This window comes from Mesorhizobium loti (genome assembly GCF_003148495.1).
Lineage (GTDB): Bacteria > Pseudomonadota > Alphaproteobacteria > Rhizobiales > Rhizobiaceae > Mesorhizobium > Mesorhizobium loti.
Window position 1 is genome coordinate 1 of record NZ_QGGH01000001.1, and the last position, 52,886, is coordinate 52,886.

Genomic DNA, 52,886 nt, shown 5'->3' on the forward strand with positions numbered 1-52,886 from the left:
TTGACGTTGGCGAGCTCCACCGCCGAACCATCAGCCTTCACGCGAACCTTGACGTTCGCATCCACAACCCGCTTCACGGGCACAAGGATCTTCATTTGCCTGTCACCTCTTCACGCTAGTTGGGCGCGCTATAACAGCCTGCGCCCTTTCTGAGTTGTCGAAAGCCGACATTCCTGACTGAATTCCGGCCAGACGGAATTCTGGCCGGATGGAAATTCTGGTCTTTGACCGCCTTAGGCTGCGGCGGTGACGTTTCCGTAGTTGCGGCAACCCTGCACGTCAATACGCTGCAAGCGGCTCAAATCGGTTCAGTCCGAACTGGAAGCGTTTCCGCGCCCCCAACGCGGCGTCGCTGCGGGTGGCTCAGGCGCCACCGGTTCAGCAGTGGCCTGCGGCTGGTTGGGAGCGGCGACCGCGGCATCGTCGTCAGCGCCGGCAAACAGCGGCACGCCGCGGCTGCGCAGGACAAGCACCAGAACGGCGCCGGCGATGATGCCGCCGATATGGCAGGCCCAGGAAATCTGGTCCTCGCCGCCGGCGGCAAACATCACCACCTGGAACAGCACCCACAGGATGAGCGGGATGAAGGCAGGGATGCGGAGCGGGATGCGGGCAAAGGCCAGCACCCAGACCTTCACCCTGGGATAAAGGATCAGATAGGCGACGACCACGCCGGCGATGGCGCCCGAGGCGCCGATCAGCGGCACCTGCGAATCCCAGGCGACAAGGCCCTGGAAGGCGGCTCCGGCGACGGCGCATAACAGGTAGAAGATGAGGTAGCGGATGTGGCCCAGCGCATCCTCGACATTGTCGCCGAACACCCACAGGAACAGCATATTGCCGCCGAGGTGGAAGATGTCGGCGTGCAGGAAGGAATAGGTGAGGTAGCTCAGGCTTTCGGGGATGACGATAAAACGGGGATCAAGCTCGGCGGTGTCATGGACGACCGACGGGATGAAGCCGAGACCAAGCACGGCGGCATTGGAGAAACTCTCGCCGCCGAGCGCGGTGGCGAGGTAGACCAGGGCGTTGACCACGATCAGTCCGATCGTCACGTATTGCAGGCGGATGTGCCGCAGCCTGTTGGTGTCGTAAAGCGGGATGAACATGCCCCAGGCCCTCTTCCGCTTTCGACAATCAGCGGTTCTTGCCGGGAACCCATAGCACGTCGGCGTTTCCGTTGTCATTGACCGCCCGGGCGGCGACAAACAGGAAATCCGAGACGCGGTTGATGTATTTCAGTCCGTCGCGATTGACGTGTTCGCGCGGGTCCTGGGCCAGTGCCACCATCAGCCGTTCGGCTCGCCGCGCCACGGTGCGGGCGAGGTGAAGTGCCGCCGCTGCCGGCATGCCGCCATTGAGCACGAAGGATTTGAGCGGCTGAAGCTCCTTGTTGAGCAGGTCGATGTCCTTCTCGACCCGGTCGGTCTGCACGGGGACGATGCGAAGCGGCTCATAGCCGAGCGGCTTGCCGTCGTCGGGCACGGCAAGATCGGCGCCGAGGTCGAAGAGATCGTTCTGGATGCGGGAAAGCATGGCGTCTATCGCCGGATGGGTCGCTGCCGTGTGGACCCGGGCGATGCCGATGCAGGCATTGGCCTCGTCGACCGTGCCGTAGGCGTCCACCCGCAGATCGGATTTCAGCCGCCGTTCGCCGGTGCCGAGACCCGTGGTGCCATCATCGCCGGTGCGGGTATAGATCTTGTTGAGCTTGACCATTTCGCCTCCCCGGCTGCCGATATCCTCACTTGCGGGTGAAATACACCGCCAGCAGGATCAGCACCAGCGCCACCGCCTGCAGCATGACGCGTGCCTGCATCAGCTTGTTCGAAGTGACGCCGGAACCGCCGCGCATCATGTTGATGAGGCCGCGAACAAGCACGACCACTACGGCGACCATGACCAGAATGGCGAGGATGTTGAAGACGGTTGCCATGGTGTGTTCCCAGTTCGGTTGATTCAGGCGCGTTTGGCAAGGATGCGGTAGAGCATCGATGCGGGCAGGATGCGTTTGAGCACCGCACCGATTTTGGCCGGCACTGTTACCACATAGTGCGGGCGCGGGCGCCGCGACAGAAGTGCATGGCGCAGCGCCGCGTGAACCACTTCCGGCCCTGGCTTCAAGGCCGATTGGCTGCCGCCGGCCCGCAGCCGCTCGAGTTGCGCTGCATAGTCCACGCGGTGCACGGAATTCTCGTGGTCGATATTCCTGAGAAACCAGGTGAGGCCATTGCTGGCTATCTTTGACTTCACAGGCCCTGGCTCGATCAACGAAACATGGATACCGCTGCCGGCCAGTTCCTGGCGCTGGCAGAGCATAAGGGCCTCCAGAGCGTGCTTCGACGCCGAATAGGCGCCGCGAAAACGCACCGGCGTCAGGCCGAGGATCGACGAGCAGTGGACCATGCGGCCGTGACCCTGGCTGCGCATCACCGGCACCAGCCGGCTGGTCAGGTCATGCCAGCCGAAGAAATTCGCCTCGAACTGCTCCTTGAGCGCTGCAACGGGCAGGTCCTCGACGGCTCCAGGCTGCGCATAGGCGCCATTGTTGAACAGGGCGTCGAGCCGGCCGCCGGTGCGGTCGAGCACCGCCGTCACCAGCGCGGCGATGGAGTCCGGCTCGCAATAATCGAGATAGAAAGACTCGATTCCGTCGGCTTCGAGCGCGGCGATGTCCTGCGGCTTGCGCGCCGTCGCGAACACCCGCCAGCCTTCAGCCTTCAACGCACGGGCGCAGTACGCGCCTATCCCAGAAGATGCGCCGGTGACGATGATCGAGCGCAATTCCTGCGCCGGACTGTTCGTGGTGTCGTCAAGGGTTGCCATTTGCCGCAATCCCTTCCCATATTCCCGGCGTGGAGACAATTGGAGGGCGCGGTTCTTGATGCGGAAGATCGTAGCCCTCAAGCGGGTCCTCTACGACGCGCTTGGCCATTTCAACACCGATGACGGCTGGGCGATGGCCAGCCATCTGGCGATCACCTCGCTGATGGCGCTGTTCCCCTTCCTGATCTTTGCCACGACGCTGGCGAGCTTCCTCGGCGCGCAGGCGTTCTCCGACACGGCCGTGCACCTGGTCTTCGACACCTGGCCCGAACAGATCGCCAAGCCGATCGCGCGCGAAGTGCTCAATGTGCTGACCGTCAGGCGCACCGATCTTTTGACCTACGGCGTGGTGCTTGCCGCCTATTTTGCCTCGAACGGCATCGAGGCGCTGCGCACGTCGCTCAACCGCGCCTATCGCGTCTCGGAAACGCGCGGCATCATCTACCGCCGGGTGCAGAGCATCATCTTCGTTCTCATCGCCACCGCCGGTTTCCTGGCGATCAGCGTGCTCCTGGTGTTCGCGCCGCTGCTGGCGCGGCTCGCCGAAGCCCATATTGACGGGATCAAGCCCTATATGGGCACAATCACGCTGTGGCGTTATGTCATCGCCTCGGCGGTCATTGTCGGCGGATTGTTTGCCGTCCATTTCTGGCTGCCGGCAGGCAAGCGCCGCTTCGTCTCGCTGGTGCCGGGCATCATCTTCACGCTGGCGGCATGGCTTATCGGCTCGACCATCTTCGCCAGCTATCTCGACCACTTCTCGTCCTATGTGACGACTTATGCCGGCCTGGCTTCGATCATGATCGCCGTGGTCTTCCTCTACATGGTCTCGGCGATCTTCATCCTCGGCGGCGAACTCAATGCCGCGATCAGCCGCTATCTGGAGGCCCGTGCGCGGGTCGGATGAGTCGGAAATCAAGAATTGAAGAATTGAAGAACGGGCTGTCGCTTGGGTTCCTCAATTCCTCAGTTCTACAATTCCTCCCTTGTTCGGCCGAGCCGTCGCCAGGCCGACGCCGAATGTGGTGATCGCCATGCCGACAATCTGCAGCGCGTTGAGCTGCTCGTCGAACAAGGCCCAGGCGATGAGGGCCGTCACCGCAGGCACCAGGTAGAACAGCGAGGCCACTTTCGACATCTCGCCGTCGCGGATCATCACCATCAGCAGGAAGATGGCGCCGAGCGACAGCACCAGCACCAGCCAGGCCATGGCGAAGATCAGTTCGCCGTTGATGACGACTTTGTGCGTCTCGAAGGCCAGTGCCGCCAGGATCATCACAGCCGCGCCGCCGACATATTGCCACATGGTCGCCGCGACGAGGTCGCCGCCGGAAGCGAAGCGCTTCTGCCAGATGGTGCCGGCGCTCATGCCGAGCACCGAGACCAGCGAGGCGGTCAGCGTCGCCGCGGTCACGCCGCCGCCGAGCGCGCCGAGCTTCGGCCACAGCACGATGACGATGCCGATGAGGCCGATGCCAAGGCCCGCCCAATGGCGCGGCAGGATCGCCTCGCCGAGAAATTTGCCCGCAAGCACCGCCGTGATCAGCGGCTGCAGGCCGACGATCAGGGCCGAAAAGCCGGCCGGCATGCCCCTGTGGATGGCCCAGAAGACGGCGCCGAGATAGACGCCGTGCATCAGGATGCCAGCGCCGGTGGCATGCAATGCCTCCTCGCGAGTGGCTCTTTTCGAGCCCAGCACAAGCATCAGGACAGCCAGCAGGATGGCGGCGATGACAAACCGTGCGGCAAGGAAGGTGAACGGCTCCGCCCATGGCATGGCGTAGCGCGCGCCGATAAAGCCGGTCGCCCACAGGACAACGAAGGTGGCGGGAATGAACCGCTTGATGCTGTGCATGTTCCGCAGACCGCCGCGCTGGAGGGAGTTGACCGTGGCGCTGCTCTACTGCGCTTCAACCCGGCGCGCAAAACGAAACCATTGATCCATGCATCACCGGAATTCAACGGGCGTCAAGTTCGACATGCGTTGCCTTGACCGCGCCGCGCTCAAAGCCCGACCAGTTGCCTGACGTCATCCGGTGATGCGCCGGTATGGCGCAAGGCGGCAAGGCCGGTGTCGCCGAAGCTCTTGGACAGCTTTCGTCCATCCGGCCCGAGGACGAGGCGATGATGGAAATAGGCAGGCTGCGGCAGCCCCAGGAGTTGCTGCAGCAGGCGCTGGACGCCGGTGGCCGAAAACAGGTCCTGGCCGCGCACGACGTGGCTGACGCCTTGCAGGGCATCGTCCATGACGACCGCGAGGTGGTAGCTGGTCGGGATGTCGCGGCGCGCGACGATCACGTCGCCCCAGTCCCGCGGGCGGGCTTCGACCGATCGGGTCGCGGAAAGCGTGCCGTCGACGAATTCGGCCCAAGACAGGTCCTTGCCGACACGCGCCATGGCGGCATCGACATCCAGCCGCCAGGCGAAGGGCGTGTTCTCGGCGATCCGCCGCTTGCGCTCCTTGACCGGCAGAGCCTTGTCGGCTGCGGGGTAGTGCGGCACGCCGTCGGGATCGCGCGGCCAGTCGCGTCCGTTCCCTTCGCTGTCGGTGATGAAAGCGCGTATCTCGCCACGGCTCATGAAGGCGGGATAGACGAGTTCTTCCGCGATCAGCCGGTCAAGCATCGCCTTATACTCGGGGAAATGCTCGGACTGGCGGCGCAACGGCTCTTCCCAGCCAAGCCCAAGCCATTTCAGATCGGCAAGCACGCCTGCCTCGAATTGCGGCGTGCAGCGCGTCGTGTCGATATCTTCGATGCGCAGCAGCAGGCGGCCGTCCGTCTGTGCCGCCAGTTTCTGGTTGAGCAGCGCCGAATAAGCGTGGCCGAGATGCAGGTCGCCGTTGGGGCTGGGGGCGAAGCGGAATGTCAGGAGTGTCATCTCTTCGGCGGCAATCATGTTTTGCGGCGCTTCGCCAATTGCTACCTTGTCGACGGTCAAGGAACAAGAAAGCATGCAGCGTATCGTGACATCAGACGACATTGCCCGTGGGCTCGATGCGCTTTGCGTGATCGACCCGCGCCTGGAAAAGGTGCGCGGCATGGCCGGCGAGGTGCCGCTGCGGCTCTCAGAGCCGGGTTTCAGGAGCCTGGCGTCGATCGTCGTTTCACAGCAGGTGTCCCGCGCCAGCGCCGATGCCATCTTCGGCCGGTTGACCAAGCTCGTCGATCCTCTGACGCCGCAGGCGATCCTTGCCGCCGGCGAAGACATGTTTCGCGAGGCCGGCCTGTCGCGGCCGAAGCAGCGCGGCCTGATCGCTGTTGCCCAGGCCGTGGTCGACGGCCTCGACCTTCATCACCTCTGTTCGCTCGATGCCCAGGAGGCGATCACGGCGATGACGGCGGTGCCCGGCATCGGCCCGTGGACGGCGGAAGTGTACCTGTTGTTTGCCGCCGGACACCCCGACATCTTCCCCGCACGCGACGTCGCGCTGCAGAGCGCGGTCGGCCACGCGCTCGGCATCGAGCCGCGTCCGCCGGAGAAAACACTGATCGCATTGGCCGAATCATGGAGCCCGTGGCGAGGTGTCGCATCACGGCTTTTCTGGTCCTATTATCGCGAAACCAGAGGACGGGACGCCGCGCCACCGGCCTGAATCCGCAAAAAAGCATAAAAATCATGTATTTTTGGCGCTTCAGCGGCGCGACAATCCGCTTCACATCCCTGTCATGTCGGGCTTACAGTATCCGCGCCGTTCGGGTCTAGAACCAAGGAGGTAAACACGTGACGGTCGCCGTATCTCCGGATGGGCTTCCAGCACTGGTGCTGAATGCGGATTACCGTCCGCTCAGCTATTACCCCCTGTCGCTCTGGTCGTGGCAGGATGCCATCAAAGCGGTGTTCCTCGACCGGGTGAACATCGTCGCCGAATACGAGCACGCCGTCTCCTCGCCGACCTTCTCGATGAAGCTGCCGAGCGTGGTCAGCCTGAAGGCCTATGTGAAGCCGTCCAGGCATCCGGCCTTCACCCGCTTCAACGTCTTCCTGCGCGACCGCTTCCAGTGCCAGTACTGCGGCACGCCGGAGGATCTGACCTTCGATCACGTCATTCCCCGCCACCGCGGCGGCGCGACGACATGGGAGAATGTCGTTGCCGCCTGCTCGCCCTGCAATTTGAGGAAGGGCGGCATGATGCCTGCGCATGCCAAGATGTGGCCGCTGCAGAAGCCTTTCCAGCCGACAGTGCACGATCTGCACAACAACGGTCGCCTGTTCCCGCCCAACCATCTGCATGAGAGCTGGATGGATTATCTCTACTGGGATGTCGAACTCGAACCCTGAGATCGTCCGAGAATTCGGGAGGCTGGCCGTCTGCAGCGACTGTCTGCGCTTCCGATGTTCACGGATACTTTGCTTTGCCGCATGTCCTTATCGGAAAACCGGAACCACTTTTCCGGGACATGCTGGATGTCCGCTCCGCTTCGGTTCTCGACAATCACTCCTTACGACTCAGCCTGCCGAATTCTTTGAACGATCTCGCGTCGGCTCAGTCTTGGTGACTCAGTCTCGGGTGAGGGCGCCGCGGAAGGCGATAGCGGCCAAGACAAGGCTGGCGATGGCGTTCCAGCCGGCCAGCGACAGGCCGAGGATGCGCAGTGCGGCCTTGTCGCAGGATGGCGGCACGAATTTGTCGAGCGCGTCGAGCACGCCCTTGCCGCCGGTGTCGACCGGTCCGGCGCCCGCGGTGCAATCGGTCGGGCCGGCCCACCACTGCCATTCGACACCGGAGTGGTAGACGCCGAGATAGAGGCCGTAGAGCATCAAGAGGCCGCCGACGGCCAGCAGGCCGCGCGTCAGCCAGCTAGGTGCGTGCAGCATCGAGGCAATCACCGCCAGCACCATCAGCGGCACGCCGATGTAGTAGGGTGTGCGCTGTTCCAGGCAGAGGTGGCAGGGGATGTAGCCGCCGAGATACTGGAAGCCGAGCGCCGAGCCGACGGTGGCGGCCATGGCGACGGCGAGGAACAAGGCCGTGCGCGTCCGCTGGCGTCCGGTGTCGGCATTCATGGTCGCGGTCATTTCGATCGGCTCCGTCCGGCTTGCGAAGGCTGTGTTCAGAACGCGTATTTGACGACGATATAGAGCAAAATCAGGGCAGCCGCCGCGCCGCCGGCGATCAGGCCAAGGCGCTTTTCGATGAATTCGCGGATCGGCTCGCCATAGCGGCGCAGCAGCCAGGCGAGCAGCAGGAAGCGGGCGCCGCGCGCCACGATCGCCAGCACGATGAACAGCGCCAGATTGACGCCGATAACCCCGGACAGGATCGTTACCACCTTGATCGGCGGCAGATGGGCAGCGCCCGAGGTGATCAGCATCAGGATGATGAAGCCGACGCCCGATGAGGTGCGCAGGGCTTCGAATTCGTCATACTTGCCGTAGAATTCGAGGATCGGCCGCGCCACCGCGTCATAGGCGTAGTGGCCGATGAACCAGCCGGCGATGCCACCCAGCACCGAGGCAACGGTGGCGATCAGCGCGTAGCGGTAGGCGCGATCCGGCCGCGACAGCGCCATGGGCAAAAACAGCACGTCGGCCGGCACCAGGAACACCGAGCTTTCGACGAAAGCGATGAAGGCCAGCCACCATTCGGCGGATTTGCGGGCCGCCAGCGACAAGGTCCAGTCGTAAAGTCCGCGAAGCATCGGCACTCCTAATGCATGTCACCCAAAGGTGCGCAGCGTTTTCGGGACAACGGCGTGCACAAAAACCAGACCCAAAGCGCGCTATCGTCCCTTCAGACGTGCAGCACTTCGATGCGCCGCCTGTCTAGAAAGATTTTCCGCGCTGCACAATGGCAGCCCCGTCACGAAATCGAAAGGCGCAGTTTGGTCGCATCTTGAGGGCGCCGGAGAATTGGCCAGTTGACGAACAGGCCTCCAACCGTATAGTCCCGCGCCATCCAGGCCGCCCGGCCTGAGCCCCTATGGCGGAATTGGTAGACGCGCTCGACTCAAAATCGAGTTCCGCAAGGAGTGCTGGTTCGATTCCGGCTAGGGGCACCATTTCATTTAACGAGCCATCAATCTCACCGCATGTTGCCGGTATGGCCTTGCGAGTATCTGCCTGGCTGCGGCCAGACCGTCAGGCCGTGAGGCTCAACGCCAACCGGGATCTTCGTGACAGCGCCCGAGGTCGTGTCGATCATGTAGACCTCGCTGTCAAAGCGACCAGACAGCCACAATTGCTTGCCGTCGGCGCTGACATTTCCCATGTCGGGGCTGCCGCCACCAGGGATGAGCCATTGGCCGACGACCGAACGGGTGGCGAAATCGATGACGGTCACGCTGCCCGGCCCGTGTGCGCGGCCTTGCTCCATCTTGTGCGAGCCGCGATTTGAAACGTAGAGCTTTGTCCCGTCACGGCTCACGACAAATCCGTGCGTTCCGATACCGGTGGCGATGAAACCAATCTCGGAAAAGCTGTCTCCGTCGATCAGGAACACCCCGTCGTTCATCATGTCAGCGACATAAAAGACCTTGCCGTCGGGGGAAAGCCTGACGTCCTGCGGCATGCCCATCTTCGACAGGGCAAGGTGGCCGAGCACTTTTTGATTTTTCAGGTCCACCTTCAAGAGGCCGCCAGCGCCGTATTCGCATGTGAAGATGGCGTAGGCATTGTCGGCGGAGAAATCAGCATGATTGATACCGGGGCAGGTCGGCGTCGGGATCGCCGATTTGAGCGCCATTGTATGCGGATCGCGCAGATCGAGCCGCTCATAGGCTTCATCGACTATGACGGCCGCGCTTCCGTCTGGCATGAAGTACATGTTGTAAGGGTCATCGACTGGAATTTCGTGACCCGGTTTGCCGGTCTTGGGTTCAATGGGCGTCACGCTGCCCTTGTTGGTACCGCTGGCGTTGTTGGCGACCCAGAGCGTCTTCAGATCCCAAGACGGAACGACGTGCTGCGGCTTGCGCCCGACAGGGAATCTGTCGACCTCCTTGAGGGTCACGGTGTCGATGACCGATACGCTGTTGGACGAGCGATTTGGTACATAGACGCGGGGCAGCGCGCCTGTCGTCGCCGGGCTCAAATGATCCGCCGTTGTCTGGCTGTAGATGTTGATCGGAGAGTGCGAAGGAGGCGGCTCGCTGCAATCTTCCGGACACGATCCGGCAGAAGCTGATGTCGACGACAGCGCGAGCGAAAACATGAGCGGCGCGCAGAAGCTCTTGAACCACCAATATGCCTTGATCATTTGGGCTGCTGCTTTGCGATGAATCCGTGGATCGCTTCGGTCGTTCCATCAACGATCAGGTCTACGCCGAGTTGGCCGAACGCGGCCGACGATCGGGTCGGATCGCCGCCATAGACGCCGTCGTCGGCATTGAGCTTCGGGGCGGCAAGGCGATCCTTGCGCACCATGGAAGGGTCGATAGCTAGCATGAGCGATGTGTCGGCCAATCCGGCGTGCGTTCCAACCTCAGGCTGCGTCGCGCCGGCCGACAAGAGCTTTTCGACATAGGCGCTCTGGGTGATCTGATAGTATTCGAGCGCCGCAAAGACCCGGACCGGGGTTTTGCGCCATTCGGCATTCAGGCGATCGGCCACAAGGCGCTCGTCGGCCTGATAGCCGCCGTGGTCGCCGATCAGCACAATGGTCCTGAAGCCATGCAGCTTGAAGCTGCGGGCCGCGGCTTCAAGCAGCTGTTCGAAAGTCTTGTCGCTGATGGTGATTGTTCCGGGAAACCGCATATGGGCGGTCGGCGGGTCGATGGTCCCTTCCGGAACATAGGAGATCACCGGAGCGACCAACGCGTTGCCCAGCCTGCTGGCTATCTTTTCAGCCAGGAACTTGACCCGCACATTGTGCTTGCCCAAAGCTATGGCGGGACCACTTTGCTCAGTCCCACCTATAGGGACAATGATCGTCGTCGTCCCGGCAGCGACCAGATCGCGCAGTTCGGTCCAGGTATGGTCTTCAAGAAAGACCGACGCATTGGCGGCGTTCGCTGCCGACGCAAGACCCGACAGAAAGCAAAGGGCAATCACGGTGCTTGCGAAAGTGAAACCGTGTCGTGCGATCATTCCAGCCTCTAGATCCTACGCGGCATCCGAGCGCCCATGCCGGTCTGCCGATTTGCGCAATTTGTGTGAATGGCAGGGGTCTCGGCAAGGCGCCTGCCCATCCAGCCGCAGAAGTTCGAGATCATCGTCTACCGCCGCCCCAACAAGCTCTTCATGCGGTTGCGCAGCAAACGGGCCATGTTGCGGGTTTCGCGGTAGAGATGCAGCTGCGAGGCGGCCTGGCGGGTCAGGCGGTCGGCGTCCGGCGTCAGGCCGATCACCAGCGTGCCCATCGGCTTGCGCTCGGCCCATAGCCGGCTCATCACCGGATGGTCGGGCACCGCGCAGGAATCGGTCATCATGATGTTGGGATCGTCGAGATGCTGCCTGGTCACCTCGATCATCAGCAGCGTGCCGGGCGAATAGCTGGCCAGCGTCTCGTCATAGGCCGTCTTCCAGGTGTAGGCCACGCCGGCTTCGACGAAGACGATCAGACAAGCGATTGTGCGGCCGTCGAGCGTCAGCGAATGGATGCGGCACATGTCCTGCTCGGCCAGCCGGTGCACGGCCTCGCGGGCGAAGGCGGCGCGGTAGCGATCGATCGCCATGGCGGTGCGTTCGCGACCCTTCCAGCCGGCCGCTTCCAAGGTCAGGAAGCCTTCGATGGCGTGGCGGATGTCTTCGGGGCCGCGCGCCACGACATGCTCAAGCTTGCCGAGGTCGCCAAGGCGCCGTTTCAGGCGGCGGAACTCGCGATAATGGTGTGCGCGCAGCGAGGCCTTCAGATAATCATCGCCATCGAGCTCGCTCTCCAGCGCCGGGCGCTGGGTCTGGCCGGTGGTGACCAGCATCAGGCCGCGCGTCTCGGCCACGGTGGCAAGCAGGCTCGCCACCGGGCCATCGAGCCGGATGTCGGGCAGGACGAACACTTTCGGCAGCTTGAGATGCGGGCGCGACAGCATCGAGAAGAAGTCCTCGATGACACCGACCGGATCGTCGCGGTCGACCAGCGGTGTGCCGAGCGGGCCGAACGGGCTCGACCATGTGCGCATCACCGGCACGCCGAGCGGCACCACCGGCCGTTCCACCGAGAACGGCACCAGAAGGCGCAGCCGGTTGCGGTATTCGTCGCCGTCGCGGATGACCGCCAGCCGCACCTCGCGATCCTCCAGCCGCGGCATGGCTGGCGCCAGGAAGCGCGGGTTGAAGAAGACGTTGGGCTCGACCGTGCGGGCGCAGAGATAATCCAGTTCCTCGACCAGGTCGAAGCCGGCTGATGCCGGGTAGATTGCGAGCTTGCGCTCGGGCCGGTTGTTGGCGAGGATCTCGATATGGGCCGGGTCGGCGTCACGGGCCAGCCCGGCAAGGCCGGACACCATGGCGCCGGCGGTGCCGCCGCTGGTTTCCTCAAGCAACGGGATGGCGGCCATCACGCGGCTCCTTTCGCAGGCACGAAGATGAGCATGACGATGCCGAGCTTGCGCCACACCGTGAAGGACAGCGCGCTGGCTTCGAAGATCATGGCAAAGGCGGTGGCCATGGCTGCACCCCACAGGCCGAACATCGGGATCAGCACTACGTTGAGGGCGATGTTGAAAGCCAGCGTCATGGCATAGACGGCGGCACAGATGTTCTGGTTGCCGCTCATCGTCAGCAGGCTTTCGCAGGGGCCGACAGCGGCCCGCGCCACGACGCCGAAGACGAGCAGGAACAGCAAGGGATAGCCGCTGCTGAATTCAGGGCCGAACAGCACCAGCATCGGCTCGCCCAACGCCAGCACCAGCAGCGCCATCAAGAGCGAGGGCCAGAACGTCCACGACACCGTCTCGCGGGCAAAGGCGGCGAGCCTTTGCGGGTCGCCATGGGTGAACTGCGCATAGCGCTGGGCAACGCCGGCCTTGACGGCGAAATAGACGAAATGCACCAGCGCCAGCGTCTTCACCGTGGCGAAATAGACGGCGACGTCGTTGGGATCCATATAGGCGCCAACCATCAGCACGTCGGCATTGGTGAGCAGGAAGAAGAAGCTCTCGACCAGGAAGATCGGCAGCGAGACGATGAACCATTGCGCGAAATGCACCTTCATCGGCCCCGCCGGGATCTGCCTTTCCATACGCTGGGTGACGCCGATGAGCTGGCCAAGCGTGGTGACATAGGTAGCCGCGATCGAGGCGAAGATCGCCGTCCTGGCATCGGGGGCGTAGCCGGCCGCCAGCATCAGCGCCATGAACAGCAGGATCAGGATGGGTCGCACGAGATAGGTCGGCGACAGCGCAAACAGCGCCCAGCTGTTGGCGCGTGCCAGTCCGGACAGAAGGTCGGACATGGCGATCATCGGCAGGCAGATGACGCCGAGGATGAACGGGATCACATAGTAGTTTTCGATCCAGGGTGCTGCCAGCCAGACGCCGAGCGCGCCGAGTCCGGCGATGATCGTGGAGGCGATCAGCACGAACAGGCGGCTGGCCAGCACGATGCCGCGCAGTTCGTCCATCAGGCCGCGCTCGCGGTATTCGGGAATGAAGCGGATGACCGAGGTGTGGAAGCCAAGGCAGGCGAGGTTGCCGACGATGACCATCGTCACCCAGACGAGGACGAAAATGCCGTATTCGAACGAGCCCATCCAGCGCGCCATCAACACCTGGCTGATGAAGGCGATGACGGCGCTGACGATGCGGATGGAGAAGGCGATGACCGACATGCGGCCGGCCTCGCCGCGCTCGTCGGCGGTGAACAGCACGGCGTCGATACGGCCAAGCAGCGGCCCCATGCGCAGCGCCAAACGCTGCGGCAAGAACCGCCCGGCTGTCGTGGCCGCGGAAAAGCGCACCCCGATTTCTCTCCGTTTTCCGCTTCTTTTCAGGCTTTGGTGTAGCCAAAACACATTAAGAAACGGTTGGGTGAGCCGCCGGTGCGCGGGACGCGCATTCGTCATGCCGGTGGCATGACGAAAGGCGAGCGAACGCCGGGAAGCATGGGAAGCCGGGTCGGCGTTGCGCTCGCCCCTCCCCCCGCAAGGGGGAAGGCCAGACACCGGGTATATGCGGTGCCAGAGGTGTCACATGGGGAGTGTCACATCCCCTTCATCGCGTCGCAGGACACGTTCGGGTTCATGTCGGCGAAGGTGCCGGTCGGGTTCTGTTTCCAGGCCCAGACATGCAGCTCGTAGAACGGGCCGAGGCCGTAGCGGTTGGGGGCGCTGTTGAAGTTGAACAGCTGTCCGCCGAGCGAGGCCGGGCCTTTCGAGGTGATGTATTCGACCGCCACCAGTTTCAGCGTCCCGTCGGCCATCGGCTCGTACATCACCGCTTCGGGCTTGGCGACATCGACCGCGTCATCCTTGAGATAGGTGGGATTGACGTAGTGGATGCCCATGGCGCCGCCGGTGATGCCGCTGGCGCAAGGGATCGGCGCATAGCCCTCGGCGGTTGCCGCCGCCACGTTCTCAAAGCGGTTGTTGGCCGTCCGCACCATGTCGGCCAGCCTGTTGGCGTCGTGGGCGTGGGCGGCAGTGGCCGCGATCGACAGGACGGCGAGGGCGGCGAAGCGCCCGGTCCAAAGAGTTTTGGTCATTGTCTTTCCGTTGTTGTTGATGACGCGACAGGGAGGTCCACGGCCGGCCGTGAGGCCGGGCGTGTTTCAACGCTGCAGCGTCTGGTTTTGTAATCCGGAACGGACCGTCCGCCCGGTTTGTGCAGGCCGCTGTCAGGTGGCCTTTGCAGTTTTCGAAATGTCTTTCAGCGATTCAAAATGGCTGCACGAAATCAGTGGTCCCACCAGTAATATTGCCAGTATTCCCGCTGGATATCGCGCTCCGACAGGCCGATGTCGCGCCTCAGATAATCGTCTTCCGGGGGCACTCGCCGCCGCCCGCCATACAGATGCGAAGGCAGGTTCGCCGCGAACCGCCATACACGGCCGAGCAAGGAGGTTGCTTGGCCGGGGTCTCCCACGACAGGCGCGGGTTCACCGACCGGCAGGCCAGCAAGCAGGTCGCCATTGCGGCGAAGGGCAGTTTGATGCTCATCGATTTGCCGATCATTTGGGATTTGCCGATCGTTCGGGGACTCAACGGTAAAAGTAAGGGTCAAGAACCCGCACCTCCATGATCTTGTCGACCGGCAGCGAATTCTTATGAGCCGCGCTGCGGATCGCTTCGGGCGAGGGGCCGTCGTAGATGCAGAAGCTGTGCTTCTTGTCGAGCGACACGAAGGACTGCACCCAGGTGACGCCTTTTTCGGCGTTGCGCATGACGACGCCGCCGAGCGCATCGGCGCCGACTTCGGTGATCGGCACGTTGAGACCGTCTGGAAATGTGCGTTCCACCACATAACGAGGCATGGGAAGTTCCTTTTCACATTGATTCACGCTCGGTCCGAGCGCGACTGGACAATGATCACGTTCGACAAGAGCGCACATCGGAGCCATTCCCTATTTTTGGCGGGACGATTCCCTATGTTGGCGACGTTATTTGTGGAGAGAGCCACAGCAATGTGTGGAAAGTCACATTGCAACCCTCTCGCTTAGGGCTATCGTGGCGGCAGCCACCATGGTGGCAACCCCCCAATCTCGCGAGAGAATGACAATGCTTCTGGAACGGCAGACACAGCTGGAGCTACTGGACGGCCTGCTAGTGGAAGCGGCACGCGGCCGTGGCCGAGTGGCGGCGCTGGGGGGAGAGGCGGGTGCCGGCAAGACCTCGCTCGTAGAGGCCTTCATCGGCCGCGCGGCAGAAGGCACACGCATCTTGCGCAGCGCCTGCGAGGATCTGTCGATACCCGATCCACTCGGGCCGCTCTATGATCTCGCCCGGGAGGCGCAATGGGCGCTGCCGCAAGCGATCGACCACCGGCAAGGACAAAGACTGCCGCTGTTTTCGGATGCGCTCGAGATCTTCGAGACCAAGACGCAGCCAAGCCTGCTGGTGATCGAGGATCTGCACTGGGCCGACGACGCGACGCTGGATTTCGTTCGCTTTCTCGGCCGGCGCATCGTCAACACCCACATCCTGCTTCTGGTGACGGCGCGCAACGACCGCAGCGAGGCACAGATGCGCGTGCGCCGCGCGCTGGGTGAAATCCCGGCGGGCAATGTCGCGCGCATCGACGTGCCGCTGCTCAGCGAGGCGGCGGTGCTGGCGCTGGCCGATGCGGTGGGCCGCGATGGTGACGCCATTTATAGGGCGACGGCCGGCAACGCATTTTTCGTCACCGAATTGTTGTGCGCCGAAAATGAAACGACACCGCCCGCCAGCGTGCGCGACGCCGTGCTGGCGCGGGCCGAGCGGCTGTCTGCCGGCGCCCGCTCGATGCTCGACGCAGTGTCGGTGTTTCCAAGGCGCGCCGATGCGTGGGCGTTGCAGGGCCTGTGCGGCGTCGCCAGCGCCGGGCAGCTGGCGGAATGCGTCTCCGCCGGCCTGCTGGACGATATGGGCGACGGCTATGCCTTCCGCCATGAGATCGCCCGCCGCGCGGTGGAAATGATGCTGACGACGAGCCACAGGCGGCAATTCAACCAGCGCGCGTTGGCCGCGCTGCTCGAAAACAGCGATGTCTCCGCGGGTCGCCTGGTGCATCATGCGGTGGAGGCGCACAATCTGGAAGCCGTGCGCGAACTCGCACCGCTTGCCGCGCGCGAAGCATCCCGCGTCGGCGCGCATCGCGACGCCGCCGGCTACTATGAGGTCGCCCTGCGGCATGCCGACAGCCTGCCGGCGGTGGACCGCGCCATGCTCTACGAGAAATATGCCTTCGAATGCCATCTCATTGGCCAGATCGAAGAGGCCATCGAGGCGCAGGGCCATGCGCGCCTCCTGCATCAGGCTCAAGGCAACAGGGCGAAGGAAGGCGACAGCCTCAGATGGCTGTCGCGCTTTGCCTATCTGATGGGCGACCGCAAGGCCGCCGACGTCTTCGGCGAGCAGGCGGTGGCACTGCTGGAAACCGTGCCGGCCGGCGCCGAACTCGCCATGGCCTACTCCAACCTCTCGCAACTGGCGATGCTGGCCGAGAGGCTGGACGAGGCCTTGCTGCTTGGCGAAAAGGCAGTCGGCCTTGCCGAGCGCATGAACCGGCCCGACATCGTCTGCCACGCGCTCAACAATCTCGGCAGCGCCGGGCAGTGGCTGGATCCGGCGGCAGGGCGACTGCACCTTGCCCGCAGCCTGGAGATCGCACTCGAGCAGAATTTTCAGGAACATGCGGCGCGCGCCTTCACCAACAGCGCCTGCAGCGAGATGAACCAGCTTGGCTTCGACGCGGCGCAGTCCTTCCTCGATCGCGGCATCAACTATTGCGTTGAAAACGATCTCGTCACGTGGCGTGACTATATGCGCGGCGTGCTGGCGCAGCTGCAGCTGCGCCAGGGGCAATGGGAAGAGGCCGCTACCGAGGCGCTCGATGTGCTGTCCAACGACCATGCGACCATGCTGGTCCGCTATCCCGCGCTGATTGCGCTGGCGAAACTCCGGATACGGCGTGGCGATCCTTCAGCAGAACCGCTTTTCCAGGAAATGAAACAGTTCCTGGAAAGAGGAATGGAGCTGCAGCGGCTGGCGCCCTATGCGGCTGTCATGGCCGAGCAGGCATGGCTCGGGCAAGGCGACGGGCAAGAGGCGCTACGGCTGATCGATCTTGCCGAGAGCCTGTCGCCGACACGGGCGGTTTTCAGCGAACTGGCGACATGGCGCCAGAAGCTGGCTCCGGATGCCGACCCCGGCGAAACATCAGGCATGGCAGCGCCCTACCGGCTGCTTCTGGCCGGAGACTGGCGGGCGGCGGCGGCACTTTGGGCGGATCTCAACGCACCCTATGAACGCGGGCTTGCACTCGCCCAGGGTGACGAGGAAGCGCAGCGTTCGGCGCTGGAGATTTTCGAAAACCTTGGCGCCAGACCGGTGGCCCAGCGTGTGCGCGAAACGATGCGGCGCAACGGCGTCAACATCGCCCGGGGGCCGCGCCGCACGACGCGCGAAAATCAGGCCGGCCTGACCCAGCGCCAGATGGAAGTGCTGCAGCTGATCGAACGCGGCTTTTCCAACAAGCGGATCGCCGAGCAGCTGACCATTTCGCCGAAGACCGTCGATCACCATGTCTCGGCGGTGCTGGGCAAGCTGGAGGCCGTTTCGCGCGGTGAAGCCACTGCGGCGGCACGCGATTCAGGGCTGCTGTAGGAAGTTTGTTCGGGAGGACGGGATCGAAGGTCGGCGATCCTTCGCGCTCCTCTGCCCTGCCTGGCATCTCCCCCTCGAGGGGAGATCGCCCTCTCCGAGGCTTTCGCCAATTGTCAAAGTTGAGGGTAGGGCGTCGCAACTGCCGATCTCCCCCCATGAGGGGGAGATGGCCGGCAGGCCAGAGGGGTGCTGTCCCGCCGACCTATCAAATGATCAGGCGAACGCGCCGTGGCAGTGCTTGTACTTCTTGCCGGAGCCGCAGGGGCAGGCCTCGTTGCGGCCGACCTTGCCCCAGGTCGCCTGGTTGTTGGGGTCGCGGTCCTCGGGAGCGACGACGGCGGTTGTCTCCGGGCGGACCAGAAGGGCGGTCTCGCCGCCTTCGAAGTCATTCTCGCCGGTGGTGCCGTCGATATGGGTGCCGAACATGTCGGGCGCCTCGGGCGGCGGGGCTTCGGCGGCCTGGCGGACCAGCTCGACGCGCATCAGCTGCGCAGTGACGGCCTGGCGCAGATTGCCCAGCATCGCCTGGAACAGCTCGAACGCCTCGCCCTTGTATTCCTGCAGCGGATCGCGCTGGGCGTAGCCGCGGAAGCCGACGACCGAACGCAGATGGTCGAGATTGACGATGTGCTCACGCCACAGATGGTCGAGCGTCTGCAGCACCACCGAACGTTCGACATAGCTCATCACCTCGGGACCAAAACGCTCGGAGCGCTCCTTGGCGGCGGCGTCGGCAGCCTGGGTGATGCGCTCGCGGATGTCGTCCTCTGCGATGCCCTCTTCCTTGGCCCAGTCTTCGATCGGCAGGTCGAGATTGAGGAATTCGGCGACCTCGGCCTTCAGGCCCGCGACATCCCACTGCTCAGCATAGGCATTTTCGGGAATGGCCTTGGCGACGATCTCGTCGATGACGCCCTCGCGCATCTCGCCAATGGTTTCAGAAAGGCCTTCGCCATCCATCAGTTCGATGCGTTGCTCGAACACCACCTTGCGCTGGTCGTTGGAGACGTCGTCATATTTCAAAAGGTTCTTGCGGATGTCGAAGTTGCGCGCCTCGACCTTCTTCTGCGCCTTTTCCAGCGCCTTGTTGATCCAGGGATGGATGATCGCCTCGTCTTCCTTGAGGCCGAGCTTCTGCAGCATGCCGTCCATACGCTCGGAGCCGAAGATGCGCATCAGGTCATCCTGCAGCGACAGGAAGAATTTCGAACGGCCGGGGTCGCCCTGACGACCGGAACGGCCGCGCAGCTGGTTATCGATGCGGCGCGATTCGTGACGTTCAGTGGCCAGCACATAGAGGCCGCCGGCGGCCAGGGCCTTTTCCTTCAGCCGCTCGACGTCGGCATTGATCTCTTTTTCCCGCGCCTCGCGCTCGGGTCCGGCCGGCATGTCGCCGAGTTCATCTTCAATGCGCATCTCGGCATTGCCGCCGAGCTTGATGTCGGTGCCACGGCCGGCCATGTTGGTGGCAATGGTGATGGCGCCGGGCTTGCCGGCCTGGGCGACGATCGCCGCCTCGCGCTCGTGGTGGCGGGCGTTCAGCACCTCGAAATCCGTGAAGCCTTCCTTGCGCAGGCGATCGGCCAGCTGCTCGGACTTTTCAATGGAGGTGGTGCCGACCAGCGTCGGCTGGCCCTTGGCGCTGGCTTCGCGGATCTCCCTGACGATCGCCTTGTATTTCTCCTCGACCGTCCGGTAGACCTCGTCGTCTTCGTCCTTGCGGATGACCGGCAGATTGGTCGGAATCTCGGTGACGTCGAGATTGTAGATGTTGCCGAACTCCTCGGCCTCGGTCAGCGCCGTGCCGGTCATGCCGGAAAGCTTCTTGTAGAGGCGGAAGTAGTTCTGGAAGGTGACGGAGGCGAGCGTCTGGTTCTCCGGCTGGATCGCCACATGCTCCTTGGCTTCGAGCGCCTGGTGCAGGCCTTCCGAATAGCGGCGGCCCGGCATCATGCGGCCGGTGAACTCGTCGATGATGACGATCTCGCCGTTGCGGACGATGTAGTCCTTGTCCTTCTGGAACAGCCGGTGCGCCTTCAGCGCATTGTTGACATGGTGGACGATGGCGACGTTCTCGACGTCGTAGAGCGACTCGCCCTTGAGCAGGTCGGCGTCGCGCAAAAGGTTCTCGAGCTTCTCGGTGCCTTCCTCGGTGAAGATCGAGGTCTTCTGCTTCTCGTCGATCTCATAATCCTGCGGCTGCAGCTGGATGATGAAGGTGTCGATGGTGTTGTACATTTCCGAACGGTCTTCGAGCGGACCGGAAATGATCAGCGGCGTGCGCGCCTCGTCGACCAGGATGGAATCGACTTCGTCGACGATCGCGTAATTGTGACCGCGCTGCACCATCTGGTTGCGCTCATACTTCATGTTGTCGCGCAGATAGTCGAAGCCGAGCTCGTTGTTGGTGGCGTAGGTTACGTCGGACGCGTAAGCGACGCGGCGCTCCTCGTCGGACAGGCCGTGGACGATGACGCCGACCGAGAGGCCGAGGAACTTGTAGACGCGGCCCATCCATTCGGAGTCGCGGGTGGCCAGATAGTCATTGACGGTGACGACGTGGACACCATTGCCGGCAAGCGCGTTGAGGTAGACCGGCAGCGTCGCGACCAGGGTCTTGCCCTCGCCGGTGCGCATCTCGGCAATGCCGCCATTGTGCAGCACCATGCCGCCGATCAGCTGGACATCGAAGGGGCGCATGCCGAGCACGCGGCGCGCTGCCTCGCGGGCAGTGGCGAAAGCTGGCACCAAAAGGTCATCGAGCGTGGCGCCGTTGGCGATGTCCTGGCGGAATTTCGCGGTGCGGCCGACCAACTCCTCGTCGGAGAGCGCCCGCATCTCGTTTTCCATGGCGTTGATCGCCTCGACACGAGGCCGGGTCGATTTGACCCGACGATCGTTGGAGGAACCGAAAACCTTACGGGCGAGACCGCCGAGACTGACCATCCAATGGTCCTTTCGATAGAATTCTCAATCTTGAGATGAGCGCCGGCCGGCCCCATCAATTCCACGTGAACGTGGACAAACACAAAAAGCGCCCGGAAAACGGTTCTGGACGCAAAGTCGTTGGACAGATAAGAGGGGGCTCAACTGATGTCAACGCCGCGCTGGCCCTGCCGGTCGCGCCAAATTCCGCCACAATCTGGCTGATCTGGAAGCCACCCCCTCCTCACAATCCCCACCGGAGTCATCTTATGTCCTTGTTGTTCCGCCGCGCGTCGCTCGCCAGCCTTGGCTTGGCCTTCGGCCTGTCGGCCCTTTCGCTGTCGCCGCTGATGGCGCAGCAAACCGCTCCCGCTCCGGCGGATGCAGCAGCACCGGCCGCGGCACCGGTCGATCCGAATACCGTGATCGCCACGGTCAACGGCCAGCCCTTGACCGAAGCCGACCTGGTGCTTGCCGAAGGGGAATTGTCGCAGCAGTTCGCGCAGTTGCCGCCCGAGCAGCGCCGCGCCGCGGCCCTTTCGGCTGCCATCGAGATCCGCGTCATGGCCGCTCAGGCGGTCACGACCGGCCTCGACAAGGATCCCGATTTCCAGCGCCGTATGGCCTTCCTGCAGCAGCGCGCGCTGCATGGCGAGATGGTTGAGAAGGGTGTTGTCGACAAGGTCACCGACGCCGAGGTTCGCGCCCGCTACGACCAGGAAATCGCCAACACGCCGCCCACCAACGAGCTGCACGCCCGTCACATCCTCGTGAAGACGAAGGAAGAGGCCGAGGCGATCATCAAGCAACTCGACGGCGGCGCCGACTTCCAGAAGCTCGCCAACGAGCACACCAGCGATCCGTCAGGCAAGACCAGCGGCGGCGATCTCGGCTGGTTCGGACCTGGCCAGATGGTGCCGGAGTTCGACAAGGCGGCCTCCGCGCTCGAGGTCGGCAAATACACCGAGCAGCCGGTGCAGACGCAGTTCGGCTGGCATGTCATCAAGCTCGAGGACAAGCGCACCAAGCAGCCGCCGGCTTTTGACGACGTCAAGGACCAGGCCAAGCAGGCGGTCATCCGCGACAAGTACTTCGCGCTGGTCAAGTCGCTGCGCGGCGGCGCCAAGGTCGAGATCCCCGACGCGAACCTGAAGAAGGCGGTCGATACGCTGGAAAGCGCCAAGTAGGCCTGAAAGAATTTTTTGAAAGGGGCGCGGCAGCCAAGGGTTGCCGTGCCTTTTTGTCGACCCAGGTCGGCGCTTTCTACCTTCCGGGCACCGCTATGCCGCGCATCACGTAGTGGACGGCCTTGCGTATCGTCGCTTCGTCCTCGTCGAGCCGGTTGGTCAACAGATGCTTCCAGGCGAAGGAGGCGATCAGGTCGGCGACCAGCGCTGCATCGATATCGGCGCCGATTTCGCCCCTTGCCCTGGCGCGTTCGACCATCTGGCCGGTATGGGAGCGTCGACCCAGCGCATAGTCGGCAAGGGCCGCGGACGCCGCATCATCCGACTGCGCCTCGGCGATCAGCGACCTGAACACGCTGCCCGACGATGTCTCGCGCCAGTGCGCGAACAGGTTATTCAGGAAGCCGACGAGATCCTCCTCCAGTCGCCCGGTATCGGGAACATCGACGCGTTTCTGGCGCTGGTAGACTTCGAGCAGCAATGCCGCCTTGCTCGGCCACCAGCGATAGATGGTGGGTTTGCCGGCGCGGGCCCGCCGCGCCACCGCCTCGATCGAGAAGCCGGCATAACCGGCCTCGACCAGCACAGCCTCGGCTGCTTCGAGAATGGCATCGGCGCTGGCGGGATTGCGCCGCGCACCGATCGATTTGCGCGCCGGATCGGCGTCCTCGGCCATTTCTGTCGTCCTCGCCAACAATTTCGCCGGCAATATAGGTGAGGTCGTGGTGAAACGAAACGGACCGTTTTTGACAGATCAAAGAATCCGGCAGATGGCGCTTATTGCATCGCTTGCGATGTCTCGGATTCGATGCGCCAGCCACCGTCGGCCTTGACCAGGCCGAGCGTGACGCGCGCCTTGCCGGTCAGGCGTGCCGCCGACTTGTCCTTTGGAAGATAGTCGTAGTGCATCGCAAAGACGGCCTCGGCGCGATCCTCGCCATGCGGGGTGACCTCCAGGCTGCCGGGCTCGAGGCCAAGCGACCAGGAGGCCCACTGTGCGAACCAGTCGGCCTTGACCTTGGCGATGGCATCGGCGTCGTAGCGTGTGCCGAAAATGGTGGCGGACGGGCCGTAGAGCCGCTTGACGGTCTCGCTCATCGCCTTGGTGTCCGGCGTCAGATAATCCTGGCGCAGGAATTTTTCGATCGATCCCTTGTCATCGCCCACCGAGCGCTCGAGCACGGCAACTTCGGTCGGAGGTGCCGGAGCGGCTGGCTTCCGCGGCTGGGCGGGTTGTCCGTCAGAGACGAATTCGAAACGCTCGAGCAGCGAGCCCTGCTCCCAGGGGCGCTGGGCCTCGCGGGTTTGCGAAACCACGTCGCGGCGCACCGCGATCATCATGTCGTTGATGCTCTGGCCAGGTTCGGCGATATGGCGCAGCAGGGCGGCGGCAAAAGGCGAGTTGCGCCCGCTTCCGTCCATGGCAACGGCACCAGGTGCTGTCGAGAAGGCGATGAAGGAGCCGCGCGTCGAATCGAACTGCGCCAGCCCGGCCAGCGCCGTCGCCGAGCGCATGGTGGCGGTGCGGCTGAGACTGCGGGCAAACGGATTGTTGCGGCAGGCATCGAGAAACACCAGGCTGACCTTGGTCTGCTGTTCCATGATGTCGAGGACTTCGTCGATCGGCACGGCCTCGAGTTGCAGCTTGACCGGCACGTCCAACCTGGCGTCGACCGGCACGATGTAGTTGCGCCCGTCGACCTGCAAGCCGTGGCCGGCATAATAGAATAGCCCGACGCCGGCGCCTTCGAGCGCGTCGGAGAACTCGCCGATGCTGCGTTCGAGCTCACGTTTGCCGAGATCATTGCCTTCGATGACCTCGAAGCCGATGGAGCGCAGCTTGTCGGCGATGTCGAGCGCGTCGTTCACGGGATTGGCCAGCGTGCCGGCTTCCGCGTAAGTGCCGTTGCCAATGACAAGCGCTACGCGCCGTTGCGGCTGCGCATCCGCGCTCAGCAGCAAAAGTCCCAGAAATGCCCATGCGAGGATCGCAAGCCTGCCCATGGCCAAGATCATAACGCCATCGGCCCGGGCGGCGCCAACAGATTTGAAATGCAAGCTTAATCCCGAGTGGGCTCCCGCCCCCGGCAAGAGCGACGAAAACGCCCTTGCGCCCGCGCGGCGTATCGGGCAAACCGGCCTTCCCTTGCGATTTTTCCCGCCCGAGGCCCCCATGTCCACGACGATTTCGCCGCTTGCGCCGAAGAAATACCCCAAGATGCCAGAAATCGAGGGGGTGCGCATCGCCACCGCCGAGGCGGGTATAAAGTACAAGAACCGCACCGATCTGCTGACTATGGTCTTCGATGAAGGCACCGCGGTCGCCGGTGTGTTCACGAAATCGAAATGTCCCTCGGCGCCGGTCGATTTCTGCCGCCAGAATCTCGGCGCCGGCAAGGCGCGGGTACTGGTCGTCAATTCCGGCAATGCCAACGCGTTCACCGGCAAGAAAGGTCGGGAATCCACGGCCCTGACGGGTGAGGCGGCGGCGAAGGCGGCCGGCTGCAAGGCAAGCGAGGTTTTCCTGGCCTCGACCGGCGTCATCGGCGAGCCGCTCGACACCAGCAAATTCAGCCATCTGCTCGCGGGGCTGGTCAGCAATGGCAAGCCAGGGCTGTGGACCGAAGCTGCAAAGGCGATCATGACCACGGATACCTATCCGAAAGTGGCGACAGCGACCGTCAAGCTCGGCGACACCGATGTCACCATCAACGGCATCTCCAAGGGCGCTGGCATGATCGCGCCCGACATGGCGACGATGCTGTCCTTCATCGCCACCGACGCGCCGATCGCCGCCCCTGTTCTGCAGGACCTGTTGTCGCGCGGCACGGCCAAGACCTTCAACGCGGTCACCGTCGACAGCGACACCTCGACCAGCGACACGCTGCTGATCTTCGCCACCGGCAAGGCCGCCAAGCGCGGCGCGCCCGAGATAACCGACCCCAAGGATGCCCGTCTCGGCGCGTTTCGCCGGGCACTCGGAAAGGTGCTGAAATCGCTGGCGCTGCAAGTGGTGCGCGACGGCGAGGGCGCCCGCAAGCAGGTCGAAGTCACCGTCACCGGCGCCAAATCGGCGCGGTCGGCCAAGCGCATCGCGCTGTCGATCGCCAATTCGCCGCTGGTCAAGACGGCGGTCGCCGGCGAGGATGCCAATTGGGGCCGCGTCGTCATGGCCGTCGGCAAGGCCGGCGAACCCGCCGATCGCGACCGGCTGTCGATCTGGTTCGGCGACAACAGGCTGGCGCATGAAGGCGAGCGCGACCCCGGCTACTCCGAGGCAGCGACGTCGGCCTACATGAAGCGCGACGACATCCGCATCCGCGCCGATATCGGCATCGGCCGCGGCAAGGCGACGGTGTGGACCTGCGATCTCACCAAGGAATATGTCGCCATCAATGGCGATTATCGGAGCTGATGGTCTTGGGCTCCAGGCATCCGGCAAGCATGCTCGCGATCGTGCGCCGCTACGAGGCGGCCGGCTTTCGCGCCTGGCCGGCAGCCGCTGTCCACTATGACGGCACCTGGGTGGTGCGGCTGACCGCCGGCCATCCGGCCAAGCGGCTGAACTCGGTCAACCCGCTCGATCCCGGCGACACCCAGCACATTGCCGACCGTATCGGCCGGGCCAGCCGCCGTTTCGACGCCTATGGCCGACCGCTGACGTTTCGCATGTCGCCACTGTCGGGTCCGGATCTCGCCAGCCATCTCGACCGCGAGGGCTGGAGCCGGTTCGACGAGTCGCTGGTCATGCGGCTGCCGCTGGCCGACGCGCAACTCGACGCCGCCATGGACCAGATTCCGCTGAAGGACATCAGCCGCTTCATCGGCGCGTCGCTCAAAGTCAGCGGTTCGGATGTTTCGCTGCGGCCCGGCCTGTCGGAGATCATCGGCGCCATCCAGCCCGAGGCCGGACTGTTCGCGCTCGAAGATGGCGCCGATGCGTTGGCAACGCTGATCTGCGTGCATGACGGCGATCTTGCCGGCCTGTTCGAGGTCGCCACCGACAAGTCGGCGCGCAACAAGGGCCATGGCCGCAACCTGATCCTGTCGGCGCTGAAATGGGCGCGGCTGCGTGGCGCGCGGGAGGCCTGGCTGCAGGTCGAGGCCGGCAATGTGCCGGCGCTGGCGCTCTACCATTCGCTCGGCTTCGACGAAGTCTATCGCTACCACTACCGCAGGCCGCCCGGTCATGAATGAAGTAATGGCATGAGTGAGGTGACGATCGCCGGCAAGCGTCTGCTCCTGGTCGCCGCCTGCGCGCTGGTCGATGCCGACGGCCGGGTGCTTTTGGCGCAGCGGCCAGAGGGCAAGCAACTTGCCGGGCTGTGGGAATTTCCCGGCGGCAAGGTCGAACCCGGCGAGACGCCCGAACAATGCATCATTCGCGAGTTGCACGAGGAAATCGGCATCGAAACCGATATCCCGTGCCTGGCGCCGCTCACCTTCGCCAGTCATTCCTACGACGATTTCCACCTGCTGATGCCGCTGTTCATCTGCCGCCGTTTCCGCGGCATCGCCCAACCCAGGGAAGGCCAGGCGCTGAAATGGGTGCGGCCAAAGCAGATGCGCGACTATCCGATGCCGCCGGCCGACGCGCCGCTGATCCCCTTCCTCATCGATCTTCTTTGAGGGCTTCTCGCCCGGCCGCTTCCTGGCCGAGGCGTTGTATCAGCCAGCGTTAATGGAAGATTTATCTCATCATGAAAAATTGAAGCATCGCCGTTCGCGGCCGCGCCGCCGATTCGCTGGGGAGCGATAGCATGAGCCTAGACAAGGATTGGGACTCGATCCGGCCCGAGCGCAGCTTTCGCGCCGCCGACGCAGGCATGGGCATATTGCGCATCACGCTGCTGTTCGGTTCGGCCGCGGTGGCGCTGGCGCTGATCGCAACCCCTTTCCTCGACAGCCAGACACGATCGCTGTCGGCCCGCGATGATCTTGCCGGCGGGCTCGACATGACGGCCACCGGCTCGGTCAGCCATCGCGAAACCTACACGCTGCGCCGCAGCGTGCTGCAGCCGCAGCCCAGTTCGGTCTGCATCATCCGGTCCAATGGCAGAAGCAGCGGCGACTGCTGACATGGTTAAGAGTTTTCGGCAAGGCGGCGGTTTCACCGCCTGTTAAGCCTTTGCCGTTAACCTTTCTTAACGGATCGGCGGTAATCTCCTGGCGAGAGGGGTCGAGGTCATGAAAGCAGTGCTGCTGGGTTTTCTGAAGGACGAGACCGGCGCGACAGCCATCGAATATGGACTGATCGCGACCTTGGTGGCGCTGGGGATCATCACCGGAGTTGGTCAGTTCGCCGACTCGCTTACCTGGCTGTTCAGCGACAACAACAGCAAGCTTGCGAACGCTTTCGCACCCTCACCCTGATCCAACCTTTCCGCGCTTGCGGGCAGGATCAACGCCCGTCGGGCGCCTCCAGGATTGCCTTCAGCGAGACCTTGGCCGAACCCGGTTTCAGCGGCTTTTGCTGCGATGCGTCAGGCGCCCAACCAGACATCCAGACGATCGAGAAACTTGCCCTCACACGGCCGTCAGGGTCGGAAAACCGCTCGGCGTAGATTTCCGCCGCGCGGGCAAACAGCTTGCGTGAGCCCGGCCGCCGGCTGCGATCGGTGAGCGCACTGGTCTCGCCCATGGCCCGCAGATCCGCCATCAGGTTAAACAGGCTGGCATAGCGCACCGTCACCGTCTCGACGTCGGCGACCGGCAGAGCGAGACCGGCGCGCTGCAGGAGCGCACCGGCGTCGCGCACGTCGGTGAACGGGGTGACACGCGGGCTGGCGCCGCCGTAAAGCTCGGTCTCGGCCGCAAGCAGGCTTTCGCGCAGCTCAAAAAGCGTGCCGGCGCCGGCAAAGGCGCCGAGGAAAAGCCCATCCGGCCGCAACGCGCGGCGGATCTGGATCAGCATGCCGGGAATGTCGTTCATCGCCTGCAGCGACAGAAGCGAGACCACCAGATCGAGGCTCTCCGGCTCGAACGGCACGGTTTCCAGCGGAGCGATCAAGCCGGCGCCGCCGCCGCTCAGGAAAGCCGTATCCGTTTCGACGCGGACAATGTCGGCGACCTTGCCGCTTTCGGCGAGCATTTCGGCTGCCGCCGGGGTCTGGCAAAACAGCACAGCCGCCTTGCCGAACCGGCGCTCGACGGCGCCCAGCCGGTCGGCAAGATCCTCGGCCGTACGGCGCATGAGGAAGTCCGCGCCGTCAACCGGATGGGTGAGCGCGCGCCGCTTGTGCGCCAGCCACAGAGAGGTATCCATTATCGGCTGCAACGGGCGGATCCTTGTTTGTCCACGCCCTGATATAGTTGGTATACTTGGCACGGAGAACCAACCACGTGGCCGATCCGATGTCCAAGATCAAGCCCGGCGAGATCAAGCGCTTCGCCCGATCGGCCCTCGGCTGGCCGGCGCGCATCCTGTTTCCGCCGGTCTGCGCTGGTTGCCGCCGGCATGTCTCGCAGCCCGGCGTGCTGTGCGGCGCCTGCTGGCCGAAGCTCAGGCTGCTGGAACGGCCATGGTGCCCGGTGATGGGCACGCCGTTCACCCACCATATGGGCGAAGGCTTTCTGTCGGCCGAGGCAATTGCCGATCCGCCGCCTTTCGAGCGGGCGCGGGCTGCGGTCGCCTATTCCGGAGTCGCCCGCCAGATGGTGCAAGGGCTGAAATACCAGGACCGCACGGATCTCGCGCCGTGGATGGCGCGCTGGATGGTGCGCGCGGGTGCCGATCTCATCGCCGAAGCGGATGTGGTGGTGCCGGTGCCCCTGCACTGGCGACGTTTCTTCAGGCGACGGTTCAACCAATCGGCGGAACTGGCGAGGGCAGTGTCGGTGCTCAGCGACTTGCCCTTCGCACCCTCGGCGGTGCGGCGTGTGAAACTCACCCGCCAGCAGGTTGGGCTGGAGCGGCAGGAGCGCGAGGAGAATGTGCGGGCCGCCTTTCGAGTGCCCGCCGAGTCGGAAATCGAGATTGCCGGCCGCAGGGTGCTGCTGATCGACGATGTCTACACCACCGGCGCCACGGTGCGTTCCGCCACCAAGGCACTGAAAAGGGGAGGTGCGGCCGCCGTCGACGTGCTGACCTTTGCCCGTGTGTTGCCGGGGGACTTCCGGGCGGACGAGTCCGCGACTATATAAGTCGGCAACGAACAGCGGAAATTCGTCATGGCCGATGTCACCATCTACACCCGCATGATGTGCGGCTACTGCACGGCAGCCAAGCGGCTGCTTGAGCGCAAGGGCGTCGCCTTTACCGAGCACGATGCCTCCTTCTCGCCGGAACTGCGCCAGGAAATGATTTCCCGCGCCCACGGCCGCTCGACTTTTCCGCAGATTTTCATCGGCGATACGCATGTCGGCGGCTGCGACGACCTGCACGAGCTGGAGGCCGAAGGCCGGCTGGACAAACTGCTCGCCAACGGCGCGACGATTTGAGGATATGACAATGGGTGTTTTCAAGGCGGCTGCGATCCAGATGCGTTCGGGCGAGAGCCCCGAGCGCAACGCGGTCGATCTCGAACGGCTGGTGCGCGAAGCCGCAAGCCAGGGCGCGACCTATATCCAGACGCCGGAAATGACCGGCGCACTGATCCGCGACAAGCAAGCGCGCGCTGCCTCCTTCACCTCCGAGGACAAGGACATCATCGTCTCGACCGCGCGCAAGCTGGCCAAGGAGCTCGGCGTTTTCCTGCATATCGGCTCGACCGCCATCCTGCGCGCCGACGGCAAGCTCGCCAACCGGGCGCTGCTGTTCGGCCCGGACGGCGCTACGCTCGCCACCTACGACAAGATCCACATGTTCGACGTCGATCTCGATAATGGCGAGTCGTGGCGTGAATCCGCCGCCTATGAACCGGGCGCCGAGGCCGTCGTCACCGAGATCGAGGGTGCAAAGCTTGGCTTCGCCGTTTGCTACGATCTGCGCTTTCCGCAACTGTTCCGCGCCGAAGCACTGGCCGGCGCAGATCTGCTTTCGGTGCCGGCCGCCTTCACCCGCCAGACGGGCGAGGCGCACTGGCACGTGCTGCTCAGGGCGCGCGCCATCGAGAACGGCGCCTATGTCGTCGCCGCCGCGCAAGGCGGCCTGCATGAGGACGGCCGCGAGACCTACGGTCATTCGCTGATCGTCGATCCGTGGGGCCGTATCATCGCGGAAGCCGCGCATGACGAGCCGGCGGTGATCGTCGCCGAGATCGACTCGGCGCAGTCGCTTGCCGCGCGCAAGAAGATTCCAAACCTCAAAAATGCGCGAGATTTTGCCGTCAATGCCGGCTTGGGCGAGGCGCCGCGGCTCAGGGGTGCAGCCTCTTGATCCGTTTTGCCCTGATCTGCGAGCACGAGCACGAATTCGAAGGCTGGTTCCGCAGCAATGACGATTTCGACACTCAGAAGAAGCGTGGCTTTGTCGACTGTCCGACCTGCGGCTCGCACAAGGTGCAGAAAGCGCTGATGGCGCCGGCGGTCTCCACGGCGCGCAAGCAGGAAACGATAGCGCTCGCCATGGGAGAGGCGCAGAAGCAGGCTTTGGCGCAGCTGAAGGCGATGGCCGAGAAGGTGCGCGAGAATGCCGACTATGTCGGCGACAAGTTCGCCGAGGAAGCGCGCAAGATCCATTTCGGCGAAACCGACCCGCGCGGCATCTATGGCGAGGCGACGCTGGAAGAGGCCAAGAGCCTGGCCGAGGACGGCGTCGAGTTCATGCCGATCCCGGTGTTCCCGGACGACCGCAATTGACCGGCTAGCTCACGCTGCCGATCAATTTCTCAAGCAGCCGAGCGAGCGTTTCTCGTTCGGCCTGCGTCAGGCTGGAAAGAACCTCGTGTTCGTTGGCCACATGGGCGCTAACAGCCTCGTCAATTAGCGTCAGGCCCTTTTCAGTCAGCCTCACGACAATGCCGCGACGATCGTTGGGGTGCGGCCCGCGCAGGATCAATCCGGACGTTTCCAGCCGGTCGAGCCTGTTGGTCATGGCGCCTGAGGTCACCATCGTCGCCTCATAGAGCGCGGTCGGCGTCAGCGCATAGGGTGAACCCGAGCGGCGCAGCGTCGCCAGAACATCGAACTCTCCCGACTGCAATCCATAGCGGGCAAACAACGGCGCCAGGCGCTCGCGGGCGATCAGCGAGGAGGCCTCGTTCAGCCGCCCGAGCACGGCCATCGGCGAGACGTCCAGATCGGGCCGCTCCCGCTTCCATTGCTCGATCGCTCTTGCTGCTCTATCCAACTGTCTCATCATCATATATCTTGACGTTAAGAATCTTTCCATTATCTTACCTCAAGATACAATGCCGGCCAAGGGCCGCGGCGACAGGGTTCGATCATGAAATTTCTCTGGGATTCGGCGCTCGGCCTGCTGGTCGTCACCGGCGGCCTGCTCGGCCTGACACTGCCGTTCGGCAAGCTCGCCACGGCTGCCGGCGTGCCGGCCATGGTCTGGGCCTTCGTCATCTCGCTTGGCGCCGGCGGCGTCTTGCTGTGCGTGCTCTTGGCTCGCGGTCAGCGCGTCCGGCTCACCGCGCACAAATTGCGCTATTTCTTCGTCACCGCGGCGGTGTCCTATGCCGTCCCCAATCTGCTGATGTTCTCGGCCATCCCGCATCTGGGCGCCGGCTACACCGGCATCATGTTCACGCTGTCGCCTGTCATCACGCTGGTGTTCTCGATCCTGTTGCGTGTCCGGCGCCCCAACATGCTGGGTATTGTCGGCATCGCCGTCGGCTTTGTCGGCGCCGTCATGGTGGCGGTGACGCGCGGCGAGGCCGGCCAGCCGGCCGATCTGTTCTGGGTGGTGATGGGGCTGCTCATCCCGGTCAGCCTTGCCGCCGGCAACATTTACCGCACGGTCGACTGGCCGGAAGGCACCGGCCCGATCGAGCTTGCCGTCGGCAGCCATTTGGCGTCGGCGGCGATGCTGCTTGTCGGCATTCTCGCCCTGTTCGGCGTCAAGGCCTTCGCTTCACTCGGCGGCGTGCCGCTGGTCGTCGTCGCGCAGGTTGCGTCGGCATCGGCGATGTTCGCCTTCTTCTTCCGGCTGCAGGCGGTTGGCGGCCCGGTCTATCTCAGCCAGATCGGCTATGTGGCGGCGGCCGTCGGCCTGTTTGCCGGCACGATCTTCCTTGGCGAGCACTATCAGCTGCTGACCTGGGCAGGCGCGGTCATCATCACCGCTGGCGTGTTCATCACCACCATGGCGCAAAGTCAGCCCAGCAGGAAGGCGCAAAGCCAGGCGGCGTGAGCGCGCTTGCGCCTCAGCCGGCGCTGGTTTCGTTCTCTTCGCCACCGGGGTCGCGGTCCGCAACGCCGACTTCTTGTTCACGCCGGCCATCGATCTGTCACGCTCCAGGGACGAGATCGTTTCACGGAAACGCCAAACCGCTCTAGTTTTTTTGTTTTGTCGCAATTCCCAAGGGAAAGCGCTATGCGCTTTTCCCGGGAAAACCGTGTCACACTTTTCCTGGAATTGCTTTTGGAGCAAGCCATGACCGAAGCAAAGGGTCCAGAGGGAACTCCTGTCGATGGCGCGGACTTTCGGGCCGCGATGCGGCTGATCGTCGGCAATGTCAGCGTCATCACCGCTGGCACCGGAGGATCGCTCAGGCCTGGTGGTCATTTCGGTCGTCTCGCTGTCGGCCGAACCGCCCAAGGTGATTGCCTGTGTCAACCGGTCGTCGTCGACCTGGCCGGTGATCGAACGTTACCGGCATTTCGGCGTCAACTCGCTTGGCCCCCAGCATCAAAGGGTGGCCGAGCGGTTCTCCGGTTTCGGCGGCATCAAGAGCAAGGACCGCTATGAGGGCGCCGAATGGATGACGCTCAAGACCGGAGCTTTGTTGCTTTCGGATGCGGTGGCCGCCCTCGACTGCAGCCTCGACGAGATGATCGATCGCGGCACGCATTCGATCGTCATTGGCTCGGTCGAGGCCGTGCGCACCCACGATGCCGGCCAGGCGCTGATCTACTGGCGCGGCGGCTATCGGCCGCTCGACGCCTAATGCATGTCGCCCAAAAGTGACCTCGGTTTTGGGAAAACGACATGCATAAAAACAAAGACCTAAAGCGCGTCGCCTGAATCCGTTCAAACGCGACGCGCTTTAGGGTGTATTGATATTCAGGTGAGGCCGGCCTGCAAACGGTGGCTTCCTGCGCTTCCGGTGCTCACGGACCCGGATGTCCGCTCCGCTCCGGTTCTCGGAACCCACCGTTTTCGACTCGGCCTGACCTGAATCTCAACACACCCAGGAGCTAATTCCAAGAGAAGTACGGTTGATCAGACCGAGCCTTTTTCCGCCAGGACCATGTAGTTGACGTCCATGTCCTTCGACCGCGCCCAGCGGTCGGCAAGCGGGTTGTAGGTGACGCCGGTGCGGTCGATGATGGTCAGGCCGGCGCCGCCAAGCGCCTTTTCGAGCTCTTCCGGGCGCACCAGCTTGCCGAACTGGTGGGTGCCACGCGGCAGCCAGCGTAGCACATATTCGGCGCCGATGATGGCCAACCCGAGCGCCTTCAGCGTGCGGTTGATGGTGGCCACGAACATGATGCCGCCAGGCCGGACCATCTCGCCGCATTTGGCGACGAACAGGTCGATGTCGGCGACATGCTCGACCACTTCCATGTTGAGGATGACGTCGAATTTTTCGCCGGCGTCGGCAAGGTCCTCGGCTGTCGTGGCGCGATAATCGACGCTGACATTGCCCTCGGCCGCGTGCAGCTTCGCGACTTCGATGTTTGTTTCGGAAGCATCCGCTCCCACAACTTCGGCGCCAAGCCGCGCCATCGGCTCGCACAAAAGGCCGCCGCCGCAGCCGATGTCGAGGATGCGCAGGCCCTCGAAAGGCCTTGCAGCGCGTGGATCGCGGCCGAAGCGCGCCGCTATCTGGTCGCGGATATAGGACAGCCGGACCGGATTGAATTTGTGCAGGGGACGGAACTTGCCGTTCGGGTTCCACCATTCGGCGGCAAGGGCGGAAAAGCGTTCCACTTCTCCGGCATCGATCGTCGATCGTCGGGGCTCTGGCATCGGTTGGTCTCCTCGAGCGCTAGGAAGTCGGGTGTGGGGCCGCGAATGTCAAGGCAACAATTTTCGATGCTGCCAAGGGGCTGACAGAGTGGCCGACCTACTTCGTGTCCAGCACGGCGCGCAGTTTCGCCGCCAGTTGCTCGATGGTGAAGGGCTTGGCCAGGAAGTGCACGTCATGGTCAAGCACGCCGTTGTGGACCACGGCGTTCCTGGTGAAGCCGGTGGTGAAGATCACCTTCAGCCGCGGCATGCGCGCGATTGCTTCTTCCGCCAGTTTGCGGCCGTTCATCACCGGCATGACGATATCCGTGAACAGAAGCGCGATGCCCGGGGTTTCCGCCAGCTTCTGCAACGCTTCCTGGCCGCTTGCGGCATCGATGACGGCGTAGCCGAGTTCGCGCAAGGCATCGGTGGTGGAGGCACGCACGCGGGCATCGTCCTCGACGACGAGGATCGTTTCGGTGATGGGAGCGGAATTCTCGCCTCGTCCCGTCGGCACGGCTGCTTCTTCGGCGCCAAAAAAGCGCGGCAAGTAGATCTTGATCGTCGTGCCTTCGCCGGGTTCGGAATAGATCTTGACGTGGCCACCCGACTGTTTGACGAAGCCGAACACCTGGCTCAGCCCCAGGCCTGTGCCCTTGTTGACCGGCTTGGTGGTGAAAAAGGGCTCGAAGGCCTTGGCGATGATTTCGGGGGGCATGCCCGAACCGGTGTCGCTGACGGCGATCATCACATACTGGCCGGCCGCGACCTCGGCATGGGTGGCAGCATAGCTGTCGTCGAGATGGCTATTGGCGGTCTCGATGGTCAGCTTGCCGTCACCGCCCATGGCGTCACGGGCGTTGACGGCCAGGTTGAGAATGGCGTTCTCGATCTGGCTCGGGTCGGCATGGATCTTCCACAAGCCCCCCGCCAACACGGTTTCGATGCGGATGGTTTCACCGAGCGCTCGCCGGATCAGGTCCGACATGCCGGTCAGCAGACGGTTGGCGTCGACGATCTGCGGCGCCAGTGGCTGCTGGCGCGAGAAGGCGAGCAGCCGGGCCGTCAGATTGGCGGCACGGTTCGCCGCGTCGATTGCCGCTTCGATGAATTTTGCGATGTCGTGCTCGCCACGCGCCAGCTTGCGCTGGGCAAGGTTCATGGCACTGATGATCACCGCCAGCATGTTGTTGAAGTCGTGGGCGATGCCGCCGGTGAGTTGACCGACCGCCTCCATTTTCTGCATCTGGCGGATCTGGGATTCGGCCTTTTCCCGCGTCTGGATCTCATTGCCGAGCGCGATGTTCTTGCGCACCAGCTCATCCTGGGCGACAGCCACCTCGTGGAAGCGGCGGCGCGATTCCCTGATCGTGTAGGCGCCAAGCAGGAAGATCGCCAGCAGCGCCGCCAGCGAACCGATGCGCAGCCAGGCCTCGACGCGGTCGGTGTTCTCGTCGCGCGCAGCGACGGCGGCGGCGCCGATGCGTCGGATCGTATCCATGCTGGTCCGGATTTCGTCCATGACGGCCTTGCCCTGACCGCTGCGGACCAGATCCAGCGCCTTCGTCGCATTGCCCTGGTCGTACAGGGCAATCGTCTCGGCCAGTTCAGCCTGCTTTTGCGAAAGTGCGTCCTTGATATGGTTGATCTGCTGGACGACCTGGTCGTCCGGGGCAGTCATGCTGTCGATGCGTGCAAGTTGCCCCGGAATGGCGCCGACAGCCCGCCGATAGGGTTCGAGATAGGATTTCTCACCGGTCAGCAGATAGCCGCGCTGACCGCTCTCCGCGTCTTGCGCCAGCGAAAGCAGGCCGGAAAGCAATTCTTGATATTCGATTGCCTCGCGCGCGGCGGCGCGATTGGCTCTCTGGCCCTCGACCAGCATGGCACGGCTGCCGACGATCAGCGCCAACACCGCGAAGCCAATGACAAGCGGGAGTGATTGCCATCGCATGGCGCGTCGAAGACGAGCAATCATCTGTAATACCGGACCAAAAAGGAATTTCCCGCGGGCAGCATTTCGTAGGCGGTGGCGGGGTGGAACGCAATATGCCGTCTTCTTGAAGCCGGCAATCCGCCGCCAGCCTTGCGAAACCTTCATCATTTGGCTAAGGAGGCCGCGCATTCAGCGGCCGGCGTCAGCCGGCCTTCCGCTTTTCGGGATTCCTGCTTTTTGGGCTGGGGTCCGGCTTCAGTCAAAGGCATTTCGCTTTCATGGCGCGCATCGTGATGAAATTCGGCGGGACCTCCGTCGCCGACATCGCCCGCATCCGCAATGTGGCGCGTCACGTCAAACGCGAGGTCGACGCTGGCCATGAGGTGGCCGTGGTGGTTTCGGCGATGGCCGGCAAGACCAATGAACTGGTCGGCTGGACGCGCGAGGCCTCGCCGATGCACGACGCACGCGAATATGACGCGGTCGTCGCTTCCGGCGAACAGGTCACGGCCGGCCTTCTGGCGATCACCTTGCAGAACATGGGCGTGCATGCCCGTTCGTGGCAGGGCTGGCAGATCCCGATCAAGACCGACAATGCGCATGGTGCGGCGCGCATCCTCGACATTGACGGTGCCTTTCTGGTCAAGCGCTTCGGCGAGGGCCAGGTCGCGGTGATCGCCGGTTTCCAGGGCATCGGCCCGGACAATCGCATCGCCACGCTTGGCCGCGGCGGCTCCGACACCAGTGCGGTAGCCATCGCCGCGGCGGTCAAGGCTGACCGTTGCGACATCTACACCGACGTCGACGGGGTCTACACCACCGATCCGCGCATCGAGCCCAAGGCGCGGCGGCTGGCCAAGATCTCGTTCGAGGAAATGCTTGAAATGGCCTCGCTCGGTGCCAAGGTTCTGCAGGTGCGTTCGGTCGAGCTTGCCATGGTGCACAGGGTGCGTACCTTCGTGCGGTCGTCCTTCGACGATCCCGATGCGCCCGGAATGGGGGATTTGCTCAATCCGCCCGGAACGCTCATTTGCGACGAGGAAGAGATCGTGGAACAGCAGGTCGTCACCGGAATTGCCTATGCCAAGGACGAAGCGCAGATTTCGCTGCGCCGCGTCGGCGACCGGCCGGGCGTCGCCGCCGGCATCTTCGGGCCGCTGGCCGAGGCCAACATCAATGTCGACATGATCGTCCAGAACATTTCCGAGGACGGCAAGTTCACCGACATGACTTTCACCGTGCCGTCGGGCGATGTCGACAAGGCGCTGGCCGTGCTTGAGCGCCTCAAGGCGTCGATCGGCTACGATGTCGTGCAGTCGGAAGCCGGCATGTCGAAGGTTTCGGTCATCGGCATCGGCATGAGGAGCCATGCCGGCGTCGCCGCCACCGCTTTCAAGGCGCTGGCCGACAAGTCGATCAACATCCGCGCCATCACGACCTCCGAGATCAAGATTTCGATCCTGATCGACGGTCCGTACACCGAACTTGCGGTTCGTACTTTGCATTCCGTCTACGGTCTGGATAAGCAGTAGCGAGAACGATTTGAGTTGTTGCGTGTGCGCCGGTCGCAGTGGAAACTGCGGCGGGCAGAATGCCCATTGGAGAAGAAGCCGCGATGCGTGATCAGGCCAGTGGCCCGCGCGTTTTGCTGAAACGGCTCCGCGAGCTCATGCAGGAGCCGCTGGAGCCGCAGGAGCGGCTCGACCGGATCGTGCGCGATATCGCCTCCAATATGGTCGCCGAAGTCTGCTCGCTCTATGTGCTGCGTGCCGATTCGGTGCTCGAACTCTACGCCACCGAAGGTCTGAACCCGAACGCCGTCCACCTTGCGCAGTTGCGACTGGGGCAAGGCCTGGTCGGCACGATCGCGGCCAGTGCGCGGCCGCTCAACCTTTCCAATGCGCAGGAACATCCGGCCTTTGCCTATCTGCCGGAGACCGGGGAAGAGATCTACAACTCCTTCCTAGGCGTGCCGGTGCTGCGGGCAGGGCGCACGCTGGGCGTTCTGGTGGTGCAGAACAAGACCATGCGCCATTACCGCGACGACGAGGTCGAGGCGCTGGAAACCACCGCAATGGTGATCGCCGAGATGATCGCCACCGGCGATCTGGCGCGGCTGACCAGGCCCGGCCTCGAGCTCGATCTGCGCCGTCCGGTCAGCTTCACCGGCCTTTCCTTCAATGACGGCGTCGGACTTGGCCATGTCGTGCTGCATGAGCCGCGCATCGTCGTCACCAATTTGTTCAACGAAGACAGCGAGGAAGAGGTCCGTCGACTCGAAACCTCGCTCGGCTCGCTCAGGCTCTCCATCGACGACATGCTCGAACGCCGCGACGTCGCCTTCGAGGGCGAGCATCGCCAGGTGCTGGAAGCCTACCGTATGTTCGCCAACGACCGCGGCTGGGTGCGCCGGCTGGAAGAGGCGATCCGCAACGGCCTGACCGCCGAGGCTGCCGTAGAAAAGGTGCAGAGCGACATGCGCGCCCGCATGCTGCACATGACCGACCCCTATCTGCGCGAGCGGATGAGCGATTTCGACGACCTCGCCAACCGGCTGCTGCGCCAGCTGATGGGGCGCGGGCCGGAAGATGTCGCCGCATCGCTGCCGAAGGACGCCATCATCGTCGCCCGTTCGATGGGCGCCGCCGAACTGCTCGACTATCCCAGGGACAAGATGCGCGGGCTGGTGCTCGAGGATGGTGCTGCGACCAGCCACGTCGTTATCGTCGCGCGGGCCATGGGCATCCCTGTCGCCGGCCAGATGAAGGGCGCGGTTTCCATGGCGGAAAACGGCGACGCCATCATCGTCGACGGTGAAGAGGGCGTGATCCATTTGCGGCCGCAGCCCGATCTCGAAGCCGCCTATGCCGAAAAGGTGCGTTTCCGGGCTCGCCGGCAAGAAGTCTATCGCGAGCTGCGCAAGAAGCCGTCGATGACCAGGGATGGTGTCCAGGTCGACCTGTTGATGAATGCCGGGCTTGCCGTCGACCTGCCGCAGCTTGCCGAAGCGGGTGCGGCCGGCATCGGCCTGTTCCGCACCGAACTGCAGTTCATGGTCGCTTCGACATTTCCCCGTGCCGAGGCCCAGGAAAAGCTTTACCGCGACGTGCTCGAGGCAGCGCGCGGCAAGCCGGTCACCTTCCGCACCATCGATATTGGCGGCGACAAGGTGCTGCCCTATTTCAAGGGCGCGATCCAGGAAGAGAACCCGGCGCTCGGCTGGCGGGCGATCCGCCTGACGCTTGACCGACCGGGGCTGCTGCGCACCCAGATCCGCGCGCTGCTCAAGGCCAGTGGCGGGCGTGAACTCAAGCTGATGCTGCCGATGGTGACCGAGCTTGGCGAGATCGCCCAGGCGCGCGAGATCATCGACCGCGAGGTGCGGCATCTCTCGCGTTTTGCCCATCATTTGCCGACCAGCCTGAAGCTGGGGGCGATGCTTGAAGTGCCATCGCTCTTGTTCCAGCTCGATGAGCTGATGAAGGCGGTCGACTTCGTCTCGGTCGGTTCGAACGATCTGTTCCAGTTCGTCATGGCCGTCGACCGCGGCAACACGCAACTCGCCAACCGCTTCGACACGCTGTCGGCGCCGTTCCTGCGCGTCCTGAAGCAGATCGCCGATGCCGGCGTCCGCAACCACACGCCGGTGACCCTGTGCGGCGAACTCGCCGGCAAGCCGATTTCGGCTATGGCGCTGATCGGTCTCGGCTTCCGCTCGATCTCGATGTCGCCGGCCTCGATCGGCCCGGTCAAGGCGATGCTGACGGAACTGCCGCTGGATGAGTTGGAGGCCTTCTTCGACGACAATCTGATGGCGCCGGCGCAGGGCTTGCCGATGCGGGCGCTTTTGCAGGCCTTTGCCGACGACCGTTCGATTCCATTGTAGTAGCCTCATCATGGTCAACCTGCCCCGCGATCGTATGGATCAAGTCGTCAAACGTTTCGAGATGCTCGAAGCGCAGATGTCGGCTGGCCCGGCGCCGGACGCCTATGTGCGGATGGCGTCCGAATATGCCGAAATCCAGGACATGGTGGCCAAGGTCAGGGCACTGCGCCTGGCCGAGCATGAGCAGGCCGACCTCGAAGCCATGCTTGCCGACAAGGGCACCGACGCCGAGATGCGGGCGCTCGCCGAGGCCGACCTGCCGGAGGTCGAGGAACGCATCGAGGCGCTGCAGAAGGACATCCAGATCCTGCTGTTGCCCAAGGATGCCGCCGACGACAAGAACGCCATTCTCGAAATCCGCGCCGGCACCGGCGGTGATGAGGCCGCCCTTTTTGCCGGTGACCTTTTTCGCATGTATGAACGCTACGCTGCCGAACGCGGCTGGCGTTTCGAGACGGCCTCAGCCAGCGATGGCGATGCCGGCGGCTACAAGGAAATCATCGCCACGGTGTCGGGCAAGGGTGTCTTTGCGCATCTGAAGTTCGAATCCGGCGTGCACCGGGTGCAGCGCGTGCCGGCGACCGAGGCGAGCGGGCGCATCCACACGTCGGCGGCAACCGTCGCGGTGCTGCCCGAAGCCGAAGAGGTCGACATCGACATCAGGGCCGAAGACATCCGCATCGATACGATGCGCGCCTCGGGTTCGGGCGGCCAGCACGTCAACACCACCGATTCGGCTGTCCGCATCACCCATTTGCCGACCGGCATCATGGTGGTGCAGGCGGAAAAGTCACAGCATCAGAACCGCGCCAAGGCGATGCAGATCCTGCGGGCCCGGCTCTATGACCTGGAACGCGGCAAGGCGGACGAAGAGCGCTCGGAATCGCGCAAGTCACAGGTCGGTTCCGGTGACCGCTCGGAACGCATCCGGACCTATAATTTTCCTCAAGGCCGCGTCACCGACCACCGCATCAACCTGACGCTCTACAAGCTCGACAGGGTGATGATGGGCGAACTCGACGAAATCATCAATGCGCTGATCGCCGATCACCAGTCGAAGTTGCTCGCCGACATCGGCATCGATGGCTGATCAACTGCCCGAGACGCTGGGGCAGTTGCTGCGGGAAGCGCAGGCTCGGCTTGCCGCTGCTGTCGATGATCAGGCGCTCGATGCGAGGCTGATCGTCGAGCATTTCTCCGGCACGACACGCACGCAAGCCATCGTGGACCCCGAACGCAAGGTCGACGCTGGCATTGTTGCCGAAATCGATGCCGCCTTAAGACGTCGCGCCGGCGGCGAGCCGGTGCACCGCATCCTCGGCTATCGTGAATTCTACGGTTTGCGCCTGTCGCTGTCGCCAGAAACGCTGGAGCCGCGGCCCGATACCGAAACGCTGGTCGAAGCGATGCTGCCTTTCGTCAGGGCGGTGGCGGTCCGGGAAGGCGAGTGCCGCATCCTCGATCTTGGCACCGGCACCGGCGCCATTGCACTGGCGCTGCTCAGCGCCGTGCCGACAGCGATCGCCACCGGCGTCGATCTGTCCGCGGGCGCGTTGGCGACGGCAGCCCGCAATGCCGGGCAACTGGGCCTTGCAGGCCGGTTCACGGTGCTTCAGTCGGACTGGTTCGAAAAAGTTTCCGGCCGGTACCATGTAATTGCCGCAAACCCTCCCTATATACCCTCGGAAGACATTGGAAATCTGCAGGACGAAGTCCGCAATTTCGACCCGCGCTTGGCCTTGGATGGCGGCGCGGACGGTCTGAACCCCTACAGGATCATCGCCGCGGAGGCGGCAAGGTTTTTGGAAACTGAAGGCAGGATTGCGGTCGAGATCGGCCACACGCAGCACAATGAGGTCTGCGAGATATTCGCTGCAGCCGGCTACGTCCCGGGCGGTGCTTTTCGTGACCTCGGCGGAAACGACAGGGTTATTGTCTTTGAAAGGATAAAGCCTTGACGCAGTGCAAAAAAGCGCTTGGCAATACCGGGGAATACGGCTAGGGTCGCCTTAACCGGATGAGACGAAGCAGGCAGTGCTCTTAGCGATTCGGTTTTCCTTGGAAATAGCTGCCTTCTTGCGCAAACGATGCCCAAGCTTCGTGCGGGAATCGTCCGGCAAGTGATGTAACCGGAACAGGATGGCACGTGGCGCCAACGCAATCGATGCGGGCGAACGCCGGTGAAGAGACGAAACGGCTGGCTGCATGAGCGCCTCCGTTCGTGAAGAGTTTTTCGAAAATTTCAAAATGAAGAGAGTTTGATGAGGCCACAACAGCAGAACAGGCGCATGCGCGGTCGCAACAACAATGGCGGCGGCGGTGGTAACAATAACAATAATAACAACAACAACCGCAAGGGACCAAACCCCCTGACGCGCAACTACGAGAGCAATGGCCCGGACGTGAAGATCCGCGGTTCGGCTCAGCAGATCGCCGAAAAATACGCCACCCTTGCCCGTGATGCGCACAGCTCCGGCGATCGGGTCATGGCGGAGAACTATCTCCAGCATGCCGAACATTACAATCGCATCATCGCAGCCGCGCAGGCGCAGATGCCGATCCAGAACGCGCAGCAGAATCGCGATGATTTCGACGATGACGGCGACGAGGATCGCGACGATTTCGACAATGGCGGCAACAACAGCAACACTGTTTCCGATGCTCAGGTTCCGGTGGTCAACCATGGCGCCGGGCCGCAGCCGGTCATCGAAGGCATGCCGGCCGAGGTCGCGCTGAACCGGGAAGGTGGCCGCGACAATCGCGACAATGCCGGGCGTGACAATGGCGGGCGCAACAATGGTGGCCGCGACAACAATGGCGCACGCCATCGCGATCGTCGCCCCAATGGCGGTTACGGCCAGAACGGCCAGCGCGACTTCGGTTCGTCCGCCGAGCAAGGTGGTCAGCCCCAGAGCAACGAGACCCCGATCCAGGGCGAAGCCGCTTCGCCGACCGAGTCCGTTGCCGCGGCTGAGCCGGCTCCGTTGTTCGAGAACCTGTCGCCGGCGGGTCTTGCCGCCCAGGCCGAGCTCAACGAGGCGGCCGCCGAAAGCGGTGCTGCCCGTCGCCCGAGGCGTCCGCGCCGCCCGCGCGTCAACGCCGATCAGATTGACGGCGGCGACAATGCCAATTCCGGGGCCGACGCCAGTGAGGCTGCTGCGGCCCCGGTCGACAGCGGCAATGCTGAACCGGTCATTGTCGATATCGACAACTGATAGAACGACACTTCAAGACGTTGAGCGGCGGGGAGAAATCTCCGCCGTTTTTGTTTTTGCGCGGCGATGGAATATTATGCGTTGACCGACATCAAGGCGTCTTGAGACAGCATGGCCTATGCACCATATCTCGGCTGAACAGGATCCGGCTCGAATGGGCGGGTCCGTCACCGCAATCTGATCCGGTGCCGCAAAGCGGGCCGGTGATGGAAGGAGACAGATATGAACCTTGAGAAATACTCCGAGCGTGTGCGCGGCTTCATCCAGTCCGCGCAGACCATGGCGCTCTCCCGCAACCACCAGCAGTTCACCCCCGAACACATCCTGAAAGTGCTCGTCGACGACGACGAGGGCCTGGCCGCGTCGCTGATCGAACGCGCCGGCGGCAACGTCCGCGACGTCAAGCTTGGCGTCGAGACGGCGCTCGAAGCGATGCCCAAGGTCGAGGGCGGCAATGGCCAGCTCTATTTGGCGCAGCCGCTGGCAAAAGTGTTTTCGACCGCCGAGGAACTGGCCAAGAAGGCCGGCGACAGCTTTGTCACGGTCGAGCGGCTCTTGCAGGCGCTCGCCATGGAAAAGTCGGCCAAGACCGCTGACATACTGGCCAAGGCCGGCGTCACTGCACAGGCGCTCAACCAGGTCATCAACGACGTCCGCAAGGGCCGCACCGCCGATTCGGCGAGTGCCGAGCAGGGTTATGACGCGCTGAAGAAATACGCGCGCGACCTGACCGCCGATGCGCGTGCCGGCAAGCTCGATCCGGTCATCGGTCGTGACGACGAGATCCGCCGCACCATCCAGGTGCTGTCGCGCCGTACCAAGAACAATCCGGTGCTGATCGGCGAGCCGGGCGTCGGCAAGACGGCGATCGCTGAAGGCCTGGCGCTGCGCATCGTCAATGGCGACGTGCCGGAATCTCTGAAGGACAAGCAATTGATGGCGCTCGACATGGGCGCGCTGATTGCCGGCGCCAAATATCGCGGCGAGTTCGAGGAGCGGCTGAAGGCCGTTCTCTCCGAAGTCACTTCGGCCAACGGCAACATCATCCTGTTCATCGACGAGATGCACACGCTGGTCGGCGCCGGCAAGGCGGATGGCGCCATGGATGCGTCGAACCTCCTGAAGCCGGCCTTGGCGCGCGGCGAGCTGCACTGCGTCGGCGCCACCACGCTCGATGAGTACCGCAAGCATGTCGAGAAGGATGCAGCCCTTGCCCGCCGCTTCCAGCCGGTGTTCGTCGACGAGCCGACGGTGGAAGACACCGTTTCGATCCTGCGCGGCCTGAAGGAGAAGTACGAGCAGCACCACAAGGTGCGCATTTCGGATTCGGCGCTGGTGGCGGCGGCGACGCTGTCCAACCGCTACATCGCCGACCGCTTCCTGCCCGACAAGGCAATCGACCTGGTCGACGAAGCCGCATCGCGGTTGCGCATGCAGGTTGATTCCAAGCCCGAGGCGCTGGACGAGATCGATCGCCGCATCATGCAGCTCAAGATCGAGCGCGAGGCGCTGAAGGTCGAGACGGACGAGGCCTCGAAGGACCGGCTCGCCCGCCTGGAAAAGGAGCTCGTCGGCCTCGAGGAGGAATCGACCGAGATCACCGCCAAGTGGCAGGCTGAGAAGCAGAAGCTCGGGCTGGCCGCCGACCTCAAGAAGCAGCTCGACGAGGCGCGCAACGACCTCGCCATTGCCCAGCGCAAGGGTGAATTCCAGCGCGCCGGCGAGCTTGCCTATGGCAAGATACCGGAACTGGAAAAGAAGCTGAAGGAGGCCGAGGCCCAGGACGGCAAGGTCGGCATGGTCGAAGAGGTGGTCACACCCGACCACGTCGCCCATATCGTCTCGCGCTGGACCGGCATTCCGGTCGACAAGATGCTGCAGGGCGAGCGCGACAAGCTGCTGCGCATGGAAGACCAGATTGGCAAGCGCGTCGTCGGCCAGGGCGAGGCGGTGCAAGCCGTTTCCAAAGCGGTGCGGCGCGCCCGCGCGGGCCTGCAGGATCCGAATCGGCCGATCGGCTCGTTCATGTTCCTCGGGCCGACTGGTGTCGGCAAGACCGAACTGACCAAGGCACTCGCGAGCTTCCTGTTCGACGACGAGAGCGCGATGGTGCGCATCGACATGTCGGAGTTCATGGAGAAGCACTCGGTGGCCCGGCTGATCGGTGCGCCTCCCGGCTATGTCGGCTATGAGGAAGGCGGCGCGCTGACCGAAGCGGTGCGGCGGCGGCCCTATCAGGTCGTGCTGTTCGACGAGATCGAGAAGGCGCATCCGGATGTCTTCAACGTGCTGTTGCAGGTGCTCGATGACGGCCGTCTGACCGACGGGCAGGGCCGCACGGTCGATTTCCGCAACACGCTGATCATCATGACCTCGAACCTCGGCGCCGAATATCTCGTCAATCTTGGCGAGGACCAGGATGTCGATGAGGTTCGCGACGAGGTGATGAATGTCGTCAAGGCGTCGTTCCGGCCGGAGTTCCTCAACCGCGTCGACGAGGTGATCCTGTTCCACCGGCTGCGCCGGCAGGATATGGGCCGCATCGTCGAGATCCAGCTCAAGCGGTTGGAGAGCCTGCTTGTCGACCGCAAGATCACGCTGTCGCTGGACCAAGAGGCGATCGACTGGCTGGCGGCCAAGGGCTATGAGCCGGCCTATGGCGCGCGGCCGCTGAAGCGGGTGATGCAGAAGGAATTGCAGGACCCGCTGGCGGAGAAGATCCTGCTCGGCGATATCCTCGACGGCTCGACCGTCAAGGTCACAGCCGGTTCCGACCGGCTGAACTTCCGCTCGAAGCCGACGATCGTCGCGGCGGAAGCGGCAGCCTGATCCAAACGCCGCGCGTCCATCCTGGACGCGCGGCGTTTTTTCGTATGAAGAGCGGGCGCGGATGACACTGGACGACTACAACAGCTTCTGCGCCTCGCTGCCCTCGACGAGCCATGTCGTCCAGTGGGGCGGCGCCCATGTCTGGAAGGTCGGAGCCAAGGTCTTCGCGATCGGCGGCTGGGACCAGGGCCAGCAGCTCTTCGTCACCTTCAAATGCTCCGATATCGCCTATGCTGTGCTCAAAGAGCAGCCGGGCCTGCGGCCCGCGCCCTATCTTGCCTCGCGCGGCATGACGTGGATCCAGCGTCGGACAAGCCAGAGCATGGATGATGCTGCGCTGAAGGACTATCTGCGCGAGAGCCATCGCCTTGTCGCCCTAAAGCTGACCAGGCAGGCGCGCAAGGAATTGGGACTCGCCGCAAGCTAGCTAATATTCCTCGAGGCGCCGGAAAACCGCCATCTTCATGCCCGGTTCATGTTGGAACCATATGGTGGGTAACTGGTTTGCTGGCGAAGGGGTTCGCCTTGCAGGAACACTGCCGGGCGGCGGCAATTACGGACCGGAGAGTTTGGCTACCATGTTCCGCACGATCTTGACCCTTTCGGCGCTCGCAGCCGGGATGTCCTTTTCAGGCGCGTTCGCCGCCCCGACGCAGGACAGCGCACCGCCGATTGTCCGAGTCGCCAATGATGGCGGCATCCTGCTCGCCCAGGACGGCAATGTGGACATTTATTACGACGCCAGGGGCAACCGCGTTATCGTCGACGCCGATACCGGCAAGGTCATCGCCATCCAACCGCCGCAGACCCGGCTCGACCGTCGCGCGTTGCGTCGAGAGACACGTCTGCGCGAGTTGGGCCGCGCCCCCGACGGCAACGACCGCTACTATCTCGACGATCCGGAAGACATGGCGCGGTTCCGCCGCAAGCAGTTGGAAGAGGAAGGCCGGGTTATCCCGCCGCCGGCGGACGAATACGATCCCTATGGGGACAGTTCCGTGGAAGCCTATCCGCCTGCACCGCAGGACGATGGCAGCTACGACAACAATTATCCCGACGCGCCGCAGCCGGCAAAGCCGGGTACCATCAAGCGCCAGCCGCTGAACGAGGCCTCGATAGACCCGGCCCAGCCGGCAGTTCCCACCGAAGAGGCGCTGCCCGCCGACCAGGCGGCTCTGCCGCCGAAGGCTGGCGACAAGACCACTGTTGCCCCGGCGCTTTCGCTGGGAGCGCGCCAGGATGTCGCCGCACTTCAGGTGCTGCTCGACCGCGGCGGCGCTTCGCCTGGCGTCATCGATGGGCGTTTCGGTTCGAATGTCGACAAGGCGCTCGCCGCCTACAACCAGATCACCGGCAGCAATCTGCGATCGACCGACGCGGTCGGCATCCAGGCGGCGCTGGCGCAATCCGGCGGCGATGCCTTCGCCAACTACACCATCACGCCGGAGGATGCGGCCGGTCCCTATGTCGCCTCGATCCCTGAAGACTACAGCCAGAAGGCGCAGCTCGACCGCATGGGCTACACGTCGGTGACCGAGGCGCTGGCCGAGCGCTTCCACATGGACGAGAATTATCTCAAGGCGCTCAACCCGGACGTCAACTTCAATCGCCCCGGCACGATCATCAAGGTCGCCAATTTCGGCAGGCTGGTCTCGACGCCGGTTGCCCGCATCGTCGCCGACAAGGACAAGAAAGAGGTTTTCGCCTATGATGCCGGCGGCAAGCTGGTGGCAGCCTATCCCGCCACCATCGGCTCGTCGGATACGCCGTCGCCGTCCGGCACGCATACGGTGTCGCGCGTCGCGCTCGATCCGAACTACACCTACAACCCCAGCATCAATTTCAAGCAGGGCCAGAACGACAAGGTCCTGACCATTCCGCCTGGCCCGAACGGCCCGGTCGGCTCGGTCTGGATTGCTCTGGACAAGCCGACCTACGGCATCCACGGCACGCCGGATCCATCGAAGATCGGCAAGACCGAAAGCCATGGCTGTGTGCGCCTGACCAATTGGGATGCGCGGGAACTGGCGAAACTCGTTTCGCCCGGTGTCACGGTGGAGTTTGTCGGCGGACCTTCAGCCGATGACCTTGCGCAGCAGTGAACTCCGAAGTGCGGCGGCATAGACCAACTGCACGATCAGAATGAAGCCGATGCCGAGCAGTGGACTGATGAGTGAGAGTGCGGCGCCGAGCGCCCACAGGATCTGCGCCTTGACGATGCGCAGATAGACCGTGCGTTTGGTCTCCGCGTCGACATCCTCTGCCACGAAGCCGTTTTTCTCCGCATAGCGCCAACTGGCGAACAACGTGACGCCGAGCATCAGCAGATTGAGCCAGTAGACCAGCACCGCGGTTCTGAACTCGAGGAAGTCGGCCAGCAGGTCGGTCGAGAACGGCAGCAGGGCGATGAAGGCGAGAAAGCAGAGGTTCAACGTGGCAAGCCGTCTGTCGGACTTGGCGATCAGACCATGCTGCGCCTGCTGGCCAAACCAGAAGATGGTCAGCGTCAGGAAGCTCAAGGCATAAGTCAGGAAACGCGGCGCCAAGGCAGCGATCGCGGCAAGCAACTCGCGTTCGGAATGGATCGCCTCGTGCGCCGGCACCCTGATTTCGAGAACGATCAGGGTGAGCGCGATGGCGAACACGCCGTCGGTGATGCCGACGATACGGCCGCGTCCCTCCGCCGATGCTTCAAGTGGCCGCTTCATCGATGTCTCCCCGCCTGCACCTTTTCCAGAAAACCTAGCATGGCTGCCGCCGTTTGCATCCAGATAGGGAGCGACCCTGGCCGACGGGCTGGTTTCAGTGACTGCAAGCCACTGGCTGGTTGTTGCCGGTGCACTGGAGGTCTAAGCAAGGTTCCATGCATTCACCCAGCGAAGCCGCCGCCGTCCCGCTGACCAGCCCGGTCACGAATGGAACGTTCTGTCCGCAATCGCAGCGGCGATTCGTGCTGATCGCGGCAATCCTGGCCTCGGCGCTCGGCTTCATCGACGGTTCGATCCTGGCCATCGCCACGCCGGCGATCCGCGTCAACCTCAGCGCCAGCCTGGCCGAGGCCCAGTGGATTTCCAATGCCTATGCATTGACGCTCTCGGCGCTGATCCTCGCCGGCGGCGCTGCTGGCGATCGATTCGGCCTCCGCCGCGCCTTCGTGGCGGGCATTGCGTTGTTCATTGTCGCTTCGCTTGCCTGTGCGCTGGCGCCGAATGCGGTGGTGCTGATCGCATTTCGTGCCGTCCAGGGCATTGGTGCGGCGATCATGGTGCCGGGCAGCCTCGCCATCATCGCCAAGGCCTACCCGAAAAAGGAACGCGGTCGCACCATCGGAATCTGGGCGGCTGCTTCGGCGCTGACCACGGCACTTGGTCCGGTGCTCGGCGGCTTCGTGCTGTCGGCTTTCGGCGACGGCATCTGGCGAGCGATCTTCGCCATCAACCTGCCGCTCGGCCTGATCTCGATCTATCTGCTGCTGGCCAAGGTTCCAGCCGACGCGCCGACGGAGAAACGCAGCCTGGATCTCGGCGGTGCCGCGCTCGCCACATTGGCTTTCGGTGCGCTCGCATACGGGCTGACCTCGATGAGCGCCAGCGGCGAGGGCCATATGGCCGGGCCGAGCATTGCCGCCGGCGTCGTTTTGCTGGCTGTCTTCATCGTCTTCGAGCTCCGGCAGCGCGAGCCGATGATCGACCTCAGCCTGTTTCGCGTCGGCGCTTTCGCCGGCGCCAATGTCGCGACGTTCTTCCTCTATTTCGCACTGTCGGCCAATCTTTTCTATCTGCCGATGCTGCTGATCGCCGGCTGGGGACTGAGCACGGCCGAGGTCGGCTTCATCTTTCTGCCCCTGTCGGCGTCGATCGCGCTTTTGTCTGGACCGGTCGGCCAGCTATCGGACCGGATCGGCCCGCGCTTTCCGATCGCCTGCGGCAGCCTCGTCGTAGCTTTCGCCTTTGCCGGACTTGCCTTGCTCACCCGTGCCGGAATCCACAATTTCTGGACAGGAACATTCCCGCTGATGGCGCTGATGGGGCTCGGCATGGCGCTGGTCGTGTCGCCATTGTCGACGGCGATCATGACGGCGGTGGAAGACAAGGATACGGGTGCGGCCTCCGGCATCAACAATGCCGTCTCGCGCATCGGCGGTCTGATCGCGGTGGCGGCGATGGGTTCGCTCGCCGCCTGGGTCTACGCGAATGCACTGGATGGGAATGCAACGCCCGGCGTGCCAGGCTTTGGCGAACCGGCGACGGTTGGACTTGCGCCCACCGTCGATGCGGCAAGGCTCGCCGCCAGCGACACTGCGTTTTCCGCCGTCTCTTCGGTGACCGCGCTGCTTTGCCTGCTTGCGGCTGTCATCGCCTGGACGACCATTTCCGGTGAGCGGCTGCCATGGTCGCGGCGTGTCGAGAATCCGCAAGGCTGAGAAACCAGAAAGGCTAAAAAGCCGACGGATCAACCGTCGATCTTGGCGCTCGCTACTTTCAGCGAATCGCTGTCTTCCTGCTTCAGCAGGTCGTCGATGCGCTCGCGTTCACGCTTGAAGGCGACGAGGTCATCGCCCTTCAGCACCTTGCCGACCGGCAGCCGGACACGCATCGAATCGACCTTGGTGCCGTTGACGATCAGCTCGTAGTGGAGATGCGGACCGGTGGAGAGGCCGGTCTGGCCGAGATAGCCAATAACCTGGCCCTGGCGCACGCGCACCCCGGGTTCGATGCCTTTGGCAAAGGCGCTCTGGTGATTGTAGGACGTCTCATAGCCATTGGCATGGCGCAGGATGATCTGCTTGCCGTAGCCGCCGGCCCAGCCCGCCTTCTCGACGACGCCGTTGCCGGCTGCGATGATCGGCGAGCCGATAGGAGCGGCCCAATCTGTGCCGGTGTGCATGCGGACATAGCCGAGGATCGGATGTTTGCGGGCACCAAAGCCAGAGGTAAATCTGCCGTTGGGCAGCGGGTTGCGCAGCAGGAACTGCTCAGCGCTTGAGCCGTCCTGGTCGAAATAGTCGGTGCTGCCGTCCTGCATCTGAAAGCGGTAGAAGTTGCGCGTCGTGCCGCCGAACGTCGCCGAGACATACAGAAGTTCCGAATCGTCGGAAGTCTGGTCGTCGCCGTCCGGCTGCGAGAACAGCACTTCGAGGCGATCCGCAGGATTGAGACGTGACTGGAAGTCGACGCCGGACGCCAGCAACTTGATCAGCCGCTGCGTCATCGCCTTGGACATGCCGTAGGAATAGGCGGTGCGGTAAATGCCGTCATAGATGTTGGGCAGATTGCCGCGCACCACCACCGGCGCCGACGAATCATCGAAGGCCGTCAGCAATTCGGGGTTTGGATCCGGCTCCTGCGAGGGCACATACTGGCCGCGATCGTCGAGCGCGATGGTGACGATGTGCTGGGTCCGGTCGTAGACGCTGGTGCGCACGACCTTGGCGGCATCGCCGTGAACCTCAAGGCCGACACGCAGCACGGTTCCGGCTTTGAGCGCCGTCGCGTTCAACAGCTTGGCGATGGCTTCGGCCATGCCGGTGGCGTCTTCACCCGTGTAGCCCGAATCTGCAAAAGCCTCGGTGACGTCGAGATCCTTGGTGAAGGGGATGATTTCCTCGGCGAAGGCCGGCGCCTGGTCGTCGGCGGTGGCGCGCGGCGCCACCGAGACGTTTTCCGGCACGATCTTGACGTCGTAGGAGCCTGCCATGCTCTCGGCAAAGGCTTCGCCGAATCGCTGCGGGTCGACATAGTGAAGTGAAGCGACCTGCACGGCGCCGTCGCTGAGGTCGGTGCCGGCTTCGCGCACCACCTTTTCCACCTCGTCGGCGGACAGGTCGCTCTTTTCATCGAAGGAAGCCGTCGAGATCGGGAAATCGACGGTCTTCAGGCTCATCTCGCTTTCGACCTTGGCGCCATAGATCTGGCCGGAAGCGGCAGAGGCTGTCGCCGGCTGAGCACTGTCGTCGCTGTCGTCGCCGAACACCTGCATCGGATCAAAAGGCGGGTAGGCGCGGCTGGTGGTGTGGCCGGCGGCGAGCGCCATCTTGATCTGCACGAAAGGCATGGTGTGGATAACGTCGCGGTCGCCGACCTTGGTAACCATCGACACTTCCATGCGCCGACGGTCCTTGGCCTTGGCGATCTGACGCGGCGCCACCAGCCTGGTCGTCTTGGCGACTTCGCCGGAATCGCCGTTGCCGGCAAGACTGATCAACTCGGCGATCTCGGGTGGGGTGGCCAGCTGCTGGCGACCATCAAGAGCGGCGAACAGCGCCACGCCCATCAACACGCTCGAGGTCACACCGGTGAGAAAGGTTCCCGATAACCAGCGTGCAGAAACCTCGCGCCGGTCGGGCGGGCCGCTGCGGCCGTCCGCGATAAGCGGCGGCTCGTTGCCGAGTTCGGCTATGACATCTTCCGTGTCTGGCATCCAGAAAGGCTGCTTCTTCCCCGGGCGGAACGGCTTGTCGCTTTTGTTGTGGCCGTGACATTTGCCTGTCATGGCAGGTGAAGTCAACGAAGCGCCAGGCTCCGACCGAATTCCCCTCGCGCACTTTTCTTATGGGGCGCTCTACCAGGAGGGGCGGTGCACCTTCTCTGCAAGGCTCATCGCGTATTCCCATATAGCGCTCCTGAAAGAGGCACCGCGCCACCGGCGCTGCGCCCTTTCGTTGGCTTTGGTGTCGAACGGCAATGCGGCGGCAATAGGGCTCCTTCGTGGCCGTCCACTCGTGGTGTCCCGAGTTCCCTTGGGGCAGTCGGCTATCGACAGACAGGGCACGAAATTTCTGTCGCAAAAAGTTCAAAAACTTTGAGATCGCTGTTGACAGTTCTCGTTGGTGGCGACTATATACGCCTCACCAACGAGGGCGGCTCGCCGCTGGCGACGAAGAAGTTTGCTTCTAAGCCT

48 protein-coding genes, 1 tRNA gene and 1 pseudogene are annotated in these 52,886 nt (G+C 63.6%); 26 read left to right on the forward strand and 24 right to left on the reverse strand.

Features of this window, described 5'->3' with window-relative positions; genetic code table 11:
• Positions 1–308 precede the first annotated feature (308 nt).
• The 4 genes from C8D77_RS00005 to C8D77_RS00020 are packed head-to-tail and all read right to left on the reverse strand — an operon-like array spanning position 309 to position 2,826.
• Positions 309–1,109 (reverse strand): rhomboid family intramembrane serine protease, encoded by an 801-nt coding sequence (locus C8D77_RS00005; protein WP_109658590.1) that lies wholly within the window; start codon positions 1,107–1,109, stop codon positions 309–311.
• 28 nt (positions 1,110–1,137) lie between these two features.
• Positions 1,138–1,719 carry a cob(I)yrinic acid a,c-diamide adenosyltransferase gene (locus C8D77_RS00010; RefSeq protein WP_109658591.1) on the reverse strand — a complete coding sequence of 194 codons (582 nt, stop codon included), beginning with the start codon at positions 1,717–1,719 and terminating at the stop codon, positions 1,138–1,140.
• A 25-nt stretch (positions 1,720–1,744) separates the two neighbouring features.
• Positions 1,745–1,936 (reverse strand): twin transmembrane helix small protein, encoded by a 192-nt coding sequence (locus C8D77_RS00015; RefSeq protein ID WP_109658592.1) that lies wholly within the window; start codon positions 1,934–1,936, stop codon positions 1,745–1,747.
• A 23-nt stretch (positions 1,937–1,959) separates the two neighbouring features.
• Positions 1,960–2,826: an SDR family oxidoreductase gene (locus C8D77_RS00020; RefSeq protein WP_109658593.1), complete on the reverse strand. Its 867-nt coding sequence runs from the start codon at positions 2,824–2,826 to the stop codon at positions 1,960–1,962.
• Between the two features lie 58 nt (positions 2,827–2,884).
• On the opposite strand from C8D77_RS00020, the gene C8D77_RS00025 reads away from it, so the two are divergent.
• Positions 2,885–3,733 carry a YihY/virulence factor BrkB family protein gene (locus C8D77_RS00025; protein ID WP_215732028.1) on the forward strand — a complete coding sequence of 283 codons (849 nt, stop codon included), beginning with the start codon at positions 2,885–2,887 and terminating at the stop codon, positions 3,731–3,733.
• 51 nt (positions 3,734–3,784) lie between these two features.
• Here the strand turns inward: C8D77_RS00025 and C8D77_RS00030 are convergent, their stop codons facing one another.
• Both C8D77_RS00030 and gluQRS read right to left on the reverse strand, forming a co-directional pair.
• On the reverse strand, positions 3,785–4,681 hold the full coding sequence (locus tag C8D77_RS00030) for a DMT family transporter (RefSeq protein ID WP_109658595.1): 897 nt from the start codon (positions 4,679–4,681) through the stop codon (positions 3,785–3,787).
• Positions 4,682–4,830: 149 nt separating this feature from the next.
• The gene (gene gluQRS, locus C8D77_RS00035; protein WP_109661084.1) at positions 4,831–5,706 is read right to left on the reverse strand and encodes a tRNA glutamyl-Q(34) synthetase GluQRS; all 876 of its coding nucleotides are present in this window, start codon (positions 5,704–5,706) and stop codon (positions 4,831–4,833) included.
• A 73-nt stretch (positions 5,707–5,779) separates the two neighbouring features.
• On the opposite strand from gluQRS, the gene C8D77_RS00040 reads away from it, so the two are divergent.
• Positions 5,780–6,421: a DNA-3-methyladenine glycosylase family protein gene (locus C8D77_RS00040; RefSeq protein ID WP_109661086.1), complete on the forward strand. Its 642-nt coding sequence runs from the start codon at positions 5,780–5,782 to the stop codon at positions 6,419–6,421.
• Positions 6,422–6,549: 128 nt separating this feature from the next.
• Positions 6,550–7,107, forward strand: coding sequence for an HNH endonuclease (locus tag C8D77_RS00045; protein WP_006328497.1), 558 nt, complete (start codon positions 6,550–6,552; stop codon positions 7,105–7,107).
• Between the two features lie 219 nt (positions 7,108–7,326).
• On the opposite strand, the gene C8D77_RS00050 is transcribed toward C8D77_RS00045, so the two are convergent.
• The gene (locus C8D77_RS00050; protein WP_109658596.1) at positions 7,327–7,845 is read right to left on the reverse strand and encodes a disulfide bond formation protein B; all 519 of its coding nucleotides are present in this window, start codon (positions 7,843–7,845) and stop codon (positions 7,327–7,329) included.
• A 35-nt stretch (positions 7,846–7,880) separates the two neighbouring features.
• On the reverse strand, positions 7,881–8,468 hold the full coding sequence (locus C8D77_RS00055) for a YqaA family protein (RefSeq protein ID WP_109658597.1): 588 nt from the start codon (positions 8,466–8,468) through the stop codon (positions 7,881–7,883).
• A 275-nt stretch (positions 8,469–8,743) separates the two neighbouring features.
• On the opposite strand from C8D77_RS00055, the gene C8D77_RS00060 reads away from it, so the two are divergent.
• Positions 8,744–8,828: transfer RNA gene (locus C8D77_RS00060), tRNA-Leu, on the forward strand.
• 23 nt (positions 8,829–8,851) lie between these two features.
• Here the strand turns inward: C8D77_RS00060 and C8D77_RS00065 are convergent.
• The 7 genes from C8D77_RS00065 to C8D77_RS00095 form a co-directional block, all read right to left on the reverse strand.
• The gene (locus C8D77_RS00065) at positions 8,852–10,024 is read right to left on the reverse strand and encodes a YncE family protein (protein ID WP_109658598.1); all 1,173 of its coding nucleotides are present in this window, start codon (positions 10,022–10,024) and stop codon (positions 8,852–8,854) included.
• Positions 10,021–10,854 carry a creatininase family protein gene (locus C8D77_RS00070; RefSeq protein WP_109658599.1) on the reverse strand — a complete coding sequence of 278 codons (834 nt, stop codon included), beginning with the start codon at positions 10,852–10,854 and terminating at the stop codon, positions 10,021–10,023. Before C8D77_RS00070 ends, C8D77_RS00065 begins: the two co-directional genes overlap by 4 nt.
• Positions 10,855–10,982: 128 nt before the next feature.
• Positions 10,983–12,263, reverse strand: coding sequence for a GNAT family N-acetyltransferase (locus C8D77_RS00075; protein ID WP_109658600.1), 1,281 nt, complete (start codon positions 12,261–12,263; stop codon positions 10,983–10,985).
• Positions 12,263–13,663: a lipopolysaccharide biosynthesis protein gene (locus tag C8D77_RS00080; RefSeq protein WP_109658601.1), complete on the reverse strand. Its 1,401-nt coding sequence runs from the start codon at positions 13,661–13,663 to the stop codon at positions 12,263–12,265. Before C8D77_RS00080 ends, C8D77_RS00075 begins: the two co-directional genes overlap by 1 nt.
• Before the next feature lie 242 nt (positions 13,664–13,905).
• On the reverse strand, positions 13,906–14,406 hold the full coding sequence (locus tag C8D77_RS00085) for a hypothetical protein (protein WP_109658602.1): 501 nt from the start codon (positions 14,404–14,406) through the stop codon (positions 13,906–13,908).
• 191 nt (positions 14,407–14,597) lie between these two features.
• Positions 14,598–14,924: a hypothetical protein gene (locus C8D77_RS00090; RefSeq protein ID WP_245468833.1), complete on the reverse strand. Its 327-nt coding sequence runs from the start codon at positions 14,922–14,924 to the stop codon at positions 14,598–14,600.
• Positions 14,902–15,174, reverse strand: coding sequence for a DUF4242 domain-containing protein (locus C8D77_RS00095; protein ID WP_109658603.1), 273 nt, complete (start codon positions 15,172–15,174; stop codon positions 14,902–14,904). The genes C8D77_RS00090 and C8D77_RS00095 overlap by 23 nt, the downstream gene beginning before the upstream one ends.
• A gap of 244 nt (positions 15,175–15,418) precedes the next feature.
• Here C8D77_RS00095 and C8D77_RS00100 point away from each other — a divergent pair, with 244 nt between their 5' ends.
• Entirely contained in the window at positions 15,419–18,004 is a 2,586-nt protein-coding gene (locus C8D77_RS00100; protein WP_109658604.1) for an ATP-binding protein, read from the forward strand.
• Positions 18,005–18,217: 213 nt separating this feature from the next.
• Here the strand turns inward: C8D77_RS00100 and secA are convergent, their stop codons facing one another.
• The gene (gene secA, locus C8D77_RS00105) at positions 18,218–20,950 is read right to left on the reverse strand and encodes a preprotein translocase subunit SecA (protein WP_109658605.1); all 2,733 of its coding nucleotides are present in this window, start codon (positions 20,948–20,950) and stop codon (positions 18,218–18,220) included.
• 248 nt (positions 20,951–21,198) lie between these two features.
• On the opposite strand from secA, the gene C8D77_RS00110 reads away from it, so the two are divergent.
• Positions 21,199–22,116, forward strand: coding sequence for a peptidylprolyl isomerase (locus C8D77_RS00110; protein WP_109658606.1), 918 nt, complete (start codon positions 21,199–21,201; stop codon positions 22,114–22,116).
• Between the two features lie 76 nt (positions 22,117–22,192).
• Here C8D77_RS00110 and C8D77_RS00115 read toward each other — a convergent pair whose 3' ends face one another.
• Together C8D77_RS00115 and C8D77_RS00120 are read right to left on the reverse strand one after the other, a co-directional pair.
• A complete protein-coding gene (locus tag C8D77_RS00115; protein ID WP_109658607.1) occupies positions 22,193–22,792 on the reverse strand; it encodes a TetR/AcrR family transcriptional regulator in 600 nt (199 codons plus the stop codon).
• A gap of 101 nt (positions 22,793–22,893) precedes the next feature.
• On the reverse strand, positions 22,894–24,120 hold the full coding sequence (locus C8D77_RS00120) for a caspase family protein (protein WP_109661090.1): 1,227 nt from the start codon (positions 24,118–24,120) through the stop codon (positions 22,894–22,896).
• Positions 24,121–24,289: 169 nt separating this feature from the next.
• Between C8D77_RS00120 and argJ the strand changes: the two genes are divergently transcribed.
• The 5 genes from argJ to C8D77_RS00145 all read left to right on the forward strand — a co-directional run bounded on the left by argJ (position 24,290) and on the right by C8D77_RS00145 (position 27,489).
• On the forward strand, positions 24,290–25,531 hold the full coding sequence (gene argJ, locus C8D77_RS00125; protein ID WP_109658608.1) for a bifunctional glutamate N-acetyltransferase/amino-acid acetyltransferase ArgJ: 1,242 nt from the start codon (positions 24,290–24,292) through the stop codon (positions 25,529–25,531).
• A gap of 29 nt (positions 25,532–25,560) precedes the next feature.
• The gene (locus tag C8D77_RS00130; protein ID WP_109661093.1) at positions 25,561–26,313 is read left to right on the forward strand and encodes a GNAT family N-acetyltransferase; all 753 of its coding nucleotides are present in this window, start codon (positions 25,561–25,563) and stop codon (positions 26,311–26,313) included.
• A 9-nt stretch (positions 26,314–26,322) separates the two neighbouring features.
• Positions 26,323–26,745: a (deoxy)nucleoside triphosphate pyrophosphohydrolase gene (locus C8D77_RS00135; RefSeq protein ID WP_109658609.1), complete on the forward strand. Its 423-nt coding sequence runs from the start codon at positions 26,323–26,325 to the stop codon at positions 26,743–26,745.
• Between the two features lie 131 nt (positions 26,746–26,876).
• Complete coding sequence (locus tag C8D77_RS00140; RefSeq protein ID WP_109658610.1) at positions 26,877–27,194, forward strand: hypothetical protein; 318 nt, start codon at positions 26,877–26,879, stop codon at positions 27,192–27,194.
• Between the two features lie 109 nt (positions 27,195–27,303).
• On the forward strand, positions 27,304–27,489 hold the full coding sequence (locus C8D77_RS00145) for a Flp family type IVb pilin (RefSeq protein WP_109658611.1): 186 nt from the start codon (positions 27,304–27,306) through the stop codon (positions 27,487–27,489).
• A 28-nt stretch (positions 27,490–27,517) separates the two neighbouring features.
• On the opposite strand, the gene C8D77_RS00150 is transcribed toward C8D77_RS00145, so the two are convergent.
• Entirely contained in the window at positions 27,518–28,393 is an 876-nt protein-coding gene (locus tag C8D77_RS00150; protein WP_109658612.1) for a methyltransferase domain-containing protein, read from the reverse strand.
• A 65-nt stretch (positions 28,394–28,458) separates the two neighbouring features.
• On the opposite strand from C8D77_RS00150, the gene C8D77_RS00155 reads away from it, so the two are divergent.
• Genes C8D77_RS00155 through C8D77_RS00170 form a run of 4 tightly spaced genes read left to right on the forward strand, consistent with a single transcriptional unit; the run spans position 28,459 to position 30,855 of the window.
• Positions 28,459–29,259 (forward strand): ComF family protein, encoded by an 801-nt coding sequence (locus C8D77_RS00155; RefSeq protein ID WP_425453680.1) that lies wholly within the window; start codon positions 28,459–28,461, stop codon positions 29,257–29,259.
• 27 nt (positions 29,260–29,286) lie between these two features.
• Positions 29,287–29,556: a glutaredoxin 3 gene (grxC, locus tag C8D77_RS00160; RefSeq protein WP_056583465.1), complete on the forward strand. Its 270-nt coding sequence runs from the start codon at positions 29,287–29,289 to the stop codon at positions 29,554–29,556.
• A 10-nt stretch (positions 29,557–29,566) separates the two neighbouring features.
• Entirely contained in the window at positions 29,567–30,433 is an 867-nt protein-coding gene (locus C8D77_RS00165) for a carbon-nitrogen hydrolase family protein (RefSeq protein ID WP_109658614.1), read from the forward strand.
• The gene (locus tag C8D77_RS00170) at positions 30,430–30,855 is read left to right on the forward strand and encodes a DUF1178 family protein (protein ID WP_109658615.1); all 426 of its coding nucleotides are present in this window, start codon (positions 30,430–30,432) and stop codon (positions 30,853–30,855) included. Before C8D77_RS00165 ends, C8D77_RS00170 begins: the two co-directional genes overlap by 4 nt.
• Positions 30,856–30,859: 4 nt before the next feature.
• Here C8D77_RS00170 and C8D77_RS00175 read toward each other — a convergent pair whose 3' ends face one another.
• Positions 30,860–31,354: a MarR family winged helix-turn-helix transcriptional regulator gene (locus tag C8D77_RS00175; RefSeq protein ID WP_206532389.1), complete on the reverse strand. Its 495-nt coding sequence runs from the start codon at positions 31,352–31,354 to the stop codon at positions 30,860–30,862.
• Between the two features lie 87 nt (positions 31,355–31,441).
• On the opposite strand from C8D77_RS00175, the gene C8D77_RS00180 reads away from it, so the two are divergent.
• Positions 31,442–32,356 carry a DMT family transporter gene (locus C8D77_RS00180; RefSeq protein WP_109658616.1) on the forward strand — a complete coding sequence of 305 codons (915 nt, stop codon included), beginning with the start codon at positions 31,442–31,444 and terminating at the stop codon, positions 32,354–32,356.
• A 243-nt stretch (positions 32,357–32,599) separates the two neighbouring features.
• Positions 32,600–33,113 (forward strand): annotated as a pseudogene (locus C8D77_RS00185) (flavin reductase family protein).
• Positions 33,114–33,388: 275 nt separating this feature from the next.
• Here the strand turns inward: C8D77_RS00185 and ubiG are convergent.
• Positions 33,389–34,138 carry a bifunctional 2-polyprenyl-6-hydroxyphenol methylase/3-demethylubiquinol 3-O-methyltransferase UbiG gene (gene ubiG / locus C8D77_RS00195; protein ID WP_109658617.1) on the reverse strand — a complete coding sequence of 250 codons (750 nt, stop codon included), beginning with the start codon at positions 34,136–34,138 and terminating at the stop codon, positions 33,389–33,391.
• 97 nt (positions 34,139–34,235) lie between these two features.
• Positions 34,236–36,074, reverse strand: a complete 1,839-nt coding sequence (locus C8D77_RS00200; protein ID WP_109658618.1) for a CHASE3 domain-containing protein — start codon at positions 36,072–36,074, stop codon at positions 34,236–34,238.
• A 260-nt stretch (positions 36,075–36,334) separates the two neighbouring features.
• On the opposite strand from C8D77_RS00200, the gene C8D77_RS00205 reads away from it, so the two are divergent.
• The 8 genes from C8D77_RS00205 to C8D77_RS00240 all read left to right on the forward strand — a co-directional run bounded on the left by C8D77_RS00205 (position 36,335) and on the right by C8D77_RS00240 (position 48,088).
• The gene (locus C8D77_RS00205; RefSeq protein WP_109658619.1) at positions 36,335–37,588 is read left to right on the forward strand and encodes an aspartate kinase; all 1,254 of its coding nucleotides are present in this window, start codon (positions 36,335–36,337) and stop codon (positions 37,586–37,588) included.
• A gap of 83 nt (positions 37,589–37,671) precedes the next feature.
• Positions 37,672–39,942 carry a phosphoenolpyruvate--protein phosphotransferase gene (gene ptsP, locus C8D77_RS00210; protein ID WP_109658620.1) on the forward strand — a complete coding sequence of 757 codons (2,271 nt, stop codon included), beginning with the start codon at positions 37,672–37,674 and terminating at the stop codon, positions 39,940–39,942.
• 10 nt (positions 39,943–39,952) lie between these two features.
• Positions 39,953–41,032 carry a peptide chain release factor 1 gene (prfA, locus tag C8D77_RS00215; protein ID WP_109658621.1) on the forward strand — a complete coding sequence of 360 codons (1,080 nt, stop codon included), beginning with the start codon at positions 39,953–39,955 and terminating at the stop codon, positions 41,030–41,032.
• Positions 41,025–41,900: a peptide chain release factor N(5)-glutamine methyltransferase gene (prmC, locus tag C8D77_RS00220; protein ID WP_109658622.1), complete on the forward strand. Its 876-nt coding sequence runs from the start codon at positions 41,025–41,027 to the stop codon at positions 41,898–41,900. The genes prfA and prmC overlap by 8 nt, the downstream gene beginning before the upstream one ends.
• Before the next feature lie 303 nt (positions 41,901–42,203).
• The gene (locus C8D77_RS00225; protein ID WP_109658623.1) at positions 42,204–43,157 is read left to right on the forward strand and encodes a DUF4167 domain-containing protein; all 954 of its coding nucleotides are present in this window, start codon (positions 42,204–42,206) and stop codon (positions 43,155–43,157) included.
• Positions 43,158–43,379: 222 nt separating this feature from the next.
• A complete protein-coding gene (gene clpB / locus C8D77_RS00230; RefSeq protein WP_109658624.1) occupies positions 43,380–45,986 on the forward strand; it encodes an ATP-dependent chaperone ClpB in 2,607 nt (868 codons plus the stop codon).
• 61 nt (positions 45,987–46,047) lie between these two features.
• The gene (locus tag C8D77_RS00235) at positions 46,048–46,413 is read left to right on the forward strand and encodes an MmcQ/YjbR family DNA-binding protein (protein WP_109658625.1); all 366 of its coding nucleotides are present in this window, start codon (positions 46,048–46,050) and stop codon (positions 46,411–46,413) included.
• 151 nt (positions 46,414–46,564) lie between these two features.
• Positions 46,565–48,088, forward strand: a complete 1,524-nt coding sequence (locus tag C8D77_RS00240) for a L,D-transpeptidase family protein (RefSeq protein ID WP_109658626.1) — start codon at positions 46,565–46,567, stop codon at positions 48,086–48,088.
• Here C8D77_RS00240 and C8D77_RS00245 read toward each other — a convergent pair.
• Complete coding sequence (locus C8D77_RS00245) at positions 48,062–48,694, reverse strand: TMEM175 family protein (protein ID WP_109658627.1); 633 nt, start codon at positions 48,692–48,694, stop codon at positions 48,062–48,064. The genes C8D77_RS00240 and C8D77_RS00245 overlap by 27 nt on opposite strands.
• Positions 48,695–48,849: 155 nt before the next feature.
• Between C8D77_RS00245 and C8D77_RS00250 the strand changes: the two genes are divergently transcribed.
• Positions 48,850–50,409, forward strand: coding sequence for an MFS transporter (locus C8D77_RS00250; protein WP_109658628.1), 1,560 nt, complete (start codon positions 48,850–48,852; stop codon positions 50,407–50,409).
• A 29-nt stretch (positions 50,410–50,438) separates the two neighbouring features.
• On the opposite strand, the gene C8D77_RS00255 is transcribed toward C8D77_RS00250, so the two are convergent.
• Positions 50,439–52,406, reverse strand: coding sequence for a M23 family metallopeptidase (locus C8D77_RS00255; protein ID WP_164548791.1), 1,968 nt, complete (start codon positions 52,404–52,406; stop codon positions 50,439–50,441).
• Positions 52,407–52,886 lie beyond the last annotated feature (480 nt).

What these genes read in the sequence shown, in the direction of transcription:
- C8D77_RS00200 (WP_109658618.1), bottom strand. Translation starts at nt 36,074, where the DNA reads ATGCGATGGCAATCACTCCCGCTTGTCATTGGCTTCGCGGTGTTGGCG.
- C8D77_RS00055 (WP_109658597.1), bottom strand. Translation starts at nt 8,468, where the DNA reads ATGCTTCGCGGACTTTACGACTGGACCTTGTCGCTGGCGGCCCGCAAA.
- C8D77_RS00255 (WP_164548791.1), bottom strand. Translation starts at nt 52,406, where the DNA reads ATGCCAGACACGGAAGATGTCATAGCCGAACTCGGCAACGAGCCGCCG.
- C8D77_RS00165 (WP_109658614.1), top strand. Translation starts at nt 29,567, where the DNA reads ATGGGTGTTTTCAAGGCGGCTGCGATCCAGATGCGTTCGGGCGAGAGC.
- C8D77_RS00095 (WP_109658603.1), bottom strand. Translation starts at nt 15,174, where the DNA reads ATGCCTCGTTATGTGGTGGAACGCACATTTCCAGACGGTCTCAACGTG.
- C8D77_RS00140 (WP_109658610.1), top strand. Translation starts at nt 26,877, where the DNA reads ATGAGCCTAGACAAGGATTGGGACTCGATCCGGCCCGAGCGCAGCTTT.
- C8D77_RS00015 (WP_109658592.1), bottom strand. Translation starts at nt 1,936, where the DNA reads ATGGCAACCGTCTTCAACATCCTCGCCATTCTGGTCATGGTCGCCGTA.
- C8D77_RS00100 (WP_109658604.1), top strand. Translation starts at nt 15,419, where the DNA reads ATGCTTCTGGAACGGCAGACACAGCTGGAGCTACTGGACGGCCTGCTA.
- C8D77_RS00115 (WP_109658607.1), bottom strand. Translation starts at nt 22,792, where the DNA reads ATGGCCGAGGACGCCGATCCGGCGCGCAAATCGATCGGTGCGCGGCGC.
- C8D77_RS00205 (WP_109658619.1), top strand. Translation starts at nt 36,335, where the DNA reads ATGGCGCGCATCGTGATGAAATTCGGCGGGACCTCCGTCGCCGACATC.
- C8D77_RS00075 (WP_109658600.1), bottom strand. Translation starts at nt 12,263, where the DNA reads ATGGCCGCCATCCCGTTGCTTGAGGAAACCAGCGGCGGCACCGCCGGC.
- C8D77_RS00020 (WP_109658593.1), bottom strand. Translation starts at nt 2,826, where the DNA reads ATGGCAACCCTTGACGACACCACGAACAGTCCGGCGCAGGAATTGCGC.
- C8D77_RS00235 (WP_109658625.1), top strand. Translation starts at nt 46,048, where the DNA reads ATGACACTGGACGACTACAACAGCTTCTGCGCCTCGCTGCCCTCGACG.
- C8D77_RS00120 (WP_109661090.1), bottom strand. Translation starts at nt 24,120, where the DNA reads ATGGGCAGGCTTGCGATCCTCGCATGGGCATTTCTGGGACTTTTGCTG.
- ubiG (WP_109658617.1), bottom strand. Translation starts at nt 34,138, where the DNA reads ATGCCAGAGCCCCGACGATCGACGATCGATGCCGGAGAAGTGGAACGC.
- argJ (WP_109658608.1), top strand. Translation starts at nt 24,290, where the DNA reads ATGTCCACGACGATTTCGCCGCTTGCGCCGAAGAAATACCCCAAGATG.
- C8D77_RS00005 (WP_109658590.1), bottom strand. Translation starts at nt 1,109, where the DNA reads ATGTTCATCCCGCTTTACGACACCAACAGGCTGCGGCACATCCGCCTG.
- prfA (WP_109658621.1), top strand. Translation starts at nt 39,953, where the DNA reads ATGGTCAACCTGCCCCGCGATCGTATGGATCAAGTCGTCAAACGTTTC.
- C8D77_RS00180 (WP_109658616.1), top strand. Translation starts at nt 31,442, where the DNA reads ATGAAATTTCTCTGGGATTCGGCGCTCGGCCTGCTGGTCGTCACCGGC.
- C8D77_RS00135 (WP_109658609.1), top strand. Translation starts at nt 26,323, where the DNA reads ATGAGTGAGGTGACGATCGCCGGCAAGCGTCTGCTCCTGGTCGCCGCC.
- C8D77_RS00240 (WP_109658626.1), top strand. Translation starts at nt 46,565, where the DNA reads ATGTTCCGCACGATCTTGACCCTTTCGGCGCTCGCAGCCGGGATGTCC.
- C8D77_RS00065 (WP_109658598.1), bottom strand. Translation starts at nt 10,024, where the DNA reads ATGATCAAGGCATATTGGTGGTTCAAGAGCTTCTGCGCGCCGCTCATG.
- prmC (WP_109658622.1), top strand. Translation starts at nt 41,025, where the DNA reads ATGGCTGATCAACTGCCCGAGACGCTGGGGCAGTTGCTGCGGGAAGCG.
- C8D77_RS00245 (WP_109658627.1), bottom strand. Translation starts at nt 48,694, where the DNA reads ATGAAGCGGCCACTTGAAGCATCGGCGGAGGGACGCGGCCGTATCGTC.
- clpB (WP_109658624.1), top strand. Translation starts at nt 43,380, where the DNA reads ATGAACCTTGAGAAATACTCCGAGCGTGTGCGCGGCTTCATCCAGTCC.
- gluQRS (WP_109661084.1), bottom strand. Translation starts at nt 5,706, where the DNA reads ATGACACTCCTGACATTCCGCTTCGCCCCCAGCCCCAACGGCGACCTG.
- ptsP (WP_109658620.1), top strand. Translation starts at nt 37,672, where the DNA reads ATGCGTGATCAGGCCAGTGGCCCGCGCGTTTTGCTGAAACGGCTCCGC.
- C8D77_RS00110 (WP_109658606.1), top strand. Translation starts at nt 21,199, where the DNA reads ATGTCCTTGTTGTTCCGCCGCGCGTCGCTCGCCAGCCTTGGCTTGGCC.
- C8D77_RS00085 (WP_109658602.1), bottom strand. Translation starts at nt 14,406, where the DNA reads ATGACCAAAACTCTTTGGACCGGGCGCTTCGCCGCCCTCGCCGTCCTG.
- grxC (WP_056583465.1), top strand. Translation starts at nt 29,287, where the DNA reads ATGGCCGATGTCACCATCTACACCCGCATGATGTGCGGCTACTGCACG.
- C8D77_RS00145 (WP_109658611.1), top strand. Translation starts at nt 27,304, where the DNA reads ATGAAAGCAGTGCTGCTGGGTTTTCTGAAGGACGAGACCGGCGCGACA.
- C8D77_RS00250 (WP_109658628.1), top strand. Translation starts at nt 48,850, where the DNA reads ATGCATTCACCCAGCGAAGCCGCCGCCGTCCCGCTGACCAGCCCGGTC.
- C8D77_RS00070 (WP_109658599.1), bottom strand. Translation starts at nt 10,854, where the DNA reads ATGATCGCACGACACGGTTTCACTTTCGCAAGCACCGTGATTGCCCTT.
- C8D77_RS00175 (WP_206532389.1), bottom strand. Translation starts at nt 31,354, where the DNA reads ATGAGACAGTTGGATAGAGCAGCAAGAGCGATCGAGCAATGGAAGCGG.
- C8D77_RS00010 (WP_109658591.1), bottom strand. Translation starts at nt 1,719, where the DNA reads ATGGTCAAGCTCAACAAGATCTATACCCGCACCGGCGATGATGGCACC.
- secA (WP_109658605.1), bottom strand. Translation starts at nt 20,950, where the DNA reads ATGGTCAGTCTCGGCGGTCTCGCCCGTAAGGTTTTCGGTTCCTCCAAC.
- C8D77_RS00030 (WP_109658595.1), bottom strand. Translation starts at nt 4,681, where the DNA reads ATGCACAGCATCAAGCGGTTCATTCCCGCCACCTTCGTTGTCCTGTGG.
- C8D77_RS00225 (WP_109658623.1), top strand. Translation starts at nt 42,204, where the DNA reads ATGAGGCCACAACAGCAGAACAGGCGCATGCGCGGTCGCAACAACAAT.
- C8D77_RS00040 (WP_109661086.1), top strand. Translation starts at nt 5,780, where the DNA reads ATGCAGCGTATCGTGACATCAGACGACATTGCCCGTGGGCTCGATGCG.
- C8D77_RS00130 (WP_109661093.1), top strand. Translation starts at nt 25,561, where the DNA reads ATGCTCGCGATCGTGCGCCGCTACGAGGCGGCCGGCTTTCGCGCCTGG.
- C8D77_RS00050 (WP_109658596.1), bottom strand. Translation starts at nt 7,845, where the DNA reads ATGACCGCGACCATGAATGCCGACACCGGACGCCAGCGGACGCGCACG.
- C8D77_RS00025 (WP_215732028.1), top strand. Translation starts at nt 2,885, where the DNA reads ATGCGGAAGATCGTAGCCCTCAAGCGGGTCCTCTACGACGCGCTTGGC.